Source organism: Ancylomarina sp. YFZ004 (genome assembly GCF_054254355.1).
The window spans coordinates 403,699-461,369 of sequence record NZ_JBTCHQ010000001.1 but is presented as its reverse complement, the minus strand read 5'-3'; the positions used below and the strand labels follow the sequence as shown (position 1 = coordinate 461,369).

Below are 57,671 nucleotides of genomic sequence, written 5' to 3'. Positions count from 1 at the left end.
TCAATTCAGATTCATCATGAATTTCAAGAAGAACTTCCATACCCAAACTTTTTGCCAGTTGGCTCATATTCTCAACTTCCTCAGGAGTAAGAATTGCTGCTATTAAGAGCATTAAATCAGCCCCCATAGCCTTAGTTTGATAGATTTGGTAAGGATGAATGATGAAATCTTTTCGAAGAAGTGGTATGCTCAAGCTTTCTCGTGCTATTTCAAAATCAGTCTCATGAGCTCCAAAAAAATCCGTGTCGCTCAGTACTGAAACAACAGAAACTTTGGCTTTCTGATAGGATTGAACAATGGTTCTAATATCAGCATCAGTATTAATAGATCCTTTTTTAGGTGATTGTCTTTTAAACTCAGAGATAATACCCGAACTATTATCAGTTGTTATAGCAGCTTTAGCTGAATAACAAGTGCGCAAAAAGTGCTTCGCTTGTTTCAAATCATCAATAGAATATTGACTTTGGAGCAGCTCAACTTCTTTATGTTTTTGTTCGACTATGGTGCATAGTATATCGTGCATGACTTTTTCTTAAATAGTTCCTTTTACAAGTTTGTTAAGTGCCATAAGAGCTTTACCAGATTCCAGGGAAACTCTAGCTCTATCAATAGCATCTTCTCTTGAAATTTCTGGATGAAGACAGTGAATTGCAATTCCAGCATTGGCAATACTTACGGAATTCTGAGCATCACTTCCTTTTCCTTTTAGAATGTTAACAAAAAGGTCAGCTGCTTCTTTAACTGATTCTCCGCCATAAAGCTCTTCAGGAGCTAGGGTTCGGAATCCTAAATCATGTGGACTAAGAATTTCTTCTCGTTCGTTTGAAATAATTTTAACCTTGTCAGTTAAAGCAATCTCGTCGTAACCATCAATATTGTGTAGGATAGAATAACGGGTTTCCGTTTCTTGAAGTACATATTGATAGAGACGTGCTAATTCAAGACTATAGACACCTACAATCTGATTTTTAGGCTGAGATGGATTTACTAGTGGGCCTAACATATTGAAGAAAGTTCTGATGCCCAGATTTCTTCGAATTGATGCTATATTTTTCATGGCTGGATTAAAATGAGGTGCATGTAAAAAACAGATGCCTGATCGTTCTAAATCTTCTTTCAATTCACTTTCAGTATCTTTGAATTCATATCCCAAGTATTCGATAACATTGGATGATCCACAAAAAGAAGAAACACTGTAGTTGCCATGCTTACTGACCATATCGCCTGATCCAGCCACAATAAATGAAGCCAAAGTCGAGATGTTAAACGTGTTTTTTGTATCACCGCCTGTACCACATAGATCAATGCAATTGTAATCACTCAGATCAACAGGAATACCCATCTTCAAAAGAGCACTTCTAAATCCACTTAGTTCATCTACGCTTATGCTTCGCATTTGAAATACGGTCAGAAAGGCTATGATCTGAGCTTCATTGTATTCTCCTTCGGTAATTTGTATCAGAACTTCCTCAGCTTCTTGTTTCGTGAGTGTTTTATATTCGAATAAATGATGTAGTATATTTTTCATCGGTTTATATTTTTTTCAATTTGATATGAATTGTTAGAATATATTTTCTCATTAATCCTCTTTTAACCAATTCATAATCATTTGTAAGCCCTGAGGTGTAAGGATAGATTCAGGATGAAATTGAATCCCCTCTACATCGTATTCTTTGTGTCTTAAGCCCATGATCATATTGTCTTCATCCTTACAAGTCACTTCTAAGCAATCAGGTAAGTCCGTCTCTGACACATTCCATGAATGATAGCGTCCCGCCTTAAACTCAGCAGGAATTCCATTTAGAATTTTAGAGTTTTCGCTGCATCGATTTATGTCGGATGCTATACCGTGGTATACCTTTGAAGGGTTTTCAAGTTCAGCTCCAAAAACTTCAGCTATGGCTTGATGGCCTAAACAAATCCCTAGGATTGATTTTGAAGGCGCATATTTTTTAATCAGTGCTTTTAGAATTCCAGCTTCTTCAGGAATTCCTGGACCTGGTGAAAGGAGAATCTTATCGTATTTTTCGATCTCGTGCAATTCAATTTCTCTATTGCGATGAATCTCTATTTCGCCAGGATTGAGTTGGCGTAAATATTCTACCAAATTGTAGGTGAATGAATCGTAATTATCTAGAACAAGTATTTTCATGATGTTGATGTGCTAATTTGAAGATGTGTTGATGTGCTAATGTGATGTTCCGATAGCTATCGGAATGAAGATGTGTTGATGTGCTTCCGAAGCAGATGACTGACAACACCTTCTTTATTTACCTATGTTTTCTGCTATTATTAATGCTTTTCTTAGCGCAGCTAGCTTATTGTCAACTTCATTTAGTTCACTTTTAGGGACTGATTTTTCAACCACACCTGCACCTGCCTGATAATATAAATTGTTATCCTTACTAAGGAAAGTTCGAATCATGATAGCCTGATTCACTTCACCGTTAAAACCAATTGAACCAATACAACCACCATAAAATCCACGACTCGTGGGTTCATATTTATCGATGAGTTCCATCGCTTTATACTTTGGTGCTCCAGATAAAGTACCAGCAGGAAAGGTATTCCCGATTAAATCGAAAGTGTTGTAATCCTTGGGTAGTTCCCCTGAAACCTTCGATACCAAATGAATGACATGAGAATAGAATTGGACTTCACGGAAGGTTTCGATTTTAATATTAGTTGCATTCCGACTCAGGTCGTTTCTAGCCAAATCGACAAGCATGACGTGTTCGCTTTGCTCTTTTTCATCGGCTTCTAGTTGTTTCGCCAATTCAATATCTTGTAAAGCATCACCCGATCGCCGAAAAGTTCCAGCAATAGGATGAATGTAAGCCTTGTTGTTTTTCACTTCAATTTGTGCTTCGGGAGATGAACCCATAATTCGAAATGAACCGCAATCGAAATAGAATAAATAGGGTGATGGATTTACAGATCGAAGGGCTCTGTAGAGATTGAAATCATCACCTTGATAGCCTTGTGAAAAAGACCGTGAAAGAACAATTTGGAAAACATCGCCACGTCGGCAATGCTGGATGCCTTTTTCTACCATGTCAAGATAATCCTGATCGCTCATATTGGTTTTCTCTTCCTCATGTTTCAATGAGAAACTAAAACTTGGAATATTGTGATTACGAAGTAAGTCTTCAATCTCTTTAATTCTTGAGTCTTCACCATTCTGAGTCAGCTCAACTATGGTAAGCGTATTATTAAAATGATTGACCTCGATAATGAAACGATAAAGAGAATAGGAGAGTTGTGGAATTTTCACACCAGCTTTTTTAATAAAATTCAAGCTTTCGAATCCAGGTACTGCATCGAAAGAGGTGTAGCCAAATAAAGCATTTGCCTTATTGATCTCATCTTTGTCTTCAAGATCAAATTGTTTCACAAAGGATTCTAACTGATTTGCTAAGAAGCCAACTGGTTGATCTTTGATACTGGTTTCTTTCCTATCAGCTCCAATACTTTCAATAAGCAAATTGTCTTTTAAACAAATGTTAGCTATCGGCTCAAGTGCAATGAAAGAGCTTGCATTTTCAGGACTGTGATAGTCTGAGCTCTCAAGAAGTATACTTTGAGGAAATCGATCTCTAAGTTTCAGATACATGCTTACTGGTGTAATAACATCGGCAAGCATTTCTTTTTTATAATGTTTGAATTTGATCATCGCTTTGAAAATTGGGTAAAAAAAAAGCGACCTACTGAATAATCAGTAGGTCGCTTGATGCTGTTTTTTATCTTTATTTAAAGACTTAAAGTTTGCATATAGGGCGGACGTTTCTGCTCAGGGTATATGAGAGATTAGTATTATGCCACCACCAAAATTTGCAAACAGAAGCGTTCATGGTTTTTTCTTATTAGATTTTCACAAATGTATCGAATTTTAAAAGTAAAATCCAAATGGTTTTTGGTTAATAGTTAAACGTTTCTATCTAAATAAGATTATAATAGGCAGATAATCAGCATTTATAGTTTTAAATATCATGTGAAAAAAAAGATTTTGCAATCTGTCTGAGGTTGTATTCTGATGCCATTACTTCCCCATATGCACCTGTTGAACGAATTGCTATTAGATCATTTCTCTTCGTTTTTGGCAAGGAAACAGCTTTGCCAAAGCAATCTGATGATTCACAAATAGGACCAACCACATCGTATTTTTCTGACAGATCTGTTGAACTTAAATTCTCAATTTTATGGAATGCCTGATAGAGAGCCGGACGTAACAATTCAGTCATACCTGCATCTAGAATTGCAAACTTGGTATTGATGCCATTTTTCACATACAGCACGCGCGAAATTAAGCTCCCACACTGTCCAACTATTGATCTCCCTAATTCAAAATGAACCTCTTGATTTGCTTTTAGATTCAGAAATTCATTGAATAGTGCGAAATAATTTTTAAAATCAGGTACAGGTTCTTCATCAGGCTTATGATAGTTGATGCCAAAACCACCTCCAACATTAATATGATCGACAATAATTTGATGATCTAGAAACCAATCTTGAATTTCGTTGATACGCAAGCAAAGACTCTTAAAAACACTCAAGTCTACAATTTGAGAGCCAATATGGAAATGTAATCCAATCAGGTTAAGATTCTCAGAATTCTCTAATAAACGGAGTATTTCTTCGAATTCCCAAGGATTAATTCCGAACTTATTTTCAGCTATACCCGTTGTGATGTAATGATGTGTGTTGGCATTAACATTAGGGTTAATACGCAAGGCAATGTTCGCTACCTTGTTTTTTGACTTGGCTATTTCATCTATCACTTCAATTTCAGGAATAGACTCGCAGTTGAAACAAAAAATATTGGCATCGAGAGCCATTTTAATTTCTTTATCTGATTTGCCCACACCAGCATAGACAATTTTATTTGTAGAGAAGCTATTCCCCAATGATCTTTTTATCTCGTTACCACTGACACAATCAGCTCCAAATCCATAAGTCTGTATAAGTGATAGTATTCTTGGATTTGCGTTGGCTTTTATGGCATAATGAACGTGATAATTGTATTGCTCAGCCTCTTTTTTGATGCTATCTAATGTACTCTCAAGTAGCTCCAAATCGTAATAATAAAATGGCGTTTCTTGTGAATTTAAATAATCGTATGTCGTTGAATTAATCATATTTTTTCGAAGTTTAGAAGTTGATTCAATAAGTAAACAATTGCATTTTCTAGATGAATAGTTTGTTCAGTGATTTTAAGGCTTCAACCTTATTCTCTTGATCAACTAATACTGAAATGTTGTGACTGCTTCCTCCGTAAGAAATCATTCTTAGTGGCGTTTTCTCTAAGGCTTCCAGAACTAATTTTGCAGAACCTGCTGCTTCAGATATGAAGTCACCAACAATGCATATAATGGATTGATTTGTGTCTATTTCAACGATCCCAAACTTTTTGAGTTCCTGTTCAATTTCTTTAAGTCGACTGGTATCATCAATTGTTAGAGATACAGCGACTTCTGAGGTGGTAATCATATCAATAGGAGTCTTGTAAATCTCGAAAACTTCAAATATTTTTCTTAGGAATCCATAGGCTAAAAGCATACGTCCCGATTTAATTTTCACGGCTGTAATACCATCTTTTGCAGCAACGGCTTTAATACGCTTGCGCTCTAATTTATTTGATATAAGAGTCCCTTCATCACTTGGACTTAAGGTATTTTTAAGACGAACAGGAATATTGCCCAATTGGCAAGGCAATACACTGGCAGGGTGCATGATTTTTGCACCAAAATATGCCAATTCGGCTGCTTCGTCGAAAGATAATTCACTAATAGCCTGTGTCTGATCTACAAAACGAGGATCGTTGTTATGAAAGCCATCAATATCCGTCCAGATTTGAACTTCATCAGCAGAAATAGCAACACCTATAAGCGAAGCAGAATAGTCACTACCTCCTCTGTGTAGGTTGTCAACCTCACCGTACGCATTCCTACAAATATAGCCTTGAGTTATAAATAGCTTGTTTTGTGGATTTTGACTGACTTCTCTTTTTAGGTTTTCCTGGATGTAATAACTATCGGGTTCGCCATCCTTATCAATCCTCATGAAGTTAAGAGCTGGAAGTAGGACTGAATCAATATTATTTTCGGAAAGATAATAATGAAACATGGCCGTAGAAATTAATTCACCTTGAGCTAGGACAGCTTTTTCTTGAAGCTGAGTAAAAGTTTTGTGTACAAAGTTGCGGATGTAAACGAAATGTGAATTGATCAATTCATGCCCCTTATCAAGATATTCAGAACTTGTATAAAGCTCATTGACTCTTGAAATATAGCTTTGTTCTAAATCTTCAATTCTATTAATCGCATTCTCGTCATCTCCTTTATATAGCAGTTCCGTAATTTCAACCAATGCGTTTGTTGTACCTGCCATAGCAGATAATACGACAATACATGATTCTTCATTTTGTACAATTTGGGCTAGGTTTTGAATTCGTTGTGGAGTACCAACGGAGGTGCCGCCAAATTTTAGGATTTTCATGGTTTTTGTTTTGTAATAGTTAGAAAATTTAAACCTAAGCTTGTTTTGATTTATGGTTACCTTAAGATTAAACTTTAATTCGTTCAGAAATTTTCACAAAAAAAGCCTGCAGAATTTCTGCAGGCTTTTTAGATATTTTAAAGCTTCACATAATTCCACATGGATACTAACTCAATAGTGTTTATTGTGTTTTATCTGTTTATTTAATGTGGTCAATATCATATTCATTTTTCTAATTTTATAGGTGCAAATATGATGAAAATATTGAAATGAAAAAACAAAATCGATTAAAATTTCACAATTAAATGTTTATTTCACGTATTGTTTAAATCTCAACAGGGTTGAAGTGTGCCTCTGTATAGCCTTGTTATACATGAAAGTCTTTAGTTTTGTAGAGTTGGTGATCCGAAAATGAGATACTTACGGTGGGAGCGAAGAGGGGTGTGGAATAAATGATTTAGTGGTTGATGTGAAATTCCTATAAAAAGGAAAAACTCAGGTCCCCACCTGAGTTTTCTTACTAACCTAAATCTTAACCTATGAAAAATTGACCAAGCTCTTTTGGAGTTGAGCTTAGAACTAAGTTTGGATTGTTAGTTTGTTTCAACATTACAAACATAGCTGTTTCTTTAGTTAAGGGTAGTCAACACGAGTTAAAGAAGCTTAAGCTTTCTATTCAAATGATGTTTTGACATGATGATTCAAAAACTTAAGAAAGATCGATACAATAAATTGATATTTGGATATAGCTGATGTGAGATTCTTATAAAAAGAAAAAACTCAGGTCCCCACCTGAGTTTTCTTACTAACCTAAATCTAACCTATGAAAAAAATTGACCAAGCTCTTTTGGAGTTGAGCTTAGAACTAACTTTGGATTGTTAGTTTGTTTCAACATTACAAATATAGCTGTTTCTTTAGTTAAGGGTAGTCAATGCAAGTTAAAGAAGGTTAAGCTTTCTATTCATATGATGTTTTGACATGATGAATCAAATACTTAAGAAGGATCGATACAATAAATTGATATTTGGATAGTGCTGATGTGAGATTCTTATAAAAAGAAAAAACTCAGGTCCCCACCTGAGTTTTCTTACTAACCTAAATCTAACCTATGAAAAACTTGCTGAACTTTTTGGAGTTGGTCCAGCTCTAATTATGAAATAATTAGTCTTGTTTCTACACTACAAATATAGATGATTCTTTAGTTAAGGCTAGTCAATACAAGTTAAAGAAGGTTAAGATTATTATTTTATGAAGTTTGAAATGTAGGTTCAAGATGTTTAAAACTAGATAGGTTCAATAAATTGATATTCGGATAGTGGTGATTTGAGATTCTTATAAAAAGAAAAAACTCAGGTCCCCACCTGAGTTTTCTTACTAACCTAAATCTAACCTATGAAAAAATTGACTAAGCTTTTTTTAGAGTTGAGCTTAGAACTAACTTTGGATTGTTAGTTTGTTTCAACAATACAAACATAGAGATTTCTTTAGTTAAGGGTAGTCAATACAAGTTAAAGAAGGTTAAGCTTTATTTTGATGAGTCTTTTTTTAAGATAAGGAGTCAATAATTAATATCTGGAGTGAAGAGGATGTTAGATTGGTATAAATGAAAAAACTCAGGTCCCCACCTGAGTTTTTCTTACTAACCTAAATCTAACCTATGAAAACGACCAAACTCATGTGATTCAGAGTTTAGAATTGATCTTAGAAATCAATTTTGTTTTACTATTACAAACATACAGCTTTAATCTATTTTGAAAAAAAAAACTAAGTTAAAGAAGGTTAAAAATGCATGAGTTGAATGAATCATAACTGCTTTATAACCAATGTAATTTAATGTTAAATATTAGGTTGAATGCTCTGGAAAGCCTCGTTTTATTAGTGAAGAGGGTATTTTAATTTTGCGTAGAGATCTATGGTTTTCTAAATGTTCCCACTCCCGTTATAATAGCTTTAGCCATTTTCTCTTCATCGCTTCCTTCAGATTGTGAAAGGTGATACATCGAGTGAATAACCACACCAATATCATCAACTTCTACACGTCCTGTCCAGCAGGCAAGTGAGCCATATTGACCAAAATCAACCATAAAGGCAATAACGTTATCTTTAAAACGTCCAATGATTTCAAATTTCTCTTCAAAATTTGGAAGTCCGATTCCAGTTTGGAAAGTTCCTGTGATGTTCTGACCATCAATACTTAAATTCATTTCAGAATTATACTGATTTCGCCAGCGTCCGTTTAAATTTATGTTCATAGGGCAGTTTTTTTATATCAGAAACATTTCTTAGAAAGCCTTGTTTCTTGATGGTGTAAGTAAAAAGAACCAATATTTTAAATTAATATAGTCGAAATAAGTGATTTTTACAAGATTTCTAGACATTGAAAATATGTTTTTTTGGAATTCATGCTATCTTTGCAAATTCGAATATTAGTATTGATCTGCAGATTGAAAGATTGGAGAGCCTAATTTTGAATTATTTTAATTTCATGCGGAGGTAAAATGAATCAGTTGAAACTATCAATTTTATTTCCCGAACAAAGAATTTCCAAATGAGTATTGAAAGTATTATTAAAGGTAAAGTAGTAGAGGCCATAAGTGCATGCTATGGTCAGAAAGTTGAAGAGGATAGTGTTCAGATTCAAAAGACCAGACGCGAATTTGAGGGAGACTTAACTGTTGTCGTTTTTCCATTTTTACGCTTCTCTAAGAAATCACCTGAAGAAACTGCTAATGACCTTGGAAATTATTTACAAGAAAATATCGATGCCATTCCTTCATTTAATATCGTTAAAGGTTTCTTGAATTTGGTTATTGACAATTCATATTGGCTTTCACTTTTGAATGATGCCGTAAAAACTGATAATTACGGTTTTATTCCTTTGACTGAAGGTGCTAGAAAAGTGATGATTGAGTATTCATCTCCTAACACAAACAAGCCTCTTCACTTAGGACATATCAGAAATAACTTATTAGGTTATTCTGTTGCTCAAATTTTAAAAGCGAATGGTCTTGAAGTGATCAAGGTAAATCTTGTGAACGATAGAGGAATTCATATTTGTAAGTCAATGCTGGCTTGGATGCTTTTTGGTGAAGGAGAAACTCCAGAATCGACAGGTATTAAGGGCGATCACTTAGTTGGAAAATATTATGTGAGATTCGACAAGGAGTATAAAAAGGAGATTGAAACTCTTGTTGCCGGTGGCATGGAAGCTGATGAGGCTAAGAAAAAAGCACCTTTATTGCTCGCAGCACAGGAAATGCTTGTGAAGTGGGAAGCTGGAGACGAAGAAACTGTTGCTCTTTGGCGTAAAATGAATGATTGGGTATTAGCTGGATTCGAAGTTACTTACAAAACAATGGGAGTTGACTTTGATAAGGTTTACTTTGAATCGGATACATACAAGCAGGGAAAGGCTATCGTTATGCGAGGCCTTGAGGAAGGTGTTCTTTATAAGAAAGAGACTGGATCTGTTTGGGCTGATCTTGAATCTGATGGTTTAGATCACAAACTATTGCTTCGTGATGATGGAACATCAGTATATATGACTCAGGATATTGGAACCGCTTATGAGCGTTTTAATGAGTTTAAAATTGATGAGCACATCTACGTAGTAGGTAATGAGCAAAATTACCATTTCCAGGTTCTGTCATTGGTGATGGGGAAATTGGGATACGAGTGGCATGATAAAATTCAGCATTTATCTTATGGTATGGTTGAATTGCCAGAAGGTAAAATGAAATCACGTGAAGGAACAGTTGTTGATGCCGACGATTTGATGAAAGAGATGGTTAATACAGCTCGTGAGACTTCAGAAGAACTAGGTAAACTTTCAGGTTATTCGAAGGAAGAAGCTGAAGATGTCTATTATAAGGTAGCAATGGGTGCATTGAAATATTTTATTCTTAAGGTTGATCCTAAAAAGAATATGATGTTTAATCCTAAAGAATCTATTGATTTTAACGGAAATACAGGGCCATTCATTCAATATACATACACACGTATCAAGTCGGTATTGCGTAAGGCAACTGAAAGTGGTATTGAAATTCCTGAATTAGCTAAAGCTGATCTAACTATTTCTGAGAAGGAGTCATTCTTAATTCAAATGTTAGCAAATTATCCAAATGTAATTAAGGATGCAGGTCGCGATACAAGTCCAGCTTTAATTTCAAATTACATTTACGATTTGTCTAAGGAATACAATCAGTTTTATCACGATTTTCCAATGAATAAAGAGGAGGACGAAGATTTAAGAAATTTCCGTTTTGTTTTATCTAAACAAGTAGCAGGAATTATTAAGTCGGGAATGAGCCTATTGGGAGTTAGCTTACCAGAGAGAATGTAATTATATTTGTTTTGGCTTCGGCCTTTACAAAGTGTAAGATATAAGAATAAGTATAGCCTAAATTGAGGCTGCTTATTCAATTTAATTGTAAAAAAAATCTGGATTGACTTAAAAATGGTGTCTTATTAAAAGATGTCATGAGATATGAGCAAATACAGAGAATTTTTTATTTTTGCAGGGAACTAAAAAAAAATCCGGAAAAGAATGTTTGAAAATCTTAATGAAAGACTTGAACGGTCCTTTCAGTTGTTGAAAGGACACGGAAAGATCACCGAAATAAATATAGCTGAAACTTTAAAGGATGTTCGTCGTGCTTTACTTGATGCCGATGTCAATTTTAAAATCGCCAAGTCGTTTACTGCTACAGTAAAAGAAAAAGCATTAGGACAAAATGTTCTAACTTCATTGAAGCCAAATCAATTGATGGTGAAAATCGTTCACGATGAATTGGCTGAATTGATGGGGGGAGAGCAAGTTGATATTGAAACTAAAGGTAATCCTGCTGTTATTTTGATCGCGGGTCTTCAAGGTTCTGGTAAAACAACTTTTTCAGGAAAGTTAGCCAACTTACTAAAAACGAAACGTTCATTGAACCCTCTTCTGGTTGCCTGTGACGTCTACCGTCCAGCTGCGATTGATCAGTTGCACGTTTTGGGTGAGCAAATTGGTGTTCCGGTATATTCAGATAAGGATAGTAAGAACCCAGTTAAGATTGCTGAAGCTGCAATAAAAGAAGCAAAGGCAAAAGGTCACGATTTAGTCATTGTCGATACGGCAGGTCGTTTGGCTGTTGATGAGGTGATGATGAAGGAAATTGAAGCTGTTAAAAAGGCAATCAAACCTTCTGAAATCTTATTCGTTGTCGATTCTATGACGGGACAGGATGCTGTGAATACAGCTAAAGAGTTTAATGATAGATTAAACTTCGATGGTGTTGTATTAACAAAATTAGATGGTGATACTCGTGGTGGTGCTGCCTTATCTATTCGTTCAGTTGTAGACAAACCAATTAAGTTTGTTGGTACAGGTGAGAAAATGGAAGCTTTAGATGTTTTCCATCCATCACGTATGGCTGACCGTATTTTGGGTATGGGTGATATCGTTTCACTTGTTGAGCGTGCACAGGAGCAGTTCGATGCTGATGAAGCTCGTAGCCTGCAAAAGAAGATTGCTAAGAATCAGTTCAATTTTAATGATTTCCTTTCTCAGATCTCTCAGATTAAGAAAATGGGTAATCTTAAGGATTTAGCATCTATGATTCCTGGTGTTGGAAAGGCACTTAAGAATATCGATATTGATGATGATGCATTTAAAGGTATTGAAGCGATTATTTATTCGATGACACCATTAGAGCGTGAAAATCCAACTTTATTGAACGGATCCCGACGTAAGCGTATTGCTGCTGGTAGTGGATCTGATATTCAAGATGTAAATCGACTGATTAAGCAGTTTGATGAAACACGAAAGTTGATGAAAATGATGTCGAAAGGCGGAAAGATGTCTCGAATGATGGGAAATCTTCCGATGAGAAAGCGATAAACACAATATAAAATGCTTGGCTTCTCAGTCAGGCATTTTTTATAACAATAATGATTTGTAGCTAAGATTCAGGCTGCATAATACTTATCACAGATACAAAACATAGTCATGAAACGAGCCATTATCACAAGGGGGAACCCCAATTAGATGATTATTATGGCGACTTCCATGTGACAATTTTAAAATCATAGACACATGCAATTAATCGATGGGAAAAAGATTTCGGCTGAAGTAAAGCAAGAAATTGCTGCTGAAGTTGAGGGTATTATTAAAAATGGCGGTAAAAAGCCACACCTTGCGGCTATTATTGTTGGGCATGATGGTGCAAGCGAAACCTATGTGGCTGCAAAAGTTAAAGCTTGTCATCAAGTAAACTTTGATTCTTCTGAGTTTAGATTCGAAGATACGATTACAGAAGCTGATCTGTTAGCTGAAATTGAGAAAGTAAACCAAGATGATTCAATCGATGGCTTAATTGTTCAATTACCATTGCCTAAGCATATTTCAGAATCCAAAGTTATTGAGACCATTCGCCCTGAGAAAGATGTTGATGGATTCCATCCTATGAATGTAGGTAAGATGGTCGCAAGTTTACCAACTTACTTACCAGCTACTCCAGCAGGTATCGTAGAGTTGTTAAAGCGATATAAGATTGAAACTTCAGGTAAGAACTGTGTCGTGATTGGTCGTAGTAACATTGTTGGTACACCAATGAGTGTATTAATGTCTCGTAAAGCTTCTCACGGTGATTGTACAGTAACACTTTGTCATAGTCGTACTAAGAATATTCCTGAGATTACTCGTGAAGCAGATATCATTATTGTTGCTATTGGTATGCCAGAATTCTTGACAGGTGATATGGTTAAATCTGGAGCTGTTGTAATTGATGTTGGAATTCATAGAATTAAATCTGATAAGACTAAATCTGGTTGGAAGCTAATTGGTGATGTCAATTTTGATGAAGTGTCTCCAAAGTGTTCATTCATCACACCAGTTCCTGGTGGAGTTGGTCCAATGACTATTGTGTCTTTACTACAAAACACGTTGATCGCATCAAAAAATGAGATTTATTCGTAAGAGTTTAAATCAAAAATATATGAAGGGATGATTCTTAATTGAATCATCCCTTTTTTTTTGCCTAAAGTGTCCTGAAAATCGTTGTTCTTGATTACTTAATTAAGGCTTCAGCTTCAATTCTGAAGTGAAACGAGCATGTTATTCTTTCTGCAATAATGAGTTTATCGTGTAACTATTGAGCTTTGAAGAGTGATTTGCAGGCTTAATCTTGTTTAAGTTGATTATTTAGATGGGTTAAGAATAGGAGGAGGCGCAGTAATACGATATACATTAGGTGTCATATGTATATTCCTGTATTCAGGAATCTCTATTTGCTTGATTCTTAAAATGTAAAAAATACAATTAACTACTTGTATTTGATTTTGAGAACATAAAAATCCCCAGTGGTTTTGTAATGAATACTGATAAAAATCATAAATGTTACCATGTGTTAAAACAGTGTTAATATTTGTTAAATCCATTATAAGTATTAAATTTAGCATTGATTATTACCATAAAACCATTTGCATCTTTACTTATTTACTAACTAAAAAGAATTTTTATGAAAAAATTAATTGGACTATTTGTTTTTCTACTTTTTGTGGGAACTCAAATAGTGACTGCGCAAAGCAAGCAAATCACCGGTACGGTAACCAGTGCCGACGACGGGCTCGGAATGCCTGGTGTATCTGTTGTTGTAAAAGGTACCACAATTGGTGCGAGTACAAATATTGATGGACAATATAGTCTTGAAGCTTCAGCAAGTGATGTGCTTGTTTATAGTTTTGTGGGTATGGTTCCTCAAGAAATCACAGTCGGTTCACAAACTGTAATTAATGTTGTTTTAGAAACTGAATCTATTGGTATGGATGAGGTTGTTGTAACTGCATTGGGTGTAACAAGAGAGAAAAAGTCTCTAGGTTATGCAGTAACTGAAATTAGTGGTGATGCCGTTAGTGAAGTTAAAGAATCCAATATTGTAAATGCTCTTTCAGGTAAGGTTGCTGGTGTTAATATCCGTCAAGCTAATACTATGGGAGGATCAGCAGATATCCTAATTCGTGGTACTGCTTCTCTTTTAGGTAACAACCAGGCTTTATTTGTAGTTGATGGTGTACCTATGGATAATAGTAATACCAATACTGATAACCAGCAAAGTGGTTGGGGTGGATATGACTATGGTAATGCTGCATCCGATATCAATCCTGATGATGTTGAGTCGGTTTCTATTCTTAAAGGTGCTGCTGCATCTGCACTTTATGGTTCTAGAGCAGCGAATGGTGTTGTTTTAATTACAACCAAGAAAGGTGCTAAGAATAAGAATGGTATTGGTGTTGTTGTAAATTCAGGTATTACTTGGAGTACAATTGACAAAGAGACTATGCCAGAGTATCAGTATGAGTATGGTGCTGGTTATTCTCAAGATTGGAGTTTTGAAGGTGCGATTAACGGCTTTAATGTTGTTAATACAAATGATGATGCATCTTGGGGACCTGCTTTTGATCCTAATTTACAAGTTGTTCATTGGGATGCCCTAGATCCTAATGCTTCTAACTATGGTGAAACTCGTCCTTGGGTTGCTCCAAAAAGCACAGTATACGATTTCTTTGAAACAGGTATGAAATATACAAATAGTGTTGCCTTAACAGGTGGTACTGATGTTTCTAATTTTAGATTATCTTTTACTAACTCTGACGAAAGTGGAATTCTTCCTAATTCAAAAATTAAGAAGAATACGATTGCTTTTAAAGCTAATCACGAGTTAAATGATAAGTTTACTGTTTCTGCAAGTGCAAACTATGTGAACACTAAAGGTAAAGGAAGATATGGTACAGGTTATGATAGTAATAACCCTATGCAGAATTTTGCACAGTGGTTCCAGACTAACCTTGATTTTAAGAGATTAGAGAATTATTATAAATCTCCAGATGGAGATCAGAGAACTTGGAATGCTAACAGTCCTACTGATTTGGATCCTGCTTATGCTAATAACCCATATTGGACTCGTTATGAGAATTTCCAGGATGATGAAAGAAATCGTTTATATGGATACACATCTTTAGATTATGAATTGAATGATATGTTCTCTTTGACTTTTAAATCATCTTTGGATTATTACCACGAGAGACAAAATGAAAGAAATGCTGTTGGATCAAATGATCAGTCATCTTTTTCAACTTATGACAGAACGTTCTCTGAGTGGAATACAGACGTGATGTTGAAGTTTAAGAAGAGAGTTGATGAATTTAACTTCACTGGTCTTGTTGGAGCTAACTATAGAGAGAATGTTCAGCAATCTATTTTTGCACAGACTTCTGGTGGATTAGTTGTTCCTGGTTTATACACTGTGAAAAATACCACAGTTGAAAAATCTCCAACAGAAACACTACTTGAGAGAAATATGAAGAGTTTTTATGGTAGCTTTTCTGGAGGATATAAGAACTTCGCTTATTTAGAAGCTTCTTTTAGAGTTGATAATACTTCAACATTACCATCAGATGATAACACTTATTTTTACCCTGCTGTTTCTACAAGTATTATTCTTTCTGAGATAGGTGCTATGAAAGATATTTCTTTCTTGTCATTTGCTAAATTAAGAGCTAATTATGCTGAGGTAGGTAATGATACAAATCCTTATAATTTAAGATCTTCTTATTCACAGGGATCTAACTGGGGAAGTCAAGCTATATTCTCTGTAAATTCTGTTCTTCAGAATCCTGAGTTGAAATCGGAAAGAACAAAGAGTTACGAAGTTGGTTTAGAAGCAAACTTCTTCGATAATAGAGTCGGTTTTGATGTGGCTGTTTATAAGTCAAATTCTTTTGACCAAATTATGGCTGTAAATGTATCAAGAGCAAGTGGATACCAACAAGCATTCGTAAACTCTGGAGAGATTGAGAATACAGGTGTTGAAATAGCATTAAACTTAACGCCAGTTAAGAATAATGATCTGACTTGGGATATGAACTTGAATTTCTCTAAGAATAATAATGAAGTTAAGAGTCTTTACGATGGTGTAAAAAACATTCTAATTACTTCAGCTTGGGATATTTCAATGAATGCACATGTTGGTGAAGCTTATGGTGTGTTAAGAGGTACAAACTTTGTTTATACTGATGGAAAGAAGACTGTAGACTCAAGAGGATACTATACTAGAACTGAGAAAGAAGAAGTGATTGGTAATATCCAGCCAGACTGGCGTGGAGGTATTACAAACACACTTTCTTATAAAGGTTTTTCTTTAAGAGCCCTAATTGATATTCAAAAAGGCGGTGATATTTATTCTGTAGACCGTAAGTATGGTTTAGCTACAGGATTATTTAAAGAAACTGGTGGCTTGAACTCAAAGGGAAATCCTAAACGTGATGCTGTATCAGACGGTGGAGGTATTCTACACGCTGAAGCAGTAATGGCTGATGGTACACCAAATACAACCTTTGCTCGTGCTAATGGTTGGGGTGGAGACCAGTATTATGGAAGAACACCTACTGCTAGATACTTATATGATGCATCATATGTTAAGTTGAGAGAGGTTGCTTTATCTTATTCTCTACCTAAAGATCTTTTAAATAGCACTTTCTTAAATAAAGTTGTTATTTCTGCAGTAGGACGTAATCTTTGGATTATCCAAAAGAATACGCCTGGTTTTGATCCTGAAACAGGACAGAGTTCTGGAAACAAGCAAGGTATTGCAAATGCTTCTTACCCAACATCTAGAAGTTTTGGTTTCAACGTAACATTAGGATTTTAATTTTAAAAGACAATTATGATGAAAAAAATAACATATCTATTACTAGGAATTATTTCTACGGTGGGAATTGTTTCTTGCTCACTAGAGGATAATATTGATCCTAAGAACGCAAGTAATGTGCCAGTAGAAACCTTATTTACTCAAGCTCAAATTGAGTTTGTAAATCAGTACAATAGTATGAGTGTAAATAGAAATATTTCACGTCTGCTTGCTCAATATTGGATGGAAACTACTTATACAAATGAGAGTCGTTACGATTTTCTTGATAGAGGTATTTCTGATACATTTTCTTCTGAATTCTACAAGGATGTGATCAAAGACCTTCGAGAAGCTATGATGATTCTTGATAATGCTGGTTATGTTGGAGCTTTGGCTGATAAAGCTATTAATCAGAAAGCGACCATGACGATTCTTGAGATTTATTCATTTACTGTTTTAGCTGAGACTTTTGGAGATATTCCATATTCAGAAGCAGTTCTTGATATTCCTGATTTTACACCTAAATATGATGATGCAGAAACTTTATATGCTGACCTTTTGGTTCGCTTGAATGCTGCAATCGCAAGTTTAGATGCATCTAAAGGAACATGGGGACATGAAGACTTATTATTTGATGGCGATCTTGCTAAATGGGAAATGTTAGGTAATGCTTTGAAATTAAGAATGGGAATGCGTATGGCTGATGTTCCTAGTTTTAACTCTGCTACTGTTGTTACTGAAGCTTTGGCTGCTGGTGTTTATGATGCCAATCTTGAAGGAGCTTTCTTCGGTTATATCGGAGCCGATCCACACGTCAATACCATTTATGATGGTTTCTTGATTGATGGTAGAAAAGACTACACGCCTTCTAATACTTTAATTGATAAGATGCTTGCTCTTACTGACCCACGTTTACCTTTATGGTTTACTACAGTAGGTGGTGTCTATAAAGGAATCGAATATGGTAAAGAAGATGGTGGTGTTTATGACCAATTTTCACATTTTACTGATATGTTTTTTGAGCCTACCTTAGAAGTTGTTTTAGCTGATTATTCTGAGATGGAGTTTTTCTTAGCTGAAGCTGTTGAAAGAGGTTATGCTGTTGGTGGAACTGCTGAGGAGCACTATAATAATGGTGTTACTGCTAGTATTCTTTATTATGGTGGAACTGAAGCTTCTGCAGCTGCTTACCTAGCTCAAGCCAATGTTGCTTATGCAACTGCAGCTGGTAATTGGAAAGAAAAAATTGGTACTCAGAAATGGTTAGCAATGTACAACCGAGGTGTTGAAGGTTGGGCTGAATGGAGACGTTTAGATTTCCCAATTTTAAATACGCCTCATGGAATGGAGTATTCTGATATTCCTTCTCGTTACCCTTATCCTTTTGATGAGAACGAAATGAACGAGGCGAATTATGATGCTGCTTCTGCTGCTATTGGTGGTGATAAAGCTACAACTAAACTTTGGTGGGATAAATTCTAAAAAATATAAAAACTATGAAAAAAAATATTTTAAAATATATTCTAGTAATGTTTCTGGCAGTATCGTTTGCATCTTGCGATGATTTCGATCAAGAACTAAATTACTATGATACGGCAAAACTAGATCTGTCTGCGTCTTCATTTACAGTTTTAGATACTCAGTTGGAGACTACTATTGATTTTCAAACAACAACAAAAACTGTAGGTGCAGTTAGATTTGTTTATGATGGAAATGAAATTGGTACAGGTACTGCAACAAATAACAAAGTAACTGCGACTTTTAACCGTTCAGATTTAGATTTATCTGCAATTGATGATGCTTCTAGATTGTATGTTTATGCAATGGTTGATGGAAAAGAAAAGGAAATGTATACAACTATAGATATGGTTTCTGCTTCTTCAATTAAAGATCCTTTTGTTACTGTTGATGATGAAGAAGAGACTGATCCAATTTTTGAGATGTCTGATGTAGTTAAGAACTTTACTTATAAGGTTTCTCCTGAAACTGCAAGTGGTGTTATTGTTACTGCTTCTATTAAAGTAAATGATGATGTTGATTACACTGAACTATGGTCAATGGATTATGATGCTGCCAATTTAAATTGGGGTTTCAAAGGTGCTGACTATGTAAAAGGTGATGAGATCTCTTTGATGTTAGTAGCTACAGTTGGAACTTTTACTGATACTGTTACAACTTCTATTACTGTTAGTGAATATTTAATGGAGGAAGCAACTAGCTCTAAAATTGACATGGTTAAGCCTGGATTCGACCTTGTTGAAACTAAGGCAGTACCTGTTGATGGCACTATGTGTATGCTTGAGTTTACACATGATTTTGATCAGTTAATGCAAGGTTTTGATGCTCTTAATGGAACTGAAATCTTCTTAATCACTGATGCAGATCTTAAGGTAGAAATGAATTTGCCTGTTCTTAAAGCTGCTTTTGATGTTGCTACTACAGTTACTACAATTGCTGACGCTAAAGTGGGTGATCGTTTTATTGTAAAGACTGTTCGCGATTCTAAAGATTATTATGGAACTATTAAGGTTACTGGTTCTAATGATAATAGAAAAGGCGAAGATGATTTTCTTTCATTCGATTGTTCTATTGAAGTATATGATGCACAGAAGTAATCATTACTAATATATAAAAGAGTTGATCTTCGGATCAACTCTTTTTTTATACAACAAATCCCAAGCCTCATTTGAAGCTTGGGATTTGTTATTTTCGATATCTTTTGAAGATGATTAGATTAGTAACTCACTTCCATCTTTACCTTCTTTTTCTTAATGCGCTCATTTTTTAGCATTCTCAAAAGCTTTTCAGCCATTTTACGTTTTACAGCCACAAAAGAAGCATGATCCAGTACTTCTACTTTACCCAACTCATCTTTTTCAAGTTGACCTTGCTTCATGAAGAATCCTACAATATCCATCTTGTTAATCTTGTCCTTTTTACCTGCATCTATGTAGATGGTTAGCCACTCAGGATCTTCGGGTAATGTAAGGTTGTCAGGAATAATCATTTCTTCAATGTCCTGATTGATGAACTCAGGAAGATAATCACTATCTGCTAATATGAAATAAGATTTACCTGAGGCATCCATTCGTGCCGTACGACCGTTACGGTGTGTGTAAGCATCTGCAGTCGTTGGTAACTGATAATGTATCACATGTTTGATTGAAGGGATGTCAAGCCCTCTGGATGCTAAATCTGTTGTAATTAGAATCTGGTGAGATCCATTTCTGAATTTAATAAGAGCTTTTTCACGATCGTCTTGTTTTAAGCCACCATGAAACGTGTCGTGTTGAAGATGTGAATCCTTTAGAAGGTCACTGATTCTATCGACAGTATCACGATGATTACAGAAGACCAATGTGGCTTCGTTGCCATTGTGACAAATTAAATTGAAAAGAGCGGCTAATTTATCTTTACCATCAGCTCTAACTATTTTCTCAACAAGAGATTCTTTAGGAGTATCAACTAAATAATTAATCTCAAAGGGGTTTGTTACTCCAGTAAATTCTGGAATACTCTCGCTTTTTGTTGCTGATGTTAGAATTCTTTTTTTGATAAACTCTAATTGTTCAATAATTTGCCCCATTTCTCTGTGGAAACCAAGTTCCAGAGATTTGTCAAACTCATCTAAAATAATGGTGTTGATACTATCTGGTGAAAAATTTTCACGACGAAGATGGTCGGCAATTCGTCCAGGTGTTCCAATAAGAACAGCGGGAGGCGTAGAAAGACTGTTTTTCTCAATTTTCATGGCATGGCCGCCATAGCAACAATTCACTTTAAAAGGAGTCGATAGACTTTTAAAAACTGACTCTATTTGGATTGCAAGTTCGCGAGATGGAGCTAAGATTAAAGTCTGAACGCCATTTTTATTTTCATCAAGTTGATTAAGGAGAGGAAGTAGAAATGCTAATGTTTTTCCTGATCCAGTAGGGGATAGAAGAACGATATCATCATTTTTGGTCCATGCTTCAATACATTTCTCTTGCATTGGCTTTAAGGCTTCAATTCCTAATTTCCTTAAAATCTCCTGTATGTTAATCTTATTTTCTTGCATGCGGCAAAAGTAATTCTAATTTCCTAATAATTGGTATACCCATTCATTTAAGCTAGGCATTATCCTAATTCATTTTAAATTGGAGTGATAATCGATAGGTTGGAATCTTTCTCTTATTTTTGGCAATCTTAAAGAATGGAATTATGGAGACGGTGAAAAAACCAAAGACAGAACAGGAAAAGAAAGATATCTATTTTCAGCGCAAGGTTGCTAAAAGAATGGGTAAAGCCATTAGTGATTTCGAATTGATAGAGGAGGGGGATCGAATTATGGTTGGTGTTTCTGGTGGAAAAGACTCTCTTGCTTTATTAGAACTTCTAGCCCTAAGGCGTAAATTCAAGAAACAGAACTTTGAGGTTGTTGCAGTTCATATTAATGTTTTAGAATTACCTTACGAAGTTGATCGTGATTTCTTGAAGTATTTTTGTGAAAAGTTGGATGTGCCTTTAATTTACCGAGATATAAATGTGGATTTTGAGCGTCCAAGCAAAAAGCCTGCATGTTTCCGTTGTTCTTGGCATCGAAGAACAACACTTTTTAAAATGACTGATGAGTTTAAATGTAATAAGCTTGCCTTAGGACACCATATGGATGATGCCATCGAGACCTTATTGATGAACATGATGTATCAAGGGGCAGTCTGCAGCATGCCAGCTAAATTGAGTATGTTTCAAGGGAATATCATTCTAATACGTCCATTGATACTCTTAAAAGATGCAGAGATGCGTGAGTACAGTCGTATTCGCAAGTTTGTATTGGAAAAAGAACTTTGCCCACACGAAGATGTCACCAAGCGTAAGGAAACAACAAGGATGATTGAACGGATTGCTGGTGATGATTCGCGCATCAGAACGAATATGTTTCGATCGATGAGTAATGTTCAAACTGAATATTTACCTATTATTCCAAAAAAAACTAAGTTAGATATCTGATTTTTGATTTGATTCACTTATTTTTATTCTTCAAAGTTTCCCAATGTAAAAAGGGACATATTTGGTTTTATACATTAAACTATTCGTATGGCTAAAGAGATATTAGTATTAGATATAGAAACCACTGGTTTTTTGAATCAGGGTGGCAAGATTGTTGAAATTGGGATTGTAAAGCTTGATTTGGATACCGGTGATGTAACGCCGGTTTACAATTCTCTGATTAAGGAAGATGGTTTAAGTTCATCACATACACGTGGAGGTTTTGGATGGATTTTTCAGAATTCAGATCTTCGATTCGAGGAAGTGCTGGAAGCACCTAGCTTGGATAGTCAGAAAGAAGAAATTCAAGATTTATTAGATCAATTTAGAGTGACAGCTTATAATAAAGCTTTTGATTTTGGATTCCTTAAGGATAGAGGTTTTCAGATTAAGGAATTAGATTGTCCGATGCATTTATCAACTCCAATTGTAAAACTGCCTGCGCCTAATGGACGTAGAGGTTTTAAATGGCCAAAGGTTGAAGAAGCCTGGGATTATTTCTATGGAGATACAGGCTATATTGAAGCTCATCGAGGTTTAGATGATGCTATTCACGAAGCTAAAATTGTTTATAAACTATATCAAATGGGTGAATTTCCGTATACGGTAAGCCTCTTCGATTAAAAATATGAGTCCCACCTTTATTTGAGGTGGGATTTTTTTTATTCAGTTCTGATGTGATCTGATTTGACACTATCAATCTTACTAAAGCGTTCAATTATCTTCTCAACTTCGCTTTGTCTGATGCTAAGAGTGATTCTACATGTGAGATTAAAATCTTGATCGATTTGAAGAGGTTGTTCTTCTTTTATAATTCTCATAACATCATTCATAACTAGATAGTCAAAATGGATATCGTAGATGTCATTTACTGTTTTCTCAATGATTTCAGCATTCGAAATAGCATCTATAGCTGCTGCTTTATACGCGTGAATTAAACCACTAACCCCCAGTTTTGTTCCCCCAAAATAACGGACGACAACAATTAAAATATTGGTGAGATCAGATGATAATATTTGGCCCAATATCGGCTTTCCTGCAGTGGATGAAGGTTCACCATCATCATTAGCTCTAAAGTTCTTCTTATCGGCTCCAAGCATGTAGGCATAGCAATGATGGCGAGCATCATAATATTTCTTCCTGAGCTTGTCGATTTCTTCCTTTATTTCTTCTTCACAAGTCACCGGAAAAGCATAAGTAATAAATTTACTTCCCTTTTCTTTATAAATCCCTTCCGATGTATTTTGTATGGTTTTATAACTATCTGTTTGCATAATCCAACAGTTAAAATATGATTTGTGGGGCAAATTTATTGAGCCAGAATAATGATGGCAATAAAAGATAAGGCTATCCCCATATAATTGAGCTTGCTAATTTTCTCCTTATAGATGAAAAGTCCAAATATAAGCGATAAGGAGACAATACCAATATTAACCATGCTAAAAACAACAGAGCTTTTAAATCCAGAATTGTTGAGGGCTGCAATTAAATAATACAAAGACCCAAAGTTAGCGATACCTAAAATGCTGCCTCCAATTAGGGTATTGATAGAAACTAATTGTTTCAACGATCTTTTTTGGATATACAAGCTAAGAAGACCTGCTAATGCAGCAATAGCAAAAAGAACCAGCGAGAATAACTCTGATCCGCCATTGGTTAAGAAAGTTTCTTGAGAGTATTTAACCAACGTATCAACAAGTCCTGCTCCAAGAAAGAGTGATACTGGTAACCAAATATGTTTGATTTTACTTGTCTTGTTAGATGGTTTGTACACAGCTAATATGATCGATGCAATAGCAAGTGAGAAGCCTAGAAACATCATCATGTTCACCGATTCTTTAAAATACAAGATCGAAAACATAATAGGGATAATAAAAGACATTTTGCTGGCTAGGCTCGTTATCGTAATTCCTGCTTTTTGAGATGATTTACCAATAATGAAGAAAACAACAATAAATAGTAAACCAATCACTAAGGCAAGCCCTATCCAATTTTGTTCTGAAAGTTCTTGCAATGAAATTGATTTATCAGATAGGAGATAACTCATAAGTCCAGCAATAATATAATTGATGACTATTGCTGGAAGAATTTCAATATTGAATTTTTCAAAACTTTTGAAACAGATGAAGATTCCTGTTGAGGATAGTATCGCCAGTAGTATGAGTAACATCTTGTATCTTTATTTTTTGTTTAAAAAAAAGAGCTGCTCTTTTTAGAACAGCTCCTCTGTATATTTTAAAATTGTAAGGCCTGTAGGCAATTACATTTTCAATTTTTTATTTATTTCTTCAATCTGAGTTTTAAACGCTCTGTCTGTATCTATTAGATTGTTAACTGTTTTACATGCATGTAAAACAGTTGCATGATCTTTTTTTCCAATTTGTGAACCAATGGTTGATAAAGAAGCCTTAGTCATAGACTTTGAAAAATACATTGCAATTTGACGAGCTTGTACAATTTCACGCTTTCTAGTCTTGGCTTGAAGCAGGTCGATAGGCATATTGAAATGATCACAAACAATCTTTTGAATGTAGTCAATTGAAATTTCACGCTTGGTATTCTTTACCAATTTATCGATAATTTCAATTGCCAATTCTAGATTTAATTCTTTTTTGTTCAGTGTTGATTGAGCTAAAAGTGAAATAAGAGCTCCTTCTAATTCACGAACATTGTTGATGACATGTGTTGCGATATATTCAATCACATCATTCTCTAGAATGATACCATCTTTATATGCTTTTTGTTGCAAAATACGAACTCTTGTTTCATAATCCGGGTTTTGCAAATCAGCTGACAATCCCCATTTAAAACGAGAAAGTAAGCGATTCTCCATACCTTTCAATTCAATAGGTGCCTTATCAGAAGTCAAAATTAATTGCTTACCTGATTGGTGTAAGTGGTTGAAAATATGGAAAAATGTATTTTGTGTTTTTTCTTTACCCGCTAACTCCTGAATATCGTCAATAATCAAGATGTCGATCATTTGATAAAAATGAAGGAAATCGTTCTTGTTATTATTACGAATAGCTTCAGTAAACTGAGTTTGGAATTTTTGTGAACTTACGTATAGAACTGTTTTCTCAGGATGAATCTCTTTTGCTTTCAATCCTATTGACTGAGCCAAGTGAGTTTTTCCTAAACCAGAATCACCATATAATACAAGTGGGTTAAATGCTGTTCCTCCAGGATTCTCAGAAACGGCCCAACCAGCAGAACGAGCTAATCGGTTGCAATCACCTTCAATAAAATTAGAAAAAGTATAATCAGGGTTTAGTTGAGAATCAATTTGCAATTTTTTAATACCCGGTATAATAAATGGATTCTTGATGCTAGGTTCCTCTTGAGAAAAAGGATTCTTAACGGGTCTGTTTTTTGTGTATGCTGGGTTGTTCCCAGGAACGACAACAGATAGAGGCTTCATATTAGCCATCTGATTATTCTCCATCACAACATTGTATTCTAATTTTGCATTAGAACCAAGTTCCTTTCTTAAAGTCTTTCTAAGTAGATCAATATACTTCTCTTCCAGGTACTCGTAGAAGAAATGGCTAGGTACCTGTAAAGTAAGAATTTCATTCTCCAACTTTAATGGTACGATAGGTTGAAACCATGTACTATAGCTAATTGGCGAAACATTATCCTTAATTACGGCTAAGCAATTTTCCCAGATTTGGAAGTAATTATCGTTCATTTCTTGTTCAGAATTTTAAGACGTTTTAATGGCTAGATTTTATTGGGTCATGCAAATTTGGATAAAAAAAATCTGTAAAAAAAATGAAATTAAACTTGACTTTTAAAAAAGACGATTTATCCCTTGAAACATCAGCTGTTAGAGAATGAAAATAAATAAATAAAAATTAATCAATTGTGCTCTAGGGACTTAGGTGTTTTTACGCGCTTAAGTGCCTGACTAGTAGGGTTTTTTGTAAATCCAAGTTTAATGAATTTAAATAAGAAAATTTTTAATTTGTAATTAACAAAACGGTGTGTTTTGTTAATGAGATGTTGTGTTCAAATCATTCAATCTTTATAACAATTTCCTTAATTATGTGTAAACATAATTTGTTAGTTGAAGTCGTTAGTTTTTATTGATAATTAAAAACTTTCGATATGATTTGAGCACTAATCTTTTAGTCTCTTCGAAAACGAAGACTTGTTCAATTAAAAAATATTTCATAACTTTGATATCAAAATAATATCAAAATACTATAAATATGAAACAGGAAAGAAACTTTTCACCTTTATCAGGCTATTTCATTATCTTTTTAGTTCTGATTTCACTTTTGATTGGAATTTTTGGGCTGGCTGTTATTCATCACCCCGCTTTTGTGATTGCACTTTTGATTGGTGTGTTTATGACGCCAGGCTTTGTCGTTGTAAATCCGAATCAGTCGGTTGTTTTAATTTTATTTGGAGAATATAAAGGAACTATAAAAGCGAATGGTTTTTTCTGGGTTAACCCATTTTTTGCGAAGAGAAAAGTATCTTTGCGAGCAAGAAATCTTGATAGCGATCCCATTAAAGTGAATGATAAGATTGGTAACCCTATTATGATAGGTGTTGTCTTGGTGTGGCGTGTGAGGGATACTTTCAAAGCAAGTTTTGATGTCAATGATTACTCTAGTTTCGTAGCGATTCAATCAGAGGCAGCTATTAGACACATGGCTGGTTCGTATCCTTACGATAATTTTGAAGATGAGATGGCTGAGGTTACTTTACGTTCCGGAGGTAATGACGTGAGTGAATTGCTTGAAAAAGAACTTACTGATAGATTGGAAATAGCAGGGATTGAAGTTATGGAGGCAAGAATAAATTATTTGGCTTATGCTTCTGAAATTGCTGGTGCAATGTTACGTCGTCAACAAGCAACTGCTGTGGTTGCAGCAAGATTTAAAATTGTTGAAGGGGCTGTAAGTATGGTTGAAATGGCTCTTGATCAACTGAAAGAAAAAGATGTAATTGAACTTGATGAAGAAAAGAAAGCTACAATGGTGAGTAGTTTGATGGTTGTTCTTTGTTCTGACAAGGATGTAACACCTGTCATAAATGCGGGAAGCTTGTATCAATAGGAAATTAAAATATGACAAAAAAGAAATCCTTTGTTTTGCGATTAAATCCAGAAATCTACAAGAAACTGGAGAAATGGGCTGCTGATGAATTTCGGAGTTCTAATGGGCAAATTGAATGGATTATTAATAAAGCCCTAAAAGAGTCTGGACGTATAAAGAAAGAAGTTCCAGATTCTGAAGAAATCAATGAACCCGAAGATTAAAGAACTGAAGTGGTTGTTGCAAGTCAACAATCACTTTTTTTATGACAAGTGGTGTTTTCTTTTCAATTTATGACACTCAATGAGAATGACCATTTTGCTTTTTTTTTATAAATATTGCATAGCTTTGCAGGTAAATAGGTTTCCTAAATGGGAATTAAAAGGGAATCCGGTTTAAAACCGGAGCTGTTCCCGCAGCTGTATGTCCTGTTCGTTAGATCGAATTGTATATTCAAATGATAAAGCCACTATTAGTATCTCAAAAATCTGAGGTGAATGGGAAGGCGTTTGAATGGATAAGCCAGAAGACCTGCCTTTAGTTTTTTTATATTCGTAACTTCGGGAGTTGAGTAACGAGATTATGACTTTTTGGTTGTATCTTCTTTTCTACTTCCCATTCTAATTTTATGTAATGGGTATTCGTCAATTAATGCTTCTAAGTTTAGCACTTAGTTTATTCCTCGTCCTATCTTGTGGGAAATCTACAAACAAGAAAACGATTTCCAAAACGGAAACTCCCAATGAAATTGTTGATTCATCTTTCTATTTCGAATCAAATATCAAGCATGCTAAAGGTTTTAAAATTGATATCCATGATGGATATAAGGAGCTGTCTGTACTTGATCCTTGGAATAAAGGGCAAGTTTTCCAGAAGTATTATCTTATCCCTAGAGGAAAAAAAGATGGTATCAGTTTACCATCCGATGGTCAGATTATCGAAGTGCCAGTTAGAAGTATTGCTGCTCTTTCGAGTACTCAAATAGGCATATTGAATTTTCTGGGTGTTGCAGATAAAATAGTAGCCGTGTCCTTGCCTGATAAAGTTTATAATAAAAAGCTTTCGAAAAGAGTTGAAAGTGGTCATGTTATTGGAGTTGGACATGCAGCAACTCTCGATTTTGAAAGAATCGTTGATTTATCTCCTGAGCTTGTAATGGTTGCAGGATTTATGAAAATATCCAATGATGAAACGAAATTGATAAATGCAGGTTTGCCAGTTGCTTTTAATATTGAATGGATGGAGAGTGGCCCACTTGCACGTGCTGAGTGGTCAAAATTTATAGCCGCATTTTTTAATATGGAGCAAAAAGCCGACGATTTATTTACTGATCTAGAAAATAGGTATTCTAATATTAAATCAAAAATTAAGGATGTTGAAGATAAACCAGATGTTATTTCTGGTTACCATTATAAAGGGGTTTGGTATATGCCAGGTGGACAGAGTTATTTAGCTCAATTATTACGCGATGCGAAAGGTGAATATTGTTGGTTTTCTGACTCAACACAAGGGAGTATTCCTTTAAGTTTTGAAGTCGTGCTTGATAAACAGTCTGGTTCTAAAATTTGGTTTGGTCCAGCACATTGCCAAAGTTTAAAAGAAATGAAAGCCTTAGATGAAAGATATACCTTGTTTCAAGCCTATAAAGATGGGCAAGTTTATTCTGTCACTAAACGAACAAATGAAAAGGGAGCTAATGATTATTATGAGTCAGGAGTGATATGTCCCGATCTATTGTTGAAGGATGTCGCTAAAGTTTTACATCCAAAATTATTTCCTGATCATGAACTTTACTTTTATAAGAAATTAGACTAGGGTGTTGCGAATTTGTACAGAAAAAATAATTGAATTTAGAAATGCAAAATAAATCGAAAATCATACTATTTGGAGGTCTTTTTATCCTCATTGCCTTGTTTTTAGTTGTCGATCTTATTCTTGGGAGTGTAAGTATTCCTTCCGATAAAATTATGGCAATTTTAATGGGAGAGGATGTTAAAACATCTTGGAATTATATCATCTTAAATTTTAGATTACCTAAGGCTATAACTGCTATTCTTGTAGGAGCTGGTTTATCTGTGTCTGGCTTAATGATGCAAACTCTATTTCGAAACCCCTTGGCAGGTCCATATGTCTTAGGAATTAGTTCTGGAGCTAGTTTGGGAGTTGCATTGATGGTTATGGCCTCAGTTTTACTACCAGGTGTTTTTGGAGCTATATATAGTTTCCTTGGTAGTTGGGCTCTAGTTGTATCTGCTATTGCTGGTGCCTCTATTATATTTGTAATTATTGGAATGGCTTCTATTCGAATTTCAGACAGTGTCTCATTATTGATTATTGGTATCATGTTTGGAAGTATAACTGGAGCCGTTGTGAATATCCTACAGTATTTTAGTGATCCTGAGCAACTGCAAAGTTTTATTGTGTGGACATTTGGAAGTCTTAGTGGTGTTACTTGGAATGAGATGCATTTAATGGCACCAGTCGTCGTTTTAGGCTTACTGATGTCTTTTGTGTTGATAAAACCGCTGGATGCCTTGTTGTTGGGTGAAAATTATGCGCGTGGTGTTGGTATATCCGTAAATAGAACTCGAATTTGGGTTATAATTAGTACTGCTCTTGTTGCAGGTACTTTAACGGCATTTACAGGGCCTATTGCTTTTATAGGTGTTGCAGTCCCACATATGGCACGAGCTATCTTTGGAACCGCTAGTCATAAGGTTTTATTGCCTGCTGTTGTTCTTATAGGTGCAGCTCTTATGTTGATTTGTGATATTCTATCACAAGTTCCAGGCAACCAAACGACATTACCAATAAACTCAGTAACCGCCATGTTTGGTGGTCCTGTGGTGATATGGGTGATTTTAAGGAGTAGGAGTGTAAAGGCTTCTTTTTCCTAAAGAAATATTTCAAGTGAAGGTATAGTTTTGAATTGTGTACTAAGAAATTATTATTGTGAGTGATAATTACTGTAAGGATATATTAGAAACCGATGGCTTATCGATAGGTTATAAGCAAAAGAGGAGTGAGGATTTATGTCTTTTATCTGACCTTAATCTAACTGTTCGAAGAGGAGAGTTGGTTTGTTTGTTGGGACCTAATGGTTCTGGGAAATCGACTTTAATGCGAACTATTGCAGGTTTGCAAGCGCCCTTAAAAGGTAAAACTTTGGTTGAGGGTGTACCTATACGTGAGCGTAACTTTGGAGAGATTGCTCGTTTGTTAAGTATCGTTTTAACTGAACGATTAGAAGTGGGGAATCTTTCCGTTTATCACATTGTATCTCTTGGGAGGCATCCTTATACGTCGTGGATGGGACGCTTGTCAGAGAAGGATGAAGCTATGATTAAGTGGGCTCTCGAGCAAGTGGGCTTATGGGCATATGCAAATAAGTTCATTAATCAGTTGAGTGATGGTGAGCGACAACGTGTGATGATCGCTAAGGCTTTGGCTCAGGATACCCCATTAATCATGTTGGATGAACCTACAGCCCATTTAGACTTGCCTAATCGAGTTGAAATAATGCGTTTATTAAGGAATCTAGCCAAAGAAACTGATAAGGCTATCCTTTTATCAACTCACGAACTTGATTTAGCCTTACAAGCTGCTGATATTATTTGGTTGATGTCTAAGAATAATGATTTTAAAATTGGAGTTCCTGAAGATTTGGTTCTTTCAGGTAGTATTGAAGATACTTTTAAGAATAAATCATTCAATTTTGATAGAAAAACTGGGAATTTCATCATGAATTATCAGAAAAAGCAAAAAATACAACTGGTAGGGAATGATGTGATGGGGTTTTGGACACAAAGAGCGCTTTCGCGTGAGGGGTATCAAGTTACTTGTGAGAAAACTGATAATTGTTCTATTCATCTAATTGAGGATAGGATGGAATGGGAAATTCACAATAATGGTGAGCTTACGAATTGCAAAAGTATTCAAGAGCTCTTGCTTGCTCTAAGTTCAAATTTGTAAGGATTAAGAATAAGCCGTTTTTTGAATGCTTTATTATGAATGGCCTCCTTGGTGTTGTATTAAGTTTAATATCTATGTGGTTATTAAGGGTGTAGGTTGGTGCTCCTTTGTGCTTGTGTCTGATAATCAGCGATTAAGCCTGTGTTGTTGATATTGGGCATGGAACGTTTTTAGTTGATGGGATTTAACTTATGTGATGTTTTTTGAAAAATATGTACGTTTTTTTACTCTATAATGCCGTGTATATAGGGTGTGTGTATATTATTATGTTGCTACTTTAAAATCATAAAAAATTGATTTTTTTGTCCTCTGAAATTTGCAAAGCTTAATAAAACCGTTATATTTGTGTGTGATTCAGATAAAAAAACATTTTTATTAACCCAAAAAACTTATAAATTATGAACAAGGCTCAATTAATTGAAGCAATGGCTAACAAAGCCGGTTTAACTAAAGCTGATGCAAAAAAAGCTCTTGATGCTTTTATCGAAACTACTTCTGAAGCTCTTAAAGGTGAAGATAGAGTAGCTCTTATCGGATTTGGTTCATTCTCTGTTTCAACTCGTGAAGCTAGAACTGGAAGAAACCCTCAAACTGGTAAGCCAATTGATATTCCAGCTAAAAAAGTTATTAAATTCAAAGCAGGTTCTGAGCTTGTTGAGGTAATTCAATAATTAAAGAATAAGAAATTTTAAAGGAGGTTATCTATTAACCTCCTTTTTTTATATCATTTTGGTTAGAGAATAACCGGAATTTAGAATAGCGGTAATTTCGATTATCGCTATTTTTAATTTTTAAGCAGATATGAATTTTGAACAGAAAAAAGATTTGATTCAATTTCTGGAAACAGTTATGAAAGAAGAAAGAATTGAATTGATTGAGAAAAATATAAACGAACGAACAAGATATGTGACTGTTGTTCTGGAAAATATATTCCAGCCACAAAATGCAAGTGCAGTTATGCGGTCTTGTGATTGTTTTGGAATACAAGATTTGCATGTGATTGAAAATTCAAATAAATATGAGCTTAATCCTGAAGTTGTAATGGGCTCATCAAAATGGATTGATTTGAAAAGGTATAATTCAAAAGAAGAAAATACCCTTGATGCAATTAATAGGTTGAAGAAAGAAGGGTATAGAATTGTAGCGACCACACCACACACCAATGATGTTTTGCTGCCTGATTTTGATCTTACAAAAGGAAAATCAGCTTTCTTTTTTGGAACTGAACTTACGGGCTTATCAGATGTTGTAATGGATCATGCTGATGAGTTTGTGAAAATACCCATGTATGGTTTCACTGAAAGTTTTAATATATCTGTATCTGCTTCGCTTGTGCTAAATCATTTGGCATCAGCTCTTCGTCGTTCGAATGTTGATTGGCAATTGACTGAGTATGAAAAGTTAGATTTGAAATTGGAATGGTATAAGAGATCAATTAAAAGTAGTGAAAATATGATTAATCGCTTTAAAAAAACGTTGGAATCACAATAAAATGAACTGATTTGTTTAATTTCTCGTATTATTTGGTTAAGTTTATCTACTAAGGTTGACTTTTTTTTCGTCGTTCACGAAAAGATTATTAAATTTGGTCACGGAAATTTAAGTGTTCGTAAATTCTTAAGTTTTTATTTTAAAATGGATATAATAAATTTGATCATATGAATTGTGTTGTAATTGATGACGATAAACTTTCAAGAAAGGTTGTTGAAAGTTATATTGATAGAACAGATTATCTTACACTTATTGCTTCTTACCCAAGTGCAATTGAGGCTATTAATGATATTAAGAAAAATGATCCTATTGATTTGATTTTTCTTGATGTTGAGATGCCTGAGATGACTGGTATGGAATTTTTGAATAGTTTGAACACAACACCTCAAGTTATTATCATTTCATCTAAAGAGCAATATGCATTAGAAGCATTTGAGTATGATGTGTCAGATTATTTATTAAAGCCAATCTCTTATAGCCGATTTTTTAAGGCTGTAAATAAGGTGACTACTCGTATTGAAAAGAATGGAAGTGAGATGATTACTCCTGAGAAAAATGAAATATTCATAAAGAGTAATTCAACTTTAGTAAGACTTCACTATGATGATATTCTTTGGGTAGAAGCTCTTGAGAATTATGTGGTTGTAAATACTTTTACAGATAAGTATACAATCCACTTTACTATGAAGGCGATTGAAGACAAGATGCCTTCTCACCTATTCTCAAGAATTCATCGCTCTTATGTTGTGAACTTAAAGAAAATTGAATTGATAGAGGATAATTCGGTGGTTATCACAACCGATGGAGGGTCTAAGTCAATTCCAATTGGTAAATCGTATCGTGAGAAATTGATGGGAGATATCAATTTGATGACTCGCTAAGAGTTTTAAAAAAAAATATTTGAAGGGTTTGCTAAGGCAAGCCCTTTTTTTGTGTCTGACTATTTTTATATGGAAAATTATTCGAGTACTATAGTTAGTTTTATAATCCGTACCCTTTGTTTAAGGGTAATACTGATAATTTTAAGCTTATCATTTTCTTTTGGCAGGAATTTTTAAGATTTTTGTAGTCTATTAAATTTAAGTTTATGATTTCCAATCGACAATTATTTCTACAACACGTAGCAACGACTTCAGATTATCCAATTTCACTAGAGATTGAAAGAGCTGAAGGTATATACATGTATACCCCAGAAGGGAAAAGATACCTCGATCTTGTATCTGGAGTATCTGTTAGTAATTTGGGGCATGGACACCCACGTGTTAAACAGGCAGTGAAAGATCAAGTGGATAAATATATGCACTTGATGGTGTATGGTGAATTCATTGAAACACCTCAGGTTAAGTTGGCTAAACTATTGGCTGACAATCTGCCAGAGAAATTGAATTCAGTTTATTTTGTGAATTCGGGTAGTGAAGCCAATGAAGGCGCAATGAAATTGGCCAAGCGATATACGGGGCGAAGTGAAATTATTCACTTTAATAATGCCTATCATGGTAGTACTCATGGTGCGTTAAGTGTCTTAGGTGATGAAGAAATGAAAAATGCTTATCGCCCACTTTTGCCAGATGTACGTCAGATAGAATTTGATAATATTGCTGATCTTCAGAATATAACAAATAGAACAGCTTGTGTGATATTAGAACCCATCCAGTCAGAAGCTGGTTTTATTATTCCTACCCAGGAATTTTTAGATACCTTACGCAAGCGCTGCGATGAAACGGGTGCCCTTTTGATTTTTGATGAAGTACAAATGGGGTTTGGACGTACAGGTAAATTGTTTGCTTTTGAACATTTTAATGTGATTCCAGATATTTTAACTCTTGCTAAGGCTATGGGAGCTGGAATGCCAATTGGAGCTTTTATTTCTAAAAAAGAAATTCTTGATAGCTTTAAATCTAACCCAATGTTGGGGCATATAACCACTTTTGGTGGTCATCCAGTTTCTTGTGCTGCTGCTTTAGCTGGGCTCGAAGTTCTTCTTGAAGATAAGATTATAGAAGATGTCAGTAGAAAAGGAGATTTGTTTATTTCTCTCTTGAAAGATCATCCTTTAATTAAAGGCTTTAGAAGCAAAGGGCTTTTTATTGCTGTGAATGTGGAAAGTCAGGAAGTCATGCTTGAGATTATGAAGCATGCTTACGAGCTAGGAGTTGTGATGGATCCATTCTTATTTTACCCAGGAGCCTTTCGTATTGCACCACCATTAGTGATTACAGACGAAGAGATTCACGAAGCCTGTGAACTTCTAATTAAGGCTATGGATGCCGTAAAAATCTAAAAAATGACCTTAAAACGATTTCTTATAGTACTGGTGTTTTTGTGTACTTTTTTTTGTGTGCAAGCTCAATCTAAATTTGCTAATTCTGAACAATTATTGAATGCTCAATTTGAGAGTTTGAAAATTGCTTCTAATGATTCATTGAAGTTGAGTATTTCGCATAGTATAATGAGAGATTTAAAGAAGGTTTTGAGAAAGAAAGGGAGCTTTTCTTACCCATTTAATGAGATTGTAAATCTTGGAAAAGTGACTTCATCTGATGAGCAGTTGAGAATTTTTTCTTGGAATTATACGATTGAAAGTGGTGCTTATAGATATTTTGCTCTTCTTCAGAAAGTGGATGGACGAAAAATAGCTTTGATTGAATTATATCAAAACTTGAACGTGAAAGAAAGCATGGTAAGTAAACTTTCTGCAGATCAATGGTTGGGAGCTTTGTATTATCAAATTGTTCCTTTCAAACACAATAAGAGAAGCTTGTATTTATTACTTGGCTGGGATGGTAATAAGAATAGGACAAGTAAAAAGGTGATTGAGACCATTGGTTTTTCAAAGACGGGTGAGCCTGAATTAGGATTACCTGTTATCAATTGGAGAGGGAAACGTTTATCTCGTGTCGTTTTCGAATACTCAAAGCAAGTACAAATGAAGTTGAAGTATTATAAAAGAGAGAATTGTGTTGTTTTTGATCATCTTTCACCATCGGAATCACGTTATAACAATCAATTTGAATATTACGGACCAGATTTTTCATATGATGCCCTGGAATTTAAAAATGGCATTTGGAATTTGGTTGAAGAATTCGATGTGAAGAATCTTAATTGATTTTCAATTATAATTGCACTTAACGATTGGAAATAGAGTTGTATGGGTTAATGAACCTTTATTGCTTGTAAAATAATATCTAAAATTATGTCAGAACAATTTATATATCAAACCGAGCAGTTTGCCGATATTAAAATATTAAGATATCAGGTTCCTGGCTTCGAAGATCTGTCTCTTCAACAAAAAGAGTTGATTTATTATTTATCGGAGGCTGCACATTGTGGACGAGATATTTTGTTCGATCAGAATAATAAATTCAACCTTAAGGTTCGACGTACTTTAGAGGCGATTCTTTTATCCTATGATGGTGACAGAGAATGTGAGGATTTTAAAAATTTCGAGATCTATATCAAGCGAGTATGGTTTTCAAATGGCATACATCATCATTATTCTATGGATAAGATTATGCCCGAATTCTCTGAGGAATACTTTGGTGAATTGATAGCTAACTCCAATTATGAGTTGATGCCTTTAACGGCTTCAGAAGATGAAATTGATCTGATTTCAAAATTGAGTGGAGTCATCTTTGACATTGAGGAAGAAGCCAAACGTGTTGTGCTAAATCCGGAAATGGATCTTATTGAGAGTTCTGCGAATAATTACTACGAATCTGTTTCTCAAAAAGAGGTTGAAGAATTCTATAAAGCATTAGATAAGGGAGATGTTGATCGTCCCATATCAACGGGCTTAAATTCTAAACTCGTAAAAGAGAACGGTGAGCTAATAGAAAAGACCTGGAAAGTTGGAGGAATGTATACCGAAGCTATCGAAGAGATCGTATTTTGGTTAGAGAAAGCCCTTCCTATTGCAGATAGCGAATTGCAGCAACAAGCTTTGATTAAACTAATTGAATTCTATAAAACGGGTGATTTAAATACCTTCGATGACTATTCTATTCTTTGGGTTAAGGATTTAGATGCTCATATTGATGTTATGAATGGCTTTATTGAGGTTTATGGCGATGCACTTGCTATTAAAGGTAGCTGGGAATCTGTTGTGAACTTTGAAGATATTGAAGGTAGTAAACGAACCAAAATCATTTCAGATAATGCGCAGTGGTTCGAAGATAATTCTCCTGTTGATTCACGTTTCAAGAAAGATGTTGTAAAAGGGGTGAGTGCCAAAGTGGTTACGGTTGCTATGTTGGGTGGTGATTGTCATCCTGCAACTCCAATTGGAATTAACTTACCCAACGCAGAGTGGATCAGAAAAGACCACGGAAGTAAATCGGTGACCATTGATAATATCACACATGCCTATCATCAAGCTTCATTAAAGGGCGGCATGCTCGAAGAGTTTGCTTATAGTGAAGAAGAAATCAAACGTTCTAAAGCCTTTGGGCATCTTGGTGGCAACTTGCATACAGATTTACACGAATGTTTAGGGCATGGTTCAGGACAACTACTTCCTGGTATTGGAATGGATGCTTTGAAAAATTACCATTCTACACTTGAAGAAGCCCGAGCAGACTTGTTTGCCTTGTACTATTTAATGGATGAAAAACTGATTGAGATTGGCTTGATTCCGAGTTTAGAGGTAGGTAAGGCCGAATATGATGGTTATATCCGCAATGGTCTATTAACTCAATTAACTCGTGTTGAATTGGGTAAAGAAATTGAAGAGTCTCATATGAGAAATCGTCAATTAATTGCAAAATGGGTTTTTGAAAAAGGTTCCGAGGAAAAAGTCATAGAACGTGTTGAGAAGGAAGGGAAAGTTTATTTTGTAATTCGTGATTACAATAAATTGAGAACACTTTTCGGTGAGTTGTTAGAAGAGGTTCAGCGAATCAAATCTGAAGGAGATTTTGAAGCGGGTAAGCTTTTGGTAGAAAACTATGCTGTTAAAGTTGATGAGGCTATTCACAAACAAGTGAAAGAGCGTTTCGATAAATTGAACTTGGCTGCTTATGCTGGTTTTATCAATCCAGAATATTTGCCCGTTTATGAAGAAGGAATTATTGTAGATGTTGAAATCGCTTACCCTATGGATTTCACTGAACAGATGTTACACTATTCCAATAATTATTCATTTTTACCACACGAAAACTAATCCATAAGAGATTTCAATGATTGGAACTATTGTCAATGTAGGAGCGGTGATTATTGGAAGTGCTATTGGTTTAGCTTTTCGTTCTCGTATTCCCAAACGTCTTTTCGAGATTGTATTTCAGGCTATAGGATTGTTTACAATTTGTTTAGGTCTGGTCATGGCTTTTAAAGCCAATAATATGTTGATAATGGTCTTCAGTCTTGTAACAGGATCTTTACTGGGGGAGTGGATTAATATTGAAAAAGGGACCGAGCGACTAAGTGATAAAATTAAGCATAAGCTGGGCAAAGGAGATGACGCGACTTTTTCAACGGGGATGATTACAGCTTTCCTATTATTTTGCATGGGCAGCATGTCTATTTTAGGCTGTTTTGAAGAAGGTATGGGGAAGGGTGCAAATCTTCTATTTACCAAATCCATTATGGATGGTTTTTCTGCAATTGCTTTATCGGCTGCTTTTGGAATAGGCGTTATGTTCTCATCCATACCATTGCTGATTTATCAGGCTACTTTAACTTTACTGGCAATACTTTTTGGGAATATCATGCCTGATGCAATTATAAATGAACTGACTGGTATAGGTGGTATTTTGATTCTCGGTTTAGGTATTACCATTCTTGATATTAAAAAGATTCGTGTGTTAAATATGTTACCAGCTTTACTTATAGAAGTTCTCTTGTGTTACTTCTTTTTGTAATAAAGAAGCTTTATTTTTATTGATTGAGAAATATCATCCTTTATGAAGAAAACTATAAAACAAAATATTATCAATCTTTTTGAGCAATGGTCAGGTGATCAGTTTGTGAGAACAGAGTTGATACCAGCATCAGGATCATATCGTCAATATATTCGTATTATCGGCGAAGAGAAAACGGTGATGGGAGTTTATAATACCGATAAAAAGGAGAATAATGCATTTGTAACTTTTAGCCGTCATTTTAAATCCAAAGGTTTATCTGTACCTGAGATTTTAGCTGTAGATGAATCTAAGGATATTTATTTACAAGATGATTTTGGTGATACCATGCTTTTCGATTATATCCAAAAGGAGCGGAAAGGGGATCATTTTCCCGATTCTCTTATTTTGATTTTAAAAAAGACGATTAAAGAACTTGTTCGATTTCAGATTGAAGGCCATGAAGGATTAGATTATTCAGTTGCATATCCACGAGCTGCTTTTGATAAGCAATCTATGATGTGGGATTTGAACTACTTTAAATATTACTTCCTTAAACTTGCTAAGATTCCATTCGATGAGCAATCACTTGAAGATGACTATTTGAAGTTCACTGATTTTTTATTGCAAGCCCCTAATGATTACTTTCTTTACAGGGATTTCCAATCAAGAAATGTCATGTTGAAAGATGGAGAACCGAAGTTTATCGACTATCAAGGTGGTAGAAAAGGTGCTTTGGCTTATGATCTTGCTTCACTATTATATGATGCTAAAGCAGATTTTCCTCAAGCTATTCGTGATGAGTTATTAGCTTATTATTTAGAAGAGTTGAGTAATTATAGTCAAATTGATATTGAAAGCTTTAAATCGCATTATTATGCATTTGTTCTGATTCGTATGATGCAAGCTATGGGTGCTTTTGGCTTTAGGGGCTTCTACGAAAAGAAAGAGCATTTCTTGCAATCAATACCTTATGCCTTACGCGATTTAAAAGAAGTTTTACAGCATTTAGATTTTTCAGTTCAACTTCCAGAGTTATTATCTGCTCTTGAAAGTGTTTGTGATTCTGAGTTTCTTAAAACAGTTGGTGTTAGCAAAGAGGATAAATTGAATGTCTCTGTTCAAAGCTTCTCATATCGAAGAGGGATTCAGCCTAATGGTTTTGTTTTCGATTGTCGTATAATCGATGACCCTGTTGGTAATACTCGTTTTGAAGAGAGTCATATGGATTCTGAGTTTCTTCCTACATTTTTCAAAGAAGAAACGAGCATGCATGCTTTTCTTAAATCGATATGTGCAGTTGTTGATATTGCGGTTGAAAAATCACAAAAGCAGCAAATAAAACAATTGGAAATTTATTTTGGATGTGTCGGTGGTCAACATAGGTCGGTTTATGCTGCAGGGTTCATGGGAGAATATATTAAAATGAAATATGATGTTGAAGTTAATTTGAGACATCAGGAACTTGATAATGTAGTGGCTTAAAAGCAATGGGAAAGAAGCGTTGTAAATTATCGAAAACTGAATATGCCGATAAGCTATGTAAAGGCGGAGAGAGATACGTGTGCAAAAAATGCGCTCGTGTCGCTAAGAATGTGAAAAAACTTTGCGATGCTAAAGAAATAAAAAGACAACATGATTAATGCGATGATTTTTGCAGCTGGTCTTGGAACCAGGCTGCAACATTATACTAAGAATTGCCCCAAAGCATTAGTTCGCTTGGATGGAAAACCTTTATTGGAGCATTGTATTTTAAAGCTCAAAGCTTTTGGTGTAGATCGAATTGTGATTAATGTACATCATTACGCTGATCAAATTGAAGCCTTTCTTGCATCAAAAGATAATTTTGGGATGGATATTCTGATTTCTGATGAAAGAGAGCTGTTGTTGGATACTGGAGGTGCAATTAAAAAAGCGAAGTCTCTTTTCTTACCGAATGCTCCTATCTTGATTTATAATGTAGATATTTTAAGTTCATTAAACCTAGAGGATCTCCTAACAGCTCATGAAAACAAGCAAGCTCTAGCGACTTTAAATCTAAGAGATAAGAATACCAACAGACATTTGTGTTTTAATCAAGATGGTTTATTGTGTGCCTGGAAGAATGATGCCACTCTAGAAGTGAAAATTGTGAATGAAAGTCATCTTAATTCTATTGCTTATAGTTTTTCAGGAATTCATATTATTGATTCTAAACTATTGGATTTAATAGAAGAAGAAGAAGTCTTTTCTATCATTGATTTGTATTTACGTTTAGCAAAGGATTACAAAATTGCTGGATACCACGATAGGTCTGATATATGGATGGATCTTGGAAAGCCTGAAGAATTGCAAAAGGCTGAATTCCTAATTAAAAAGTTGGCTAAAGATTAAATTATCTCATTTTCTAAAGCATAAAAAAAATCCATTCTTAAAGAATGGATTTTTTATTTATATCAGTTTTGTTATTCGACGTTCAAGAGAATTTAAAAAGCGTTTGAATAGTCCAAAATATAAGATAAAATATAGCGAAATAGTCATTGTCCAGATAACAAATAAATTGACCCAATACGTATCGTATTCACGATTGAATATCTTTTTTCGAGGTGCATAAAAATGTGATTTCAAGAAGGCACTTTCTCCATCTCTAAATATGGGATCAATTCTTTGGTGTAAGCGATCTTTGTATTCTATAATACGTTCTATATCATTCGTATTTTTAACAAACTCTGTAAGTCTATCGTTGTCGTAAGATTTTTTCATGTCTACGAAACTTTCTTTATCTGGGAACTTACTTTGTAAAGCGAGTAATTTTTCATCTTTTTTCTTATTCGCAGCATTGTAAAGCAAGATATAATGATGATTAAGATCGTTGAGATATATCTTGAGCTCTTTAAGTAGAATTATATTCGTAGGGTTTCTATCTATAAGATCCAGCTTCTCAAAACTCAAAGGAAGAGAGTTCCTCTTGAGTTCGTTATAAATCAATTTTAAATTGGATTTATATTTATCATCAATTTGCCCTTTCAATAAAAGCTTTTCACAATCGTGAAGTTTATTTTTTAGGATAGGCAACCAGTAATTCTTTTTATAATCAGCCTGACTCATAATCTTTTCAAATAAATAGAAATTACTTTCGTATTCATTTGCGATGAACTGTTCTACTGCCAAAGCTTCGTAAGCCCAACGTGCTGTTATGATCTCACCGTACCATGGAATTCTGTTAGGATGAGAGATACTTGGGTTGATTTTATCAAATTTCACAATAACACCACTCAGTATTAATTGAGGGATTAGTATGAAAGGTATTAGAATATAGATGTTTATGACTGTCTTGAAACTGTCTGAAATAACTAAACCGAGCATATTTGCAAAACACCACGTGCTAAAAAGAACAAGCCAATAGGTGAAATACATACCTTGTATTTCGAGTATATAATTACCAATAATTACGAAAATAAAAGCTTGAAAAGCAGATACTGAGAATAGAATAACAACCTTTGAAAGATAGTAACTTGCTCTGCTCAAGTTAAGGAAACGTTCACGTTTTAATATTTTCCTGTCTTTTATTATTTCCTCTGCACTTAGTGTTAATCCAATAAAGAGAGCGATAATAACAGCCATAAAAAGATAGACAGGAATATTGCTGTTGTTGCTAAATGTATAGCCTATTTTGTTGGCTTTATCAATATTATAGAATTTAATAATATACGATAAGATGAAAGCCAGAAGTGGCGTTTCTAATAAATTTATGAGCAAGTATTGAGGATTTGCCAATTTTGAGATAATATCTCGTTTAACAAAAACATTAAACTGCTTTAGTTGTGACGGTACTTTAAAACTGATTGGAGGTAATTCTTTAGCGTCTCTGATATTTTTTTGAGAGATACTGCTTTCTTGGAATCTTTTACCCCATTGTTCGGGTCTTACTTTTCTAATTTGAGTAGGTATACCATATTCATCGAGGACTTCAGATTCAACCATATTGAAAATCTGGTCAGCATCAATATTACCGCAAGCTTCACATTCGTTACCACTACGGTTAGCTTGTTGTGTTTGTGATTTAAAGTAAGTAATCGCATCAAGAGGATTACCATTGAAAATCATATAACCTCCTAGATCAAGAAAGATAAGACGATCAAACATTTTAAAAGTCTCACTTGAAGGTTGATGAACAACGACAAATATCAATTTACCTTTTAAGGCTAAGTTCTTTAGGAGATCCATTATTTTAGAAGAATCTCGAGAAGATAAGCCTGATGTTGGTTCATCAAGAAAAAGAACGGCAGGTTCCCTAATTAACTCTAGAGCAATATTTAGTCGTTTACGCTGACCACCACTAATTTTTTTATCAAGAGGGTTTCCAACCTTTAAATTTCGAGCTTCAAAGAGACCTAAGTCGCTCAAAACTTTATAAACAAGTCTAATGAGCTGAAAAGAAGAGTATTTGTCGAAACAAAGCTTAGCATTAAAGAAAAGGTTCTCAAAAACAGTTAAAGAATCAATAAGAAGATCATCTTGTGAAACATGACCTATTACACCCTCTATAGAGTCTTTTTCGAAATAGATATCTTGACCATTTATTAAAACCTGACCCTTTTGAGGAGCTAATGAACCATTAAGAATGTTTAGAAGTGTTGTTTTACCTGCACCACTAGATCCCATGATTCCAACCATCTTTCCAGATTCCTCTTTGAAAGAATTTTGATGAACGCCTTGGTCATTCTCTTTATATCTAAATTCAATATCTTTAGTCTCGAACACAACACGTTCGCTGTTCGCATCTCGATTAAATGTACTTAAAATATCACTAAAATAGATGGGTTCAATTTTAGGATTACGAACAGATGAACCTTGAGTAAGAATATGAACACGATCTGGTTTTAGCGCGAGTCCATTCATGAATAGTTCGCTTAAACCCTGGAATCGTATGACAAAGAGATTAACTCTTACGAGTCGGAGAATTTTAATTTCCCCAGAAATTCCTTCAGAATAAATATGTTCGCCAGTATTGCTGTGTTCTTTGCTGTTATTGATTGTTAAGAGACGTTCCGATTCTTTGATATCATCAAACTTCGATAGCATGAAATCTTGAAGTCTGATATATGCTTCTATTGGTAAATTGAACGTATCAGCTACGGTCTCAACGAATTCTTTTTCTCCTTCTGTTATGTCATCACCTTCTAATAAGAATTCAAGGAGTTGAATAACGATGATAATTTTCTGTCGAGCTACAAGCTCTTTGTTCATTTCACTACAAATACGTAGAACGCGAACCGATCGAGATGAGGTAACTTGTTTTCTTTTAGATCTCCTATTGTTTCTGTCTATAGTATCCTGGTAGTATTCATCGAATAAGTTCAGGTATTCCTGAGCAGAGTCCTGATCTAGTTGGCGGTATAAATATTTTACAACCATTGCACGGCGTTTCTCTCCTGATTCTTCAGGATGTGAAATGATCGCGAATAATTGCATTAAAGCTTTTAAAATTCTTTCGCTCATGTATAAAGAGGAATTGTTAGGATTTTGGTCGTGCTATTACTGCTTGAAGCCAATTAGTAATAATACTGATCCTGGCTTTTTCGTCTTGGATATGTATTGAACTTTTATAGTACAATTCAAGGTGCTTTCAAATTCGAAGTCCCAGTAAGGGGTTGAACCATATTTTACATTAGTAAATAGAACTCTATTCTCTTGATCGTAAATGGTGAAAATAAGCTGGCTATCTTTTTGGTTGCTAACACCTGCAATTCGATAATGATTTCCAGAATAGAATGTTGTGTGAAACTCGGCTGATTCTCCTGAGTTTAATTCAGCCGTGTATTCCTGGCCATCCGAAACAAATGGAGCATGAAGGTATTTACTACATTCTGTCATTAAAGTATTGTCCTGCGCCAATGAGGTGAAAGTTGTAGAAACAAGTACAATTAGAAATATATATATAATTTTCATTTTTTCTAAATTTGTGTATGTGTAGATGCATAAAGGACTATTCCTTAGAATAGCTTAATAAGCGCATTTTATTGTGTAATAAAAGTATGTAGCTTGTCAATTTTATAAGTAATAACAGAAATTAATTTTGGTGTAATAATCAGTTTCGATTTACTATTTACAACTGTGAGTTTCTTTTTTGGGTAATCAATTGAGGGGATATATTCATATTCTTCAACAATTTCATCGAATGTGTAAGCTAACTGAATTAAGTTCTCAACTAAGTATTTATAACTTTCACTCTCTTGTGTATTGGGGATAAGTAATTTTATCAGGTTTTCTAAAGGTCTTTTTTGTTCTGCAATTCGCTGCATTAGATCAGGATGAGGATTGTTTTTCATCTCTTGAGTAAGTATATATACAGATTCTATCCAACCACCAGCAAGAATTAAAGCACCAGTATCTTCTCTTTCATTGGTTTTTAAAAACTTGTCAATATTCCTGTAAGTATCCGATACGATAACCATTAGAGAATCTCGGTTATCAATGTTTTCCTCAATTCTGTTTACTGTGCTCTGATTTAGCACTTTATAGATGCCTAGGTCTAAAGATAAAATTTTGAGAACAGCAAAGTAACTCACTGCATCCTGCTTTTGTTCATAGATATTTATATAGCCTAAATCCACACCATAAACGCCGAAGTTTATAGCTCTGTTAAAGTTGGTTACATAATCTGAAGCTTTTCGAGAAGGATTGAGTAATTCCTTATTATATGAAATTCCAGATTCATGTAAGATGAGTGAAATTTGATATGGAGATGGTAAGCTAAATAATATATTATTGAAGTGGAAAACATTCCCACTCTCTTGTTCTGCTTGAATAGAAGAAGCTACAAGATCCTCAATAAGCTGAACTTCATCAGTTGTCTTTTCAGATGGCTTCCTAAAATAAAAGAGAGATGCAACTACAATAACTATTAAAAATATAATTACGAGTCTAATTCGGTTCTTCGAGTTTTTTTCTTGCATTATGCTTTACTTATAAAATTATATGGCAATTTAGTAAGAATAAATCAGAAGTCAAATGCCATTTTGTCGATTTTTAATACATTTGATGTCTTTAAAAATACTATTAACAGTAAAATATAAAATTCTAAACAAATGAAAAAAATAATCACTTTAGGAGCTATTTGTCTATTAGCACTTTGTGATGTTTCTGTTTATGCTCAAGATAATGTTTTGAGTATGAAAGATGCTATCATTGGACAATGGCGAGATTTCTATCCTGAAAATATTTATAAATTAGATTGGCGTGCCGATAAGAATGAATACAGTTTTATTGAAGAAAATACTATTATGGTAGCATCACCTAAACGCGCAGCTAAAAAGCTAGTGAGTTTGGATGATTTAAATGCAGCCTTAAGTGTTGATTCTATATCAAAATTAAAAAGAATTCCTGCTTTTTCTTGGGTTGATGCTAACACCATACAATTTTGGGCTAATTCAAGTCTGATGCAATATAAGATAAGCGAAAAGAAAGCTCAGCTGGTTTTAAATGCAGATAGAAAGGCCGAAAATAAATCGTTTTGTGATGCCAATAGTAAGTTAGCTTATACACTTGAAAATAACCTTTATTTTGTTGGTAAAGATGGTTCAGAAGTTGCTGTAACCTCCGATTCGGATAAAAACGTTGTTAGCGGCCAATCAGTCAGTCGTAATGAATATGGTATCGATGGGGGGATTTTTTGGTCACCTAAAGGTGAATCATTAGCATTTTATCGTAAAGATGAGACGAATGTAACTTCATATCCATTGCTTGATATTAATTCTCGAGTTGGAGATTTACGTGAGGAAAAATACCCAATGTGTGGTATGAGTTCTGAACTTGTATCTGTAGGTGTTTATAATTTAAAGACGGCTAAAACGGTTTGGATTAATGCAACTGACTTTGATAAAGAGCGATATTTAACCAATGTTTCCTGGGGTGCTGCAAGTAAATACATCTACATTCAGGTTTTGAACAGAGCTTCAAACCATATGAAGTTGAATAAATATGATGCTGCGACTGGTGAGTTTGTAAAGACTTTACTTGAAGAAAAAGATGATCGTTGGGTTGAGCCACAGCATAAATTAATTTTCCTTACAAATAAACCTAATCAGTTTATTTATCAATCGAATAATGCTGGTTACAATCATATGTTTCTGTATACAACCGAAGGCAAGTTGATTAAGCAACTGACTGAAGGTGATTGGATGGTAACTAAGGTCTTAGGTTTTGATAAGACAGAGAAGAATCTATTTTTTGAATCTACAGAAGTAAGCCCAGCTGATCGTCATGTTTACAAGTTGAATATGAAATCGGGAAAGCGTGTTCAATTAACCAAGGAATCAGGATACCATAATGTGAAAATCAGTAAGTCGGGGACTTATATCATCGATAATTATTCAAGCCTAAATGTGCCTAGAATAATAAATATTGCTGACTCACGTGGAAAGATTGTTAAGAATCTTATTAAGTCTGAAAATAAGCTCAAAGATTATAATCTTGGTGAAATTTCATTGGGAACAATTAAATCAGCTGATGAAAAAACGGATCTACACTACCGTTTAATTAAACCTGCTGATTTCGATCCAGCAAAAAAATACCCTGTAGTTGTCTACGTATATGGTGGACCACATGCTCAGTTGGTTACTAACAAATGGTTAGGTGGTGCTCGTTTATGGGAGCAATATATGGCTCAACGTGGTTATGTTGTTTTCACGTTAGATAACCGTGGTTCAGGAAATCGAGGGAAAGAGTTCGAAGCAGTTATTCACCGTCAGTGTGGTCAGCCAGAAATGGCCGATCAAATGAAGGGTGTTGACTTTTTGAAATCACAAACTTATGTCGATGCAGATCGTATTGGTGTTCACGGATGGAGTTATGGTGGCTTTATGACAATATCTCTAATTACAAATTACCCAGATGTATTTAAAGTTGCTGTTGCAGGTGGCCCGGTAATCGATTGGAAGTGGTACGAAATCATGTATGGAGAACGCTATATGGATACGCCTCAAGAAAATCCAGAAGGCTATGCAATGACATCTCTAATCAATAAAGCAAAAGACTTAAAAGGCAAACTTTTGATTTGTCAGGGAGCTATCGATAAAACCGTTCTATGGCAACATAGTTTGAGTTTTGTTAGAGAGTGTGTTAAGAATAATGTTCAAGTTGATTATTTCCCTTACCCACGTGCTGAGCACAATGTAAGAGGGATGGATAGAATTCACTTGAAGCAAAAAGTAAGCAATTATTTCGATGATTATTTGAAATAAGCACAATTCTAAATACTTAGAAAAGCTCGCTTGCTATTTGCAAAGCGAGCTTTTTTATTTAGACAGAGTTTGAATATCATTGTTTTGGGCTTACTTTTGATCGAAATATACAAACATTAGAGAATTGAAAACAAAAATAGATCATAAGAGTATCTTGACAATTGCTTACCCGATTATATTGGGGAGTGTTGCTCAGAATATAATTTCAGTAACTGATACTGCTTTTTTAGGTCACTTAAGCGAAACAGCACTTGGTGCAGCAGCTATTGCAACTATTTTTTACTTTGCCATAGTCATGTTTGTTTGGGGATTCGGTTTGGGAACTCAAATTGTAATTGCTCGTAGAGTTGGAGAGCAGAATTTTAAGCTGGTAGGAAAAACCTTTATTCATTCCTTCTATTTTTTGATGTTTGTGGGGACTCTTTTGTTTGGATTTATGGTGATTCAATCGCCATCTCTTTTGAAATGGATGGTAAGTTCTGAAGGGATTTATCAGGCTAGTAATGATTATATCTCTGTTCGAGCCTGGGGGATTTTATTTGCTTGTGTTAATTTGCTTTTTAGAGCATTCTATATTGGAATTGCTAAAACCAAAGTGATTAGTTGGAGTACGGCATTTATGGCTATCGTCAATGTTTTCCTCGATTATGCCCTCATATTTGGAAAATTCGGATTGCCAGAGATGGGAATTAAAGGCGCTGCTCTTGCTTCAGTCATTGCAGAGTTTACGGCTATGATCTTTTTTATTATTTATACCCTGAAGAAAGTCCCTTTAGCTCATTATGATTTGTTTCGTTTTTGCAAGATAGATTGGCCACTATTCAACCGGTTAATAAAGGTTTCCTTTCCGATCATGATACAGAATTTTCTTGCTCTGTCTTGTTGGTTTGTCTTCTTCATTATGGTTGAGAGAATGGGAGAGCATGAGCTGGCAATTTCAAATATTATCAGAAGTATATATGTCTTGCTAATGGTGCCTGTTTGGGCCTTTGGATCTGCTGTTAACACCCTGGTTAGTCAAGCTATTGGAGAAGGGTTTCCTGAAAAAGTCATGTTGATTATATGGAGAACAACTCAATTGTCTTTTTTATCAGTTCTAGCTCTAGTTGGAATTTCAATTTTTATACCCGATTTGATTATTTCGATTTATACCGATAATGCACTTCTTATAGAGCATACACGACCCGTTGTTTATGTTGTTTTTGGATCATCCTTATTATTTCCAATTGCTATTACCTTATTCCATGGTATTTCTGGAACTGGGAGAACATTGCATGCTATGCTTTTAGAAATTATTGTGCTTGCCTTTTATTTGGGAGCTGTTTATCTTTTAACACAAGTTTTTAAGGTGTCAATTGCGCAGGTTTGGACTTCAGAATATTTCTATGCTCTATTTTTAGGAACAGCATCTTTCCTGTATTTAAAGTATGGGAAATGGCGTGGGGGTATAGTTTAAAATGTGATTTATATCTTAGATTAAAGTTTTATTCAAAGTCAAGAACCTTAGGTCGATCGACACTGAAATTGCTAAAATTAGGGCGATCTTCTCCTGATAGACCATATTGAGGGCTGGAGAAATCGCTAGGTGGTTTTGGGTATAGAGCTAAACGTAATTCGATTGTTTTAAATACAAGGTTTTCGTTATTTAAGCGAATGCCTAAACCAACTCCATAGTAGGCTTTGTTCTTAAAGGGATGATTTTGGTTACTGCCAATCGTTCCAATATCGAGGAAGTTAAAAAATGCAAATCTAAAACCACCTGCCATAAAAGGAGTGAATGTCATATTCTCAAGCTTCAAAGCTAATCTTTGTGTACCTATTGCTTCAAGGCTTGAAAATCCACGAATACCTGTTGGCGTATTAAGTGTTATAAATTCCTCTGGGAAACGTCGGATGCCTAAATTATAATTCAGTTCAACAAAGTTACGGAAGCGATATCGTCCCGTTTTTCGTAAACGACTGATAAATTTGTTTTGTATGATTAAATTTCCCTGTTCGTAACGATCTTTATCGAAGTAGCCACCAAGGGCAAATTTTGTGAAGAAGTAAGCTTTTGTTTTATAAAAATGTGTGGCACGTTGGTATTCAAAAGCGAAATATTTCCGGTGAGAGAATTCTCGATCTTCATATCCTCCAGTTAATTGCATCATGTAACCATAAGGGATGTCCTCAGTTCTACCAAAATTATATATGAGATTCGACTTAAAATATTGGGTTTGATTAAGGCTTATGCTGGCTAAATACAAGCTTTTGTTGTGGAAGAATTTATTTAAATCGTTATCAACTTTAGGACGCTTGAAAAAATTTAGTGACGAAAAGCCAAGTGTTGAAAATAGTTGAGTCTTTGCTAATTTCTTCTTTGATTTGAGTTTGTATGATCTACCTAGCCATGCAGAAGCATAGTTGAAGTCAAGAGGTTCTTTGTTTAGTATAGGATCGTTAGAGCTGATTTTATTTGAATGCATAGTTTTAGAAAGTGTTAACCCTCCTGCATACCTCGTCATGTAGGTTTCGAATCGCTTTTTCACAGCAAGTTCTATAAGCGATCTTTTGTAATTATTACTAAAAGTTAGACCTGTACTTATATGTGAGTTTTTAATATTCTGAATTTTATAGCTGGCTATATATCCCCAGGTTTGACTTTTGCTCGAATTATATTCGATTCCTGACCTAATTTCATGGCCTCTGCCGTATAGATTTCTATTATATAGCTCAACCGAAGTTGATGTAAATGAACCAACATCGATATCAAACCCCCACGAAAATTGATCTTTTACTAATAGATATAGATCAATCAATTCGGATGAACCCATTACTGGAATAACAATAAATTGTGCATCCTTAATGTAGAGAAGGTTACGGATTAGTCGCTCATTTTCAGCTGTGTTGTAGGCATCTAAAGTGTCACCTTCTTTAATATAAAGTAGTTTTTTTATATGACCTCGACTACTCGTGTTGTGAAGTTTGTTGGCTGTTTTTTCAAGCCAAATTCTAGTTCTTTGAAGGGTATCTAGAAAGTTGGGTTTGAATGGGGGTATAACATCAATAATAACCTTATTGATGCGTTTCCCTTCGTAGGGTAGAAAGGATTGTCCACTTTGCTCTCTTTTTTTATCATTGATAATCTCATCTTTGTTTGAAGAAACAAAGAAGAGACTGTATAGCTCCTTGGTTATTCTGTTTTTATAAGCTTTTGATTTAAGTTTTTTGTAGAATTCACGACCATCTTTTAAGCTGTCTGGCTGCACTTTCTCATTTATTGTATCAGTCGAGAATGTGTCTATTGGTGCATGAATTATAATTTGCTCAAAATTATGATGTGTTGGTGTTTGTGCATGACAATCTAGCTGATTATTGACAATCAGGAGAAAGATGAGAAAATATATAATGTTTTGTTTTATACCTAAAAATATTGATTACACTTAAAGATAGCAAAAATAGAGGATGTGAAGCTTGTATCGAATTTAATCTTTTGAATTCACAGATTTTTTGTGAATCATCTCAAGTTGTTCATCTGTCCATTGCCATTTATCACCTACTCTAATTTCACCAATAATCTGTTTTTTATTGAAAAATTCCAAGGTGGTAATGGCACTGCCAAACCCGTAGCGTTTTAGGCCCAATTTTGAATTGAGTCTGTCATATTTAATTGTTTCTTTTCTTCTAAAAGCCACTAGTGTGTAGTAGAAAATAGAAAATTCCTGATTTTCATCATCAAACTCGATTTGAAAAAGGATTCTATTACGCTTTATTGAAAGTAATAGAATGAATATGACTATTAGTGTTAACTCATACACTAGATTAGGAGGCATGAAGATGATAATAAGGATTTGGAGAATCAAGAAGAGGCTTAATTCACTTTTTATTCTCTTCCACAGAGAAAAGTCAGCATTATGAGGTGTGTAATTTGTCATACTTTTATTTTGTGCATAGTTAAGCCTTTTAGCTGAATCTATAGTAATTGAGCCATGTTTTGTTGAGCATTTATTTCTTAATGCTATTTCTAGGATTGAATGACAAAAAAAACACCCTAATTCATATTGAAAAAGGATATTTTGTGATTAAGAACAAGATTCAATGTTTTAAAGTTGCTCTAAAATATCTTTTGCTGATGATCTATTTTTATAGTCGGGATCGTATTGCAGATATTTAATTTTTCCATTTGTTCCAATTATAAATGTAGCCGGAACAGGAAGTGTCTGACTGGAGTTGCCGTTATCCTTGATTAGGTCAACACCATATTCCTTGTACTTCACTTGTAGGTTTTTAGGTAAAATAAAATCGACACCAAATGCTTCCATTATTGAATTATCCTTATCCCACAACACAGGGAATTCAGCTTTGGTTTTTTTAATTGTTTTGCTAATGTTTTCTGTTTTTTCTGGAGAGATAGCAACGATTTGCGCACCCGCTTTTTTGAAATCTTCAAGGTGATCTTGAAGTTCACTTAGATGGCGATTACAAAATGGACACCATTGCCCTCTGTAGAAAACCACAATTATTTGTTCTTCCTTTAAAATATCAGTGCTGTTAAATTTTGATCCATTTTGATCGAAAGCTTCAAAATCAGGAGCTTTTTGTCCAATTTGCAAACTACTTTCTGCTTTCTGAGCAAAAGTGTTTAAGCTGAGAATGGCTAATATGCCAAATAATATGCGTTTCATACTTTGTGATTTTAATAAATAACAGACAAATCTAAAAGAGTAAATTTTCTCTCTTTTGTAAAAATATGAAATAAAAGACCAATGCGTCTTATAATAGTCTCCTTAATTGTTAATGTCGTGTTAAAGATCAAAAAAATATCCCTTGCCAATTAAGGTAAGGGATATCATAGTCATATTTTAATCGTTTAATTATGCTTTTTGAAGACGCATGATTTTGTAAGTTGTGTTGACACCAGCTTGGTGGAAAAGAACACCTACAGGGCACATCTTTAAAGTTTTCTGTAAACATGATTCGATTTTCTCATCGCTAGCATCAGTATCAACTCTAAGTTCAACTTCAACATCAGTAAAAGTTGCTGCACCATCTTTTTGGTGACCAATAGTATCAACCTCAAGAGCCGAGAATTCGAATCTCATCTTTTTAGAAACAATATTAAAAATAGTATTTACACAACCAGAATAACTCATCAAACAAAGTTCAAATGCAGTAGGACCTAAATCCTGTCCACCTTTTGCTTCTGGTAAATCAATAATGATTTCGTGTCCTCTGTTATCAGTAATTATAGAAGATGTTCCTTGTGTCCAAGTTGTTGTTGCTTTCATCTGTTTTAATTTTTATACGGCTAATAATAATTGATTGGATATCAAGTTTCACTTAGCCTTTAGTTTTTGAATGTTTAATAATTAATATGGCCACAAATATATGTAAATATCCAAATATATGTAGTTGTGTTTGAGTTTTTTTTAACATTAGTCTTAGAATGTAGATTTGACTCAGATTTTATTCTCTCGCTATGCTTTTATAATTTAAAAAGAACTTTCATGTGGTATTCCTAATTCCTATTTCAAACCTTTGCAGTGATTTTTAGTTGCTTTTTATTATGAATTTCTAATAAACACTCCTAAATTGTATTTCTTTGCTTTTATCAAACTTCTAGAAGTCAGCTATAATTGAATGTTATCGGTTAAAGTTGACTTAAATAAAAATAAAATTATTGGCATGTCATACAGCGATTTAAAAGAAAAGTGGTTAGAACATTACAAAACTGCACCGGCTCAACTTGAGAAAATGGGGGATGTGAAAGGCCTGATAAGTGCTTTTAATGCAAATGTGGATGCAGTGATAAAGGTCAATGGAAAATTTATTGAGAAAATCATTGTTGATAATGAGCTGGATCTAACTCAGATTGTTGGAGAGGGAGAGAATTGTATTCAAACAAATGAAGATGCCATAAGAGGATTTCTTCAATGTTTTCAAGCTGGTAAAGCAGAAGAATGGTTGATTGAAGACAAAGCTGTTTTTAATTGGCTGAATGAAACAATTGGCTATGACAAACTCCAAATGGGAGGTCAAGGCGGTATTGTTGCCAACGTAATGGCAGTTTGTGGTGTTGACTCAGTCTATGTGCACTGTGCATCATCGCCAAAGGAACAATCTCAGCTTTTTTTAGATCTAGATAACCTTTTGACTGTTGATGATAATGGAGAAGTCGCTCAGGCTTCTAAAGTAGATCGTAAAAATGATTTACCTCTTATCCATTGGATTATAGAATTCGACAAAGGAGATACGATTAATTTAGGAGGAAAAGTATACACCTGTCCCAAGGCAAATCGATTTATCGCGACCTACGATCCTTTAAATTTCAAACTACACATTGATGAGCATTTTTCAAAAAAGATGTCTCAGTCCGATATTAATCCTGAATATATTATACTTTCAGGCTATCAAATGTTACATGAAACATTGAAAGATGGGAGCAAAGGAGCTGATAAGATTGATGCTTCTAAGGCTATGATAAAGGAATGGAGAAAATCATGTCCAGGAAACTTATTACATTTAGAGGTAGCATCTACTCAGGATAAAGTCGTTCGTAAACATTTGATTGATTCTTTGGTTGAGAGTGTGGATAGTTTGGGGTTCAACGAGCGTGAATTGATCGATATTCTTGAAGTTATTGGAGAAGATGAATTGGCTGCTAAATGTGAAGCGAATATCAATGCTGAGACTATGTTTGAGGGGATGTTAAAAATTTATGAATATACCCAGTGCCCTCGAATGCAACTGCATATGTTTGGTTTATATTTAACTCTTCAGAAAAAAGGATTTAAAGTTAGTCCAATGCAGAATCGCGATGGTATGCAATTAGCTGCTACTGTAGCCGCTGCTAAAGCAGGAACTGGTGCTATTAATACAAAAGACATTTTACTATGGGCTCAGGGGCATCAGGTTTCTGATGTTGGACTAAATGAGTTAAGTAATCTTCAGAATTTAATGTCTGTAAAGTTTGGAGAGAATAGCCTGCTAGAAACTGGTATCTATGAAAATGATTTAATTGAAGTTATTGCTGTGCCAACTATTCTAATTGATAAACCAGTAACTTTGGTTGGAATGGGAGACACTATTTCTTCTGTATCTCTTGTTGGAGCGAGATAAAACAAAATCAAATCAAAATAGAAAAAGCTATTCCTAAGAATAGCTTTTTTTATGCTTTATTATCAAGTATCTCGCTAATTGTCCTTAAACATGTCGCAATTTCTCTCTTAAAAGGATGATTAGGCATAATCCCACTTTCTGCATCTAATCCATTTAAAATCCCCATCCAAATGGCACTTATTCCAAATCCAATAAGGACATCTTGTTTGTAATTATGAACAAAGATACTTCTGTAGTCCTCAGTGAATTTGTTGAACAAGACGGCTATATTAAAAGAGTACGATGCATCTCTGTTTTCACAGTTTTTTGTGTGGAAATTTATAATTTCCACAAAGTTTGAGGCTAGTTTCTCAGCAGCAGAATAAATATTTTCTTTCTGTTCAAGACTTATTTCTAAATCATTCAATCCTTGTTTGATAAGTAAATTAATATCTTGAGTTTCTAGAGTGTCCTTAAGTAATATTGGGTCCATAATTATTCTTTAAAATTGGAAAGCTAATTTACATTATTCTTTCAAATGATACAGCCTTATTTAGATTAATTTTAAAGATTGATAAGGGGGCAAAAAAAACGCCTCTTAAAAGAGGCGTTAAAATATTTTAGTAAGTATTAAGCAGTTTGTAATTCTCTGGCTTTCTTTCTGTGAAGTAAATAAGAAGGTAGCCATGAGAAAAAAGCACCAAGTAATGCAACAATAACTAATAAGCTTGGGTTTCCAATATCTTTAAGTGCAAATACGATTGCAATAAAGAGGATATTTACAGCCATAATTCGAATAGAAGCATGTACGTGTTTAAAACCTAAGCTAACCATACGGTGGTGAACATGGTTTTTGTCTGGCTCAAAGGGTGATCTTTTATTCTTAATACGAATAAACATGACCCTAAGTGTGTCAAACAAAGGAACGGCTAGTATACCTATAGAAACAGCTGGTGCTGATTTGATAGCATATTTAAATTCTGGGTAAATATTCAATTCGTTGAAGTGGATCATTAAAATTGAGATTAATAAGCCTATAATAAGTGAACCCGTATCACCCATGAATATTTTCTTGTCTTTACCAAAGACATTGTATCGGAAGAATGCTATTAAAGCACCTAAAAGACTTCCTGAAAGAACAACATATTCGTAATGGCCAGTGATGTAGAACCAAATACCGAATGTTAATGTACATATTCCGCTAATTCCAGAAGCTAGGCCATCAATACCATCGATTAAATTAAAGCCATTGGTAACAACAATGATGACAAAAATTGTGAATAGAACACTCACAAAGTAGTTTAATTCATGAATACCTAATATACCATGGAAATTAGTAAAGCGAATATCACCAAGTATGATCACAACAAGAGCAGCAAAAATCTGACCTAATAACTTCTTTTTTGGTGAAATAGCCATGATGTCATCCTTAAGTCCAAGACCAAATACAATTAGTGTTGCTGCTATAATATATTTTAGCTCATGAATAAGGAAGCCATTACTAAATATTAAAATAGATAAAGTAAAACCGATGAAAATAGCAATTCCACCTAAAGAGGGAACAACAGTCGTATGAGAAGAGCGATGATTGGGCTCGTCATATAATTTTTTCTCTTTGGCTATGGTTATTACAGAAGGAATAATCTTGTAACATACTATAAGAGAGAAAAGAAAACTTGCAATAATGTAAAAGTGATGAGTGAACGGATACATAGGTAGAGTTTCAATTTTCAAAATACTAGTACAAATGTATGAATTTTATATCGAAAGTCAACTTGTCAAATCTGTCAAGTTTGTTTAATAGTATGAAAATGACGAATTAAGGATTGAATAATTAATCTAAATTATTAAGCAATATTTTGAAATATACATTTTAAAATATTCAATATGAAATTACATTATTTTTAGATATTCAGTCAGAAAATCGTGATTAACTAGTTTTTAAACTAGTTAATCAAGATAGTATGTTTTTTTTCGGAATCGATATTCTTGTTAACGTAATAATAATCATGTGTGATTATTATGTTTATTTTTCTAAGCTGATTTGTGGTATTTATGGTTCAGTAGGTTATTTTATTTTTTATTACTTAAATATATTTATTAGAAAAGATATTCGAAGAAATACCATTTAAATTAAAGGCTCGATGTTTTTTTTAAGTAATGCTTGATAGGTCTTAACGTTTGATGGTTAGTGTTTTATGTGGGTTGCGTGTGGGTGATATTTAAAGAATGAGGATGTTTTTTTTTGTAACAGTATTACAAGATTATATAGGTGTTGTTTGAAGAAAAGTAAGAATAAATTGATTCTATGATTTTTTATAAACTATTGGTGGATTTTTATAATGGTCTGATAAGATAAGTTTTGAAATAAAAAAGAGTTGGACATTAACCTCCAACTCTTTTAGTCTTGTAATTCTCTTTATTTAAAATTTCAATGATTTTATCTCTATGATCACCTTGAATGAGAATTTCACGATCTTTTACCGATCCACCAACACCACATTTTGATTTGAGAAGCTTACCTAGATCTTTTAAATCATCATTACTTCCAACAAAACCTGTAACGAGTGTTACCGCTTTACCTTTTCGCTGCTTTTTATCAATCATTACTTTTAAAGTTTGTTTTTGAGGTGAAAGAGTTTCCATCTCTTCATCTTCATCTTCATCAAACTCGTATTCGTAATTTGGGTTGGTAGAATACACAATATTTTTTTTATCCTTTTTTGCCATGGTTTGTCTATTTATATAAATGCAAATATAAACACAAATGCTAGCGACTAGCACATGCGACACATTTTTTACTTTCAGGCATTAACATGATTCTGCCTAGTGGA

Annotated in this window: 47 protein-coding genes and 1 riboswitch (2 of these 48 only partly in view); of the genes, 25 read left to right on the top strand and 22 right to left on the bottom strand. The window is 34.4% G+C overall.

All coding sequences use genetic code 11. The features are described 5' to 3' along the window. The 7 genes from trpC to ACXR6G_RS01850 all read right to left on the bottom strand — a co-directional run. A protein-coding gene (gene trpC / locus ACXR6G_RS01880) for an indole-3-glycerol phosphate synthase TrpC (RefSeq protein WP_458359702.1) crosses the window boundary here: on the bottom strand, positions 1-523 show its 5' portion. Its footprint begins 266 nt before the window's first position; the window shows 523 of its 789 coding nt (coding positions 1-523); it begins with the start codon at positions 521-523; its stop codon lies off the left edge, out of view. Between the two features lie 9 nt (positions 524-532). After that, the gene (trpD, locus tag ACXR6G_RS01875) at positions 533-1,528 is read right to left on the bottom strand and encodes an anthranilate phosphoribosyltransferase (protein WP_458359701.1); all 996 of its coding nucleotides are present in this window, start codon (positions 1,526-1,528) and stop codon (positions 533-535) included. Positions 1,529-1,579: 51 nt separating this feature from the next. Beyond that, entirely contained in the window at positions 1,580-2,152 is a 573-nt protein-coding gene (locus ACXR6G_RS01870) for an anthranilate synthase component II (RefSeq protein ID WP_458359700.1), read from the bottom strand. A gap of 114 nt (positions 2,153-2,266) precedes the next feature. Then, entirely contained in the window at positions 2,267-3,673 is a 1,407-nt protein-coding gene (locus tag ACXR6G_RS01865) for an anthranilate synthase component I family protein (RefSeq protein ID WP_458359699.1), read from the bottom strand. Positions 3,674-3,980: 307 nt separating this feature from the next. Further along, complete coding sequence (lysA, locus tag ACXR6G_RS01860) at positions 3,981-5,135, bottom strand: diaminopimelate decarboxylase (RefSeq protein ID WP_458359698.1); 1,155 nt, start codon at positions 5,133-5,135, stop codon at positions 3,981-3,983. A gap of 49 nt (positions 5,136-5,184) precedes the next feature. After that, a complete protein-coding gene (locus ACXR6G_RS01855; RefSeq protein WP_458359697.1) occupies positions 5,185-6,495 on the bottom strand; it encodes an aspartate kinase in 1,311 nt (436 codons plus the stop codon). 1,911 nt (positions 6,496-8,406) lie between these two features. Continuing rightward, positions 8,407-8,748 (bottom strand): avidin/streptavidin family protein, encoded by a 342-nt coding sequence (locus ACXR6G_RS01850; RefSeq protein WP_458359696.1) that lies wholly within the window; start codon positions 8,746-8,748, stop codon positions 8,407-8,409. A gap of 296 nt (positions 8,749-9,044) precedes the next feature. On the opposite strand from ACXR6G_RS01850, the gene argS reads away from it, so the two are divergent. The 6 genes from argS (at position 9,045) to ACXR6G_RS01820 (ending at position 19,778) form a co-directional block, all read left to right on the top strand. Next, positions 9,045-10,838 carry an arginine--tRNA ligase gene (argS, locus tag ACXR6G_RS01845; RefSeq protein ID WP_458359695.1) on the top strand — a complete coding sequence of 598 codons (1,794 nt, stop codon included), beginning with the start codon at positions 9,045-9,047 and terminating at the stop codon, positions 10,836-10,838. A gap of 204 nt (positions 10,839-11,042) precedes the next feature. After that, a complete protein-coding gene (gene ffh, locus ACXR6G_RS01840) occupies positions 11,043-12,377 on the top strand; it encodes a signal recognition particle protein (protein ID WP_458359694.1) in 1,335 nt (444 codons plus the stop codon). Positions 12,378-12,572: 195 nt separating this feature from the next. Next, positions 12,573-13,454, top strand: coding sequence for a bifunctional 5,10-methylenetetrahydrofolate dehydrogenase/5,10-methenyltetrahydrofolate cyclohydrolase (locus ACXR6G_RS01835; protein WP_458359693.1), 882 nt, complete (start codon positions 12,573-12,575; stop codon positions 13,452-13,454). A gap of 541 nt (positions 13,455-13,995) precedes the next feature. After that, complete coding sequence (locus tag ACXR6G_RS01830; RefSeq protein ID WP_458359692.1) at positions 13,996-17,184, top strand: SusC/RagA family TonB-linked outer membrane protein; 3,189 nt, start codon at positions 13,996-13,998, stop codon at positions 17,182-17,184. A gap of 15 nt (positions 17,185-17,199) precedes the next feature. Beyond that, positions 17,200-18,645 carry a SusD/RagB family nutrient-binding outer membrane lipoprotein gene (locus ACXR6G_RS01825; RefSeq protein ID WP_458359691.1) on the top strand — a complete coding sequence of 482 codons (1,446 nt, stop codon included), beginning with the start codon at positions 17,200-17,202 and terminating at the stop codon, positions 18,643-18,645. A gap of 14 nt (positions 18,646-18,659) precedes the next feature. Then, the gene (locus ACXR6G_RS01820; RefSeq protein WP_458359690.1) at positions 18,660-19,778 is read left to right on the top strand and encodes a hypothetical protein; all 1,119 of its coding nucleotides are present in this window, start codon (positions 18,660-18,662) and stop codon (positions 19,776-19,778) included. A gap of 119 nt (positions 19,779-19,897) precedes the next feature. On the opposite strand, the gene ACXR6G_RS01815 is transcribed toward ACXR6G_RS01820, so the two are convergent. Next, complete coding sequence (locus ACXR6G_RS01815; protein ID WP_458359689.1) at positions 19,898-21,220, bottom strand: DEAD/DEAH box helicase; 1,323 nt, start codon at positions 21,218-21,220, stop codon at positions 19,898-19,900. A 143-nt stretch (positions 21,221-21,363) separates the two neighbouring features. On the opposite strand from ACXR6G_RS01815, the gene ACXR6G_RS01810 reads away from it, so the two are divergent. Beyond that, positions 21,364-22,152, top strand: a complete 789-nt coding sequence (locus tag ACXR6G_RS01810) for an ATP-binding protein (protein WP_458359688.1) — start codon at positions 21,364-21,366, stop codon at positions 22,150-22,152. An 87-nt stretch (positions 22,153-22,239) separates the two neighbouring features. Beyond that, entirely contained in the window at positions 22,240-22,815 is a 576-nt protein-coding gene (locus tag ACXR6G_RS01805; protein ID WP_458359687.1) for a 3'-5' exonuclease, read from the top strand. A gap of 38 nt (positions 22,816-22,853) precedes the next feature. On the opposite strand, the gene ACXR6G_RS01800 is transcribed toward ACXR6G_RS01805, so the two are convergent. From ACXR6G_RS01800 to dnaA, 3 genes are all read right to left on the bottom strand, one after another. Then, a complete protein-coding gene (locus tag ACXR6G_RS01800) occupies positions 22,854-23,465 on the bottom strand; it encodes an IMPACT family protein (protein ID WP_458359686.1) in 612 nt (203 codons plus the stop codon). A gap of 35 nt (positions 23,466-23,500) precedes the next feature. Further along, positions 23,501-24,361: a hypothetical protein gene (locus ACXR6G_RS01795; RefSeq protein ID WP_458359685.1), complete on the bottom strand. Its 861-nt coding sequence runs from the start codon at positions 24,359-24,361 to the stop codon at positions 23,501-23,503. A 90-nt stretch (positions 24,362-24,451) separates the two neighbouring features. Then, positions 24,452-25,882 carry a chromosomal replication initiator protein DnaA gene (dnaA, locus tag ACXR6G_RS01790; protein ID WP_458359684.1) on the bottom strand — a complete coding sequence of 477 codons (1,431 nt, stop codon included), beginning with the start codon at positions 25,880-25,882 and terminating at the stop codon, positions 24,452-24,454. Between the two features lie 523 nt (positions 25,883-26,405). On the opposite strand from dnaA, the gene ACXR6G_RS01785 reads away from it, so the two are divergent. From ACXR6G_RS01785 to ACXR6G_RS01720, 14 genes are all read left to right on the top strand, one after another. Beyond that, positions 26,406-27,260: an SPFH domain-containing protein gene (locus tag ACXR6G_RS01785; RefSeq protein WP_458359683.1), complete on the top strand. Its 855-nt coding sequence runs from the start codon at positions 26,406-26,408 to the stop codon at positions 27,258-27,260. Between the two features lie 11 nt (positions 27,261-27,271). Next, positions 27,272-27,463 carry an Arc family DNA-binding protein gene (locus ACXR6G_RS01780; protein ID WP_458359682.1) on the top strand — a complete coding sequence of 64 codons (192 nt, stop codon included), beginning with the start codon at positions 27,272-27,274 and terminating at the stop codon, positions 27,461-27,463. Between the two features lie 119 nt (positions 27,464-27,582). Further along, a riboswitch (cobalamin riboswitch) is annotated at positions 27,583-27,792 on the top strand. 80 nt (positions 27,793-27,872) lie between these two features. Then, positions 27,873-29,054, top strand: a complete 1,182-nt coding sequence (locus ACXR6G_RS01775) for an ABC transporter substrate-binding protein (protein WP_458359681.1) — start codon at positions 27,873-27,875, stop codon at positions 29,052-29,054. Between the two features lie 41 nt (positions 29,055-29,095). After that, positions 29,096-30,136 carry an iron chelate uptake ABC transporter family permease subunit gene (locus ACXR6G_RS01770; protein WP_458359680.1) on the top strand — a complete coding sequence of 347 codons (1,041 nt, stop codon included), beginning with the start codon at positions 29,096-29,098 and terminating at the stop codon, positions 30,134-30,136. Positions 30,137-30,191: 55 nt separating this feature from the next. Continuing rightward, on the top strand, positions 30,192-31,211 hold the full coding sequence (locus ACXR6G_RS01765; RefSeq protein ID WP_458359679.1) for an ABC transporter ATP-binding protein: 1,020 nt from the start codon (positions 30,192-30,194) through the stop codon (positions 31,209-31,211). Positions 31,212-31,609: 398 nt separating this feature from the next. Further along, complete coding sequence (locus ACXR6G_RS01760) at positions 31,610-31,882, top strand: HU family DNA-binding protein (RefSeq protein ID WP_458359678.1); 273 nt, start codon at positions 31,610-31,612, stop codon at positions 31,880-31,882. Between the two features lie 130 nt (positions 31,883-32,012). Next, positions 32,013-32,702 (top strand): TrmH family RNA methyltransferase, encoded by a 690-nt coding sequence (locus ACXR6G_RS01755; RefSeq protein WP_458359677.1) that lies wholly within the window; start codon positions 32,013-32,015, stop codon positions 32,700-32,702. Between the two features lie 167 nt (positions 32,703-32,869). After that, positions 32,870-33,583, top strand: coding sequence for a LytR/AlgR family response regulator transcription factor (locus ACXR6G_RS01750; RefSeq protein WP_458359676.1), 714 nt, complete (start codon positions 32,870-32,872; stop codon positions 33,581-33,583). A 206-nt stretch (positions 33,584-33,789) separates the two neighbouring features. Then, a complete protein-coding gene (locus tag ACXR6G_RS01745; RefSeq protein ID WP_458359675.1) occupies positions 33,790-34,983 on the top strand; it encodes an aspartate aminotransferase family protein in 1,194 nt (397 codons plus the stop codon). 3 nt (positions 34,984-34,986) lie between these two features. Continuing rightward, entirely contained in the window at positions 34,987-35,808 is an 822-nt protein-coding gene (locus tag ACXR6G_RS01740; RefSeq protein ID WP_458359674.1) for a hypothetical protein, read from the top strand. Positions 35,809-35,895: 87 nt separating this feature from the next. After that, positions 35,896-37,860, top strand: coding sequence for a dipeptidyl-peptidase 3 family protein (locus ACXR6G_RS01735; RefSeq protein WP_458359673.1), 1,965 nt, complete (start codon positions 35,896-35,898; stop codon positions 37,858-37,860). A gap of 16 nt (positions 37,861-37,876) precedes the next feature. After that, complete coding sequence (locus ACXR6G_RS01730; protein WP_458359672.1) at positions 37,877-38,557, top strand: DUF554 domain-containing protein; 681 nt, start codon at positions 37,877-37,879, stop codon at positions 38,555-38,557. A 42-nt stretch (positions 38,558-38,599) separates the two neighbouring features. Further along, complete coding sequence (locus ACXR6G_RS01725; protein ID WP_458359671.1) at positions 38,600-40,021, top strand: RapZ C-terminal domain-containing protein; 1,422 nt, start codon at positions 38,600-38,602, stop codon at positions 40,019-40,021. A gap of 150 nt (positions 40,022-40,171) precedes the next feature. Then, positions 40,172-40,909: a nucleotidyltransferase family protein gene (locus tag ACXR6G_RS01720; RefSeq protein ID WP_458359670.1), complete on the top strand. Its 738-nt coding sequence runs from the start codon at positions 40,172-40,174 to the stop codon at positions 40,907-40,909. 57 nt (positions 40,910-40,966) lie between these two features. On the opposite strand, the gene ACXR6G_RS01715 is transcribed toward ACXR6G_RS01720, so the two are convergent. The 3 genes from ACXR6G_RS01715 to ACXR6G_RS01705 all read right to left on the bottom strand — a co-directional run bounded on the left by ACXR6G_RS01715 (position 40,967) and on the right by ACXR6G_RS01705 (position 45,474). Next, positions 40,967-44,017 carry an ATP-binding cassette domain-containing protein gene (locus tag ACXR6G_RS01715; RefSeq protein ID WP_458359669.1) on the bottom strand — a complete coding sequence of 1,017 codons (3,051 nt, stop codon included), beginning with the start codon at positions 44,015-44,017 and terminating at the stop codon, positions 40,967-40,969. A gap of 36 nt (positions 44,018-44,053) precedes the next feature. Continuing rightward, positions 44,054-44,467, bottom strand: coding sequence for a hypothetical protein (locus ACXR6G_RS01710; RefSeq protein WP_458359668.1), 414 nt, complete (start codon positions 44,465-44,467; stop codon positions 44,054-44,056). 68 nt (positions 44,468-44,535) lie between these two features. Beyond that, a complete protein-coding gene (locus ACXR6G_RS01705; protein WP_458359667.1) occupies positions 44,536-45,474 on the bottom strand; it encodes a hypothetical protein in 939 nt (312 codons plus the stop codon). A gap of 132 nt (positions 45,475-45,606) precedes the next feature. On the opposite strand from ACXR6G_RS01705, the gene ACXR6G_RS01700 reads away from it, so the two are divergent. Together ACXR6G_RS01700 and ACXR6G_RS01695 are read left to right on the top strand one after the other, a co-directional pair. Then, entirely contained in the window at positions 45,607-47,760 is a 2,154-nt protein-coding gene (locus tag ACXR6G_RS01700; protein WP_458359666.1) for a DPP IV N-terminal domain-containing protein, read from the top strand. 124 nt (positions 47,761-47,884) lie between these two features. Then, a complete protein-coding gene (locus ACXR6G_RS01695) occupies positions 47,885-49,216 on the top strand; it encodes an MATE family efflux transporter (protein ID WP_458359665.1) in 1,332 nt (443 codons plus the stop codon). A gap of 28 nt (positions 49,217-49,244) precedes the next feature. Here the strand turns inward: ACXR6G_RS01695 and ACXR6G_RS01690 are convergent, their stop codons facing one another. The 4 genes from ACXR6G_RS01690 to ACXR6G_RS01675 all read right to left on the bottom strand — a co-directional run bounded on the left by ACXR6G_RS01690 (position 49,245) and on the right by ACXR6G_RS01675 (position 53,027). Then, positions 49,245-51,008 (bottom strand): hypothetical protein, encoded by a 1,764-nt coding sequence (locus tag ACXR6G_RS01690; protein WP_458359664.1) that lies wholly within the window; start codon positions 51,006-51,008, stop codon positions 49,245-49,247. Positions 51,009-51,224: 216 nt separating this feature from the next. Beyond that, positions 51,225-51,674 carry a hypothetical protein gene (locus ACXR6G_RS01685; protein ID WP_458359663.1) on the bottom strand — a complete coding sequence of 150 codons (450 nt, stop codon included), beginning with the start codon at positions 51,672-51,674 and terminating at the stop codon, positions 51,225-51,227. Positions 51,675-51,842: 168 nt separating this feature from the next. Continuing rightward, positions 51,843-52,424: a peroxiredoxin-like family protein gene (locus tag ACXR6G_RS01680; protein ID WP_458359662.1), complete on the bottom strand. Its 582-nt coding sequence runs from the start codon at positions 52,422-52,424 to the stop codon at positions 51,843-51,845. A gap of 189 nt (positions 52,425-52,613) precedes the next feature. After that, entirely contained in the window at positions 52,614-53,027 is a 414-nt protein-coding gene (locus ACXR6G_RS01675; RefSeq protein WP_458359661.1) for an OsmC family protein, read from the bottom strand. A gap of 397 nt (positions 53,028-53,424) precedes the next feature. On the opposite strand from ACXR6G_RS01675, the gene ACXR6G_RS01670 reads away from it, so the two are divergent. After that, entirely contained in the window at positions 53,425-54,858 is a 1,434-nt protein-coding gene (locus tag ACXR6G_RS01670) for an ADP-dependent glucokinase/phosphofructokinase (RefSeq protein WP_458359660.1), read from the top strand. A gap of 49 nt (positions 54,859-54,907) precedes the next feature. On the opposite strand, the gene ACXR6G_RS01665 is transcribed toward ACXR6G_RS01670, so the two are convergent. The 4 genes from ACXR6G_RS01665 to ACXR6G_RS01650 all read right to left on the bottom strand — a co-directional run. After that, on the bottom strand, positions 54,908-55,330 hold the full coding sequence (locus ACXR6G_RS01665; RefSeq protein WP_458359659.1) for a hypothetical protein: 423 nt from the start codon (positions 55,328-55,330) through the stop codon (positions 54,908-54,910). A 137-nt stretch (positions 55,331-55,467) separates the two neighbouring features. Further along, positions 55,468-56,550, bottom strand: a complete 1,083-nt coding sequence (locus ACXR6G_RS01660; protein ID WP_458359658.1) for an MraY family glycosyltransferase — start codon at positions 56,548-56,550, stop codon at positions 55,468-55,470. 672 nt (positions 56,551-57,222) lie between these two features. Beyond that, the gene (locus tag ACXR6G_RS01655) at positions 57,223-57,567 is read right to left on the bottom strand and encodes a translation initiation factor (protein ID WP_458359657.1); all 345 of its coding nucleotides are present in this window, start codon (positions 57,565-57,567) and stop codon (positions 57,223-57,225) included. 40 nt (positions 57,568-57,607) lie between these two features. Next, positions 57,608-57,671, bottom strand: the final stretch of a protein-coding gene (locus tag ACXR6G_RS01650; RefSeq protein WP_458359656.1) for a TraR/DksA family transcriptional regulator. It continues 272 nt past the right edge of the window; only the last 64 of its 336 coding nucleotides appear in the window; the start codon falls outside the window, past its right edge; the stop codon is at positions 57,608-57,610.

What these genes read in the sequence shown, in the direction of transcription:
- trpD (WP_458359701.1), bottom strand. Translation starts at nt 1,528, where the DNA reads ATGAAAAATATACTACATCATTTATTCGAATATAAAACACTCACGAAA.
- ACXR6G_RS01870 (WP_458359700.1), bottom strand. Translation starts at nt 2,152, where the DNA reads ATGAAAATACTTGTTCTAGATAATTACGATTCATTCACCTACAATTTG.
- ACXR6G_RS01865 (WP_458359699.1), bottom strand. Translation starts at nt 3,673, where the DNA reads ATGATCAAATTCAAACATTATAAAAAAGAAATGCTTGCCGATGTTATT.
- lysA (WP_458359698.1), bottom strand. Translation starts at nt 5,135, where the DNA reads ATGATTAATTCAACGACATACGATTATTTAAATTCACAAGAAACGCCA.
- ACXR6G_RS01855 (WP_458359697.1), bottom strand. Translation starts at nt 6,495, where the DNA reads ATGAAAATCCTAAAATTTGGCGGCACCTCCGTTGGTACTCCACAACGA.
- ACXR6G_RS01850 (WP_458359696.1), bottom strand. Translation starts at nt 8,748, where the DNA reads ATGAACATAAATTTAAACGGACGCTGGCGAAATCAGTATAATTCTGAA.
- argS (WP_458359695.1), top strand. Translation starts at nt 9,045, where the DNA reads ATGAGTATTGAAAGTATTATTAAAGGTAAAGTAGTAGAGGCCATAAGT.
- ffh (WP_458359694.1), top strand. Translation starts at nt 11,043, where the DNA reads ATGTTTGAAAATCTTAATGAAAGACTTGAACGGTCCTTTCAGTTGTTG.
- ACXR6G_RS01835 (WP_458359693.1), top strand. Translation starts at nt 12,573, where the DNA reads ATGCAATTAATCGATGGGAAAAAGATTTCGGCTGAAGTAAAGCAAGAA.
- ACXR6G_RS01830 (WP_458359692.1), top strand. Translation starts at nt 13,996, where the DNA reads ATGAAAAAATTAATTGGACTATTTGTTTTTCTACTTTTTGTGGGAACT.
- ACXR6G_RS01825 (WP_458359691.1), top strand. Translation starts at nt 17,200, where the DNA reads ATGATGAAAAAAATAACATATCTATTACTAGGAATTATTTCTACGGTG.
- ACXR6G_RS01820 (WP_458359690.1), top strand. Translation starts at nt 18,660, where the DNA reads ATGAAAAAAAATATTTTAAAATATATTCTAGTAATGTTTCTGGCAGTA.
- ACXR6G_RS01815 (WP_458359689.1), bottom strand. Translation starts at nt 21,220, where the DNA reads ATGCAAGAAAATAAGATTAACATACAGGAGATTTTAAGGAAATTAGGA.
- ACXR6G_RS01810 (WP_458359688.1), top strand. Translation starts at nt 21,364, where the DNA reads ATGGAGACGGTGAAAAAACCAAAGACAGAACAGGAAAAGAAAGATATC.
- ACXR6G_RS01805 (WP_458359687.1), top strand. Translation starts at nt 22,240, where the DNA reads ATGGCTAAAGAGATATTAGTATTAGATATAGAAACCACTGGTTTTTTG.
- ACXR6G_RS01800 (WP_458359686.1), bottom strand. Translation starts at nt 23,465, where the DNA reads ATGCAAACAGATAGTTATAAAACCATACAAAATACATCGGAAGGGATT.
- ACXR6G_RS01795 (WP_458359685.1), bottom strand. Translation starts at nt 24,361, where the DNA reads ATGTTACTCATACTACTGGCGATACTATCCTCAACAGGAATCTTCATC.
- dnaA (WP_458359684.1), bottom strand. Translation starts at nt 25,882, where the DNA reads ATGAACGATAATTACTTCCAAATCTGGGAAAATTGCTTAGCCGTAATT.
- ACXR6G_RS01785 (WP_458359683.1), top strand. Translation starts at nt 26,406, where the DNA reads ATGAAACAGGAAAGAAACTTTTCACCTTTATCAGGCTATTTCATTATC.
- ACXR6G_RS01780 (WP_458359682.1), top strand. Translation starts at nt 27,272, where the DNA reads ATGACAAAAAAGAAATCCTTTGTTTTGCGATTAAATCCAGAAATCTAC.
- ACXR6G_RS01775 (WP_458359681.1), top strand. Translation starts at nt 27,873, where the DNA reads ATGGGTATTCGTCAATTAATGCTTCTAAGTTTAGCACTTAGTTTATTC.
- ACXR6G_RS01770 (WP_458359680.1), top strand. Translation starts at nt 29,096, where the DNA reads ATGCAAAATAAATCGAAAATCATACTATTTGGAGGTCTTTTTATCCTC.
- ACXR6G_RS01760 (WP_458359678.1), top strand. Translation starts at nt 31,610, where the DNA reads ATGAACAAGGCTCAATTAATTGAAGCAATGGCTAACAAAGCCGGTTTA.
- ACXR6G_RS01755 (WP_458359677.1), top strand. Translation starts at nt 32,013, where the DNA reads ATGAATTTTGAACAGAAAAAAGATTTGATTCAATTTCTGGAAACAGTT.
- ACXR6G_RS01750 (WP_458359676.1), top strand. Translation starts at nt 32,870, where the DNA reads ATGAATTGTGTTGTAATTGATGACGATAAACTTTCAAGAAAGGTTGTT.
- ACXR6G_RS01745 (WP_458359675.1), top strand. Translation starts at nt 33,790, where the DNA reads ATGATTTCCAATCGACAATTATTTCTACAACACGTAGCAACGACTTCA.
- ACXR6G_RS01740 (WP_458359674.1), top strand. Translation starts at nt 34,987, where the DNA reads ATGACCTTAAAACGATTTCTTATAGTACTGGTGTTTTTGTGTACTTTT.
- ACXR6G_RS01735 (WP_458359673.1), top strand. Translation starts at nt 35,896, where the DNA reads ATGTCAGAACAATTTATATATCAAACCGAGCAGTTTGCCGATATTAAA.
- ACXR6G_RS01730 (WP_458359672.1), top strand. Translation starts at nt 37,877, where the DNA reads ATGATTGGAACTATTGTCAATGTAGGAGCGGTGATTATTGGAAGTGCT.
- ACXR6G_RS01725 (WP_458359671.1), top strand. Translation starts at nt 38,600, where the DNA reads ATGAAGAAAACTATAAAACAAAATATTATCAATCTTTTTGAGCAATGG.
- ACXR6G_RS01720 (WP_458359670.1), top strand. Translation starts at nt 40,172, where the DNA reads ATGATTAATGCGATGATTTTTGCAGCTGGTCTTGGAACCAGGCTGCAA.
- ACXR6G_RS01715 (WP_458359669.1), bottom strand. Translation starts at nt 44,017, where the DNA reads ATGAGCGAAAGAATTTTAAAAGCTTTAATGCAATTATTCGCGATCATT.
- ACXR6G_RS01710 (WP_458359668.1), bottom strand. Translation starts at nt 44,467, where the DNA reads ATGAAAATTATATATATATTTCTAATTGTACTTGTTTCTACAACTTTC.
- ACXR6G_RS01705 (WP_458359667.1), bottom strand. Translation starts at nt 45,474, where the DNA reads ATGCAAGAAAAAAACTCGAAGAACCGAATTAGACTCGTAATTATATTT.
- ACXR6G_RS01700 (WP_458359666.1), top strand. Translation starts at nt 45,607, where the DNA reads ATGAAAAAAATAATCACTTTAGGAGCTATTTGTCTATTAGCACTTTGT.
- ACXR6G_RS01685 (WP_458359663.1), bottom strand. Translation starts at nt 51,674, where the DNA reads ATGACAAATTACACACCTCATAATGCTGACTTTTCTCTGTGGAAGAGA.
- ACXR6G_RS01680 (WP_458359662.1), bottom strand. Translation starts at nt 52,424, where the DNA reads ATGAAACGCATATTATTTGGCATATTAGCCATTCTCAGCTTAAACACT.
- ACXR6G_RS01675 (WP_458359661.1), bottom strand. Translation starts at nt 53,027, where the DNA reads ATGAAAGCAACAACAACTTGGACACAAGGAACATCTTCTATAATTACT.
- ACXR6G_RS01670 (WP_458359660.1), top strand. Translation starts at nt 53,425, where the DNA reads ATGTCATACAGCGATTTAAAAGAAAAGTGGTTAGAACATTACAAAACT.
- ACXR6G_RS01665 (WP_458359659.1), bottom strand. Translation starts at nt 55,330, where the DNA reads ATGGACCCAATATTACTTAAGGACACTCTAGAAACTCAAGATATTAAT.
- ACXR6G_RS01660 (WP_458359658.1), bottom strand. Translation starts at nt 56,550, where the DNA reads ATGTATCCGTTCACTCATCACTTTTACATTATTGCAAGTTTTCTTTTC.
- ACXR6G_RS01655 (WP_458359657.1), bottom strand. Translation starts at nt 57,567, where the DNA reads ATGGCAAAAAAGGATAAAAAAAATATTGTGTATTCTACCAACCCAAAT.